This window comes from Sphingomonas sp. AOB5 (assembly GCF_029433115.1).
Taxonomy (GTDB): domain Bacteria; phylum Pseudomonadota; class Alphaproteobacteria; order Sphingomonadales; family Sphingomonadaceae; genus Sphingomonas.
The window spans coordinates 111,520-168,079 of record NZ_JARNTV010000002.1 but is presented as its reverse complement, the minus strand read 5'-3'; the positions used below and the strand labels follow the sequence as shown (position 1 = coordinate 168,079).

55 protein-coding genes and 1 tRNA gene (2 of these 56 running past the window's edge) are annotated in these 56,560 nt (G+C 65.6%); 44 read left to right on the top strand and 12 right to left on the bottom strand.

Annotated elements, in window-relative coordinates; translation table 11 throughout:
* The 3 genes in view from P1X14_RS01920 to P1X14_RS01910 are tightly spaced (at most 51 nt apart) and all read left to right on the top strand, a layout consistent with a single transcriptional unit that may run on beyond the window.
* Positions 1-129 carry the 3' end of a deoxyribodipyrimidine photo-lyase gene (locus P1X14_RS01920; protein WP_277313611.1) on the top strand. It extends 1,227 nt beyond the left edge of the window, so the window shows 129 of its 1,356 coding nt (coding positions 1,228-1,356); its start codon lies beyond the left edge, outside the window; the stop codon is at positions 127-129.
* A gap of 51 nt (positions 130-180) precedes the next feature.
* Positions 181-1,413: a cyclopropane-fatty-acyl-phospholipid synthase family protein gene (locus P1X14_RS01915; protein ID WP_277313610.1), complete on the top strand. Its 1,233-nt coding sequence runs from the start codon at positions 181-183 to the stop codon at positions 1,411-1,413.
* A complete protein-coding gene (locus P1X14_RS01910; protein WP_277313609.1) occupies positions 1,413-2,597 on the top strand; it encodes a serine hydrolase in 1,185 nt (394 codons plus the stop codon). The genes P1X14_RS01915 and P1X14_RS01910 overlap by 1 nt, the downstream gene beginning before the upstream one ends.
* Before the next feature lie 162 nt (positions 2,598-2,759).
* Here P1X14_RS01910 and P1X14_RS01905 read toward each other — a convergent pair whose 3' ends face one another.
* Together P1X14_RS01905 and purF are read right to left on the bottom strand one after the other, a co-directional pair.
* On the bottom strand, positions 2,760-3,467 hold the full coding sequence (locus tag P1X14_RS01905) for an SDR family NAD(P)-dependent oxidoreductase (protein ID WP_277313608.1): 708 nt from the start codon (positions 3,465-3,467) through the stop codon (positions 2,760-2,762).
* Positions 3,468-3,481: 14 nt separating this feature from the next.
* Positions 3,482-4,942: an amidophosphoribosyltransferase gene (purF, locus tag P1X14_RS01900; RefSeq protein WP_277313607.1), complete on the bottom strand. Its 1,461-nt coding sequence runs from the start codon at positions 4,940-4,942 to the stop codon at positions 3,482-3,484.
* Between the two features lie 118 nt (positions 4,943-5,060).
* On the opposite strand from purF, the gene hisI reads away from it, so the two are divergent.
* The 4 genes from hisI (at position 5,061) to P1X14_RS01880 (ending at position 8,217) form a co-directional block, all read left to right on the top strand.
* Positions 5,061-5,414, top strand: a complete 354-nt coding sequence (gene hisI, locus P1X14_RS01895) for a phosphoribosyl-AMP cyclohydrolase (protein WP_277313606.1) — start codon at positions 5,061-5,063, stop codon at positions 5,412-5,414.
* The gene (locus P1X14_RS01890) at positions 5,411-5,908 is read left to right on the top strand and encodes a hypothetical protein (protein WP_277313605.1); all 498 of its coding nucleotides are present in this window, start codon (positions 5,411-5,413) and stop codon (positions 5,906-5,908) included. The genes hisI and P1X14_RS01890 overlap by 4 nt, the downstream gene beginning before the upstream one ends.
* A 70-nt stretch (positions 5,909-5,978) precedes the next feature.
* A complete protein-coding gene (locus P1X14_RS01885; protein ID WP_277313604.1) occupies positions 5,979-6,395 on the top strand; it encodes a MerR family DNA-binding transcriptional regulator in 417 nt (138 codons plus the stop codon).
* A 19-nt stretch (positions 6,396-6,414) separates the two neighbouring features.
* On the top strand, positions 6,415-8,217 hold the full coding sequence (locus P1X14_RS01880) for an acyl-CoA dehydrogenase C-terminal domain-containing protein (RefSeq protein WP_277313603.1): 1,803 nt from the start codon (positions 6,415-6,417) through the stop codon (positions 8,215-8,217).
* Between the two features lie 43 nt (positions 8,218-8,260).
* On the opposite strand, the gene P1X14_RS01875 is transcribed toward P1X14_RS01880, so the two are convergent.
* The gene (locus P1X14_RS01875; RefSeq protein WP_277313602.1) at positions 8,261-8,818 is read right to left on the bottom strand and encodes a hypothetical protein; all 558 of its coding nucleotides are present in this window, start codon (positions 8,816-8,818) and stop codon (positions 8,261-8,263) included.
* A 289-nt stretch (positions 8,819-9,107) separates the two neighbouring features.
* Between P1X14_RS01875 and P1X14_RS01870 the strand changes: the two genes are divergently transcribed.
* From P1X14_RS01870 to P1X14_RS01860, 3 genes are read left to right on the top strand one after another with little or no spacing between them, the layout of a single operon-like run.
* Entirely contained in the window at positions 9,108-10,913 is a 1,806-nt protein-coding gene (locus P1X14_RS01870; protein WP_277313601.1) for an alpha/beta hydrolase, read from the top strand.
* Positions 10,914-10,920: 7 nt separating this feature from the next.
* Entirely contained in the window at positions 10,921-11,412 is a 492-nt protein-coding gene (locus tag P1X14_RS01865) for a PH domain-containing protein (RefSeq protein WP_277313600.1), read from the top strand.
* Entirely contained in the window at positions 11,409-12,863 is a 1,455-nt protein-coding gene (locus P1X14_RS01860) for a PH domain-containing protein (RefSeq protein ID WP_277313599.1), read from the top strand. The genes P1X14_RS01865 and P1X14_RS01860 overlap by 4 nt, the downstream gene beginning before the upstream one ends.
* An 85-nt stretch (positions 12,864-12,948) precedes the next feature.
* Here P1X14_RS01860 and P1X14_RS01855 read toward each other — a convergent pair whose 3' ends face one another.
* Together P1X14_RS01855 and aac(6') are read right to left on the bottom strand one after the other, a co-directional pair.
* Entirely contained in the window at positions 12,949-14,169 is a 1,221-nt protein-coding gene (locus tag P1X14_RS01855) for an NADP-dependent isocitrate dehydrogenase (protein WP_277313598.1), read from the bottom strand.
* A 242-nt stretch (positions 14,170-14,411) separates the two neighbouring features.
* The gene (gene aac(6') / locus P1X14_RS01850; RefSeq protein WP_277313597.1) at positions 14,412-14,843 is read right to left on the bottom strand and encodes an aminoglycoside 6'-N-acetyltransferase; all 432 of its coding nucleotides are present in this window, start codon (positions 14,841-14,843) and stop codon (positions 14,412-14,414) included.
* Positions 14,844-14,889: 46 nt separating this feature from the next.
* On the opposite strand from aac(6'), the gene P1X14_RS01845 reads away from it, so the two are divergent.
* Both P1X14_RS01845 and P1X14_RS01840 read left to right on the top strand, forming a co-directional pair.
* Positions 14,890-15,624 (top strand): phosphatidylserine decarboxylase, encoded by a 735-nt coding sequence (locus P1X14_RS01845; RefSeq protein ID WP_277313596.1) that lies wholly within the window; start codon positions 14,890-14,892, stop codon positions 15,622-15,624.
* The gene (locus P1X14_RS01840) at positions 15,624-16,445 is read left to right on the top strand and encodes a phosphatidylcholine/phosphatidylserine synthase (RefSeq protein WP_277313595.1); all 822 of its coding nucleotides are present in this window, start codon (positions 15,624-15,626) and stop codon (positions 16,443-16,445) included. The genes P1X14_RS01845 and P1X14_RS01840 overlap by 1 nt, the downstream gene beginning before the upstream one ends.
* Here P1X14_RS01840 and P1X14_RS01835 read toward each other — a convergent pair.
* On the bottom strand, positions 16,378-16,602 hold the full coding sequence (locus P1X14_RS01835; RefSeq protein ID WP_277313594.1) for a hypothetical protein: 225 nt from the start codon (positions 16,600-16,602) through the stop codon (positions 16,378-16,380). The two genes, P1X14_RS01840 and P1X14_RS01835, sit on opposite strands and share 68 nt — an antisense overlap.
* A gap of 325 nt (positions 16,603-16,927) precedes the next feature.
* Between P1X14_RS01835 and rpsB the strand changes: the two genes are divergently transcribed.
* Entirely contained in the window at positions 16,928-17,803 is an 876-nt protein-coding gene (rpsB, locus tag P1X14_RS01830) for a 30S ribosomal protein S2 (protein WP_277313593.1), read from the top strand.
* A gap of 165 nt (positions 17,804-17,968) precedes the next feature.
* Entirely contained in the window at positions 17,969-18,898 is a 930-nt protein-coding gene (gene tsf, locus P1X14_RS01825) for a translation elongation factor Ts (protein WP_277313592.1), read from the top strand.
* A gap of 77 nt (positions 18,899-18,975) precedes the next feature.
* Here the strand turns inward: tsf and P1X14_RS01820 are convergent, their stop codons facing one another.
* The gene (locus P1X14_RS01820; RefSeq protein ID WP_277313591.1) at positions 18,976-21,042 is read right to left on the bottom strand and encodes a DUF3857 domain-containing transglutaminase family protein; all 2,067 of its coding nucleotides are present in this window, start codon (positions 21,040-21,042) and stop codon (positions 18,976-18,978) included.
* 96 nt (positions 21,043-21,138) lie between these two features.
* On the opposite strand from P1X14_RS01820, the gene P1X14_RS01815 reads away from it, so the two are divergent.
* From P1X14_RS01815 to P1X14_RS01705, 23 genes are all read left to right on the top strand, one after another.
* Entirely contained in the window at positions 21,139-21,732 is a 594-nt protein-coding gene (locus P1X14_RS01815; protein ID WP_277313590.1) for a hypothetical protein, read from the top strand.
* Positions 21,733-21,742: 10 nt separating this feature from the next.
* Positions 21,743-21,937, top strand: coding sequence for a hypothetical protein (locus P1X14_RS01810; protein WP_277313589.1), 195 nt, complete (start codon positions 21,743-21,745; stop codon positions 21,935-21,937).
* A gap of 92 nt (positions 21,938-22,029) precedes the next feature.
* On the top strand, positions 22,030-22,764 hold the full coding sequence (gene pyrH, locus P1X14_RS01805; RefSeq protein WP_277313588.1) for a UMP kinase: 735 nt from the start codon (positions 22,030-22,032) through the stop codon (positions 22,762-22,764).
* Positions 22,765-22,809: 45 nt separating this feature from the next.
* Positions 22,810-23,367: a ribosome recycling factor gene (gene frr, locus P1X14_RS01800; protein ID WP_277313587.1), complete on the top strand. Its 558-nt coding sequence runs from the start codon at positions 22,810-22,812 to the stop codon at positions 23,365-23,367.
* A gap of 42 nt (positions 23,368-23,409) precedes the next feature.
* Positions 23,410-24,135 carry an isoprenyl transferase gene (locus P1X14_RS01795; protein WP_277313586.1) on the top strand — a complete coding sequence of 242 codons (726 nt, stop codon included), beginning with the start codon at positions 23,410-23,412 and terminating at the stop codon, positions 24,133-24,135.
* Entirely contained in the window at positions 24,132-24,899 is a 768-nt protein-coding gene (locus P1X14_RS01790; RefSeq protein WP_277313585.1) for a phosphatidate cytidylyltransferase, read from the top strand. Before P1X14_RS01795 ends, P1X14_RS01790 begins: the two co-directional genes overlap by 4 nt.
* Positions 24,896-26,053 carry a 1-deoxy-D-xylulose-5-phosphate reductoisomerase gene (locus P1X14_RS01785; RefSeq protein ID WP_277313584.1) on the top strand — a complete coding sequence of 386 codons (1,158 nt, stop codon included), beginning with the start codon at positions 24,896-24,898 and terminating at the stop codon, positions 26,051-26,053. Before P1X14_RS01790 ends, P1X14_RS01785 begins: the two co-directional genes overlap by 4 nt.
* Entirely contained in the window at positions 26,050-27,183 is a 1,134-nt protein-coding gene (locus P1X14_RS01780; RefSeq protein ID WP_277313583.1) for a M50 family metallopeptidase, read from the top strand. Before P1X14_RS01785 ends, P1X14_RS01780 begins: the two co-directional genes overlap by 4 nt.
* A gap of 65 nt (positions 27,184-27,248) precedes the next feature.
* Positions 27,249-30,038 (top strand): outer membrane protein assembly factor BamA, encoded by a 2,790-nt coding sequence (bamA, locus tag P1X14_RS01775; RefSeq protein WP_277313582.1) that lies wholly within the window; start codon positions 27,249-27,251, stop codon positions 30,036-30,038.
* The gene (locus P1X14_RS01770) at positions 30,038-30,793 is read left to right on the top strand and encodes an OmpH family outer membrane protein (RefSeq protein ID WP_277313581.1); all 756 of its coding nucleotides are present in this window, start codon (positions 30,038-30,040) and stop codon (positions 30,791-30,793) included. The genes bamA and P1X14_RS01770 overlap by 1 nt, the downstream gene beginning before the upstream one ends.
* An 11-nt stretch (positions 30,794-30,804) precedes the next feature.
* Positions 30,805-31,284, top strand: coding sequence for a 3-hydroxyacyl-ACP dehydratase FabZ (gene fabZ / locus P1X14_RS01765; protein ID WP_277313580.1), 480 nt, complete (start codon positions 30,805-30,807; stop codon positions 31,282-31,284).
* A gap of 131 nt (positions 31,285-31,415) precedes the next feature.
* On the top strand, positions 31,416-31,646 hold the full coding sequence (gene rpmE / locus P1X14_RS01760) for a 50S ribosomal protein L31 (protein WP_277313579.1): 231 nt from the start codon (positions 31,416-31,418) through the stop codon (positions 31,644-31,646).
* Between the two features lie 139 nt (positions 31,647-31,785).
* Positions 31,786-32,043 (top strand): PilZ domain-containing protein, encoded by a 258-nt coding sequence (locus P1X14_RS01755; protein WP_277313578.1) that lies wholly within the window; start codon positions 31,786-31,788, stop codon positions 32,041-32,043.
* A gap of 137 nt (positions 32,044-32,180) precedes the next feature.
* Positions 32,181-32,693, top strand: a complete 513-nt coding sequence (locus P1X14_RS01750) for a hypothetical protein (protein ID WP_277313577.1) — start codon at positions 32,181-32,183, stop codon at positions 32,691-32,693.
* 36 nt (positions 32,694-32,729) lie between these two features.
* The gene (locus tag P1X14_RS01745) at positions 32,730-33,614 is read left to right on the top strand and encodes a LysR family transcriptional regulator (RefSeq protein ID WP_277313576.1); all 885 of its coding nucleotides are present in this window, start codon (positions 32,730-32,732) and stop codon (positions 33,612-33,614) included.
* A 70-nt stretch (positions 33,615-33,684) separates the two neighbouring features.
* Positions 33,685-34,719, top strand: a complete 1,035-nt coding sequence (dgcN, locus tag P1X14_RS01740; RefSeq protein ID WP_277313575.1) for an N-acetyltransferase DgcN — start codon at positions 33,685-33,687, stop codon at positions 34,717-34,719.
* Entirely contained in the window at positions 34,677-35,666 is a 990-nt protein-coding gene (dgcA, locus tag P1X14_RS01735) for an N-acetyl-D-Glu racemase DgcA (RefSeq protein WP_277313574.1), read from the top strand. The genes dgcN and dgcA overlap by 43 nt, the downstream gene beginning before the upstream one ends.
* Positions 35,663-37,228, top strand: coding sequence for an amidohydrolase family protein (locus P1X14_RS01730; protein WP_277313573.1), 1,566 nt, complete (start codon positions 35,663-35,665; stop codon positions 37,226-37,228). Before dgcA ends, P1X14_RS01730 begins: the two co-directional genes overlap by 4 nt.
* Positions 37,225-38,466 carry a dicarboxylate/amino acid:cation symporter gene (locus tag P1X14_RS01725; RefSeq protein ID WP_277313572.1) on the top strand — a complete coding sequence of 414 codons (1,242 nt, stop codon included), beginning with the start codon at positions 37,225-37,227 and terminating at the stop codon, positions 38,464-38,466. Before P1X14_RS01730 ends, P1X14_RS01725 begins: the two co-directional genes overlap by 4 nt.
* Before the next feature lie 40 nt (positions 38,467-38,506).
* Positions 38,507-39,343 (top strand): TIGR02587 family membrane protein, encoded by an 837-nt coding sequence (locus tag P1X14_RS01720; protein WP_277313571.1) that lies wholly within the window; start codon positions 38,507-38,509, stop codon positions 39,341-39,343.
* A complete protein-coding gene (locus P1X14_RS01715; protein WP_277313570.1) occupies positions 39,343-39,726 on the top strand; it encodes a hypothetical protein in 384 nt (127 codons plus the stop codon). Before P1X14_RS01720 ends, P1X14_RS01715 begins: the two co-directional genes overlap by 1 nt.
* Before the next feature lie 75 nt (positions 39,727-39,801).
* Complete coding sequence (gene dacB, locus P1X14_RS01710) at positions 39,802-41,235, top strand: D-alanyl-D-alanine carboxypeptidase/D-alanyl-D-alanine-endopeptidase (protein ID WP_277313569.1); 1,434 nt, start codon at positions 39,802-39,804, stop codon at positions 41,233-41,235.
* A 38-nt stretch (positions 41,236-41,273) separates the two neighbouring features.
* On the top strand, positions 41,274-41,714 hold the full coding sequence (locus tag P1X14_RS01705; RefSeq protein WP_277313568.1) for a hypothetical protein: 441 nt from the start codon (positions 41,274-41,276) through the stop codon (positions 41,712-41,714).
* Here P1X14_RS01705 and P1X14_RS01700 read toward each other — a convergent pair.
* Complete coding sequence (locus P1X14_RS01700) at positions 41,711-42,712, bottom strand: serine hydrolase (protein WP_277313567.1); 1,002 nt, start codon at positions 42,710-42,712, stop codon at positions 41,711-41,713. The two genes, P1X14_RS01705 and P1X14_RS01700, sit on opposite strands and share 4 nt — an antisense overlap.
* Entirely contained in the window at positions 42,709-44,304 is a 1,596-nt protein-coding gene (locus tag P1X14_RS01695) for a permease (RefSeq protein WP_277313566.1), read from the bottom strand. Before P1X14_RS01695 ends, P1X14_RS01700 begins: the two co-directional genes overlap by 4 nt.
* Positions 44,305-44,594: 290 nt before the next feature.
* Between P1X14_RS01695 and P1X14_RS01690 the strand changes: the two genes are divergently transcribed.
* Together P1X14_RS01690 and P1X14_RS01685 are read left to right on the top strand one after the other, a co-directional pair.
* Entirely contained in the window at positions 44,595-47,573 is a 2,979-nt protein-coding gene (locus P1X14_RS01690; RefSeq protein WP_277313565.1) for a TonB-dependent receptor, read from the top strand.
* Between the two features lie 97 nt (positions 47,574-47,670).
* Positions 47,671-48,858: a serine hydrolase domain-containing protein gene (locus P1X14_RS01685; RefSeq protein ID WP_277313564.1), complete on the top strand. Its 1,188-nt coding sequence runs from the start codon at positions 47,671-47,673 to the stop codon at positions 48,856-48,858.
* On the opposite strand, the gene P1X14_RS01680 is transcribed toward P1X14_RS01685, so the two are convergent.
* Both P1X14_RS01680 and P1X14_RS01675 read right to left on the bottom strand, forming a co-directional pair.
* A complete protein-coding gene (locus P1X14_RS01680; RefSeq protein WP_277313563.1) occupies positions 48,821-50,308 on the bottom strand; it encodes a lipopolysaccharide biosynthesis protein in 1,488 nt (495 codons plus the stop codon). The genes P1X14_RS01685 and P1X14_RS01680 overlap by 38 nt on opposite strands.
* Complete coding sequence (locus tag P1X14_RS01675) at positions 50,308-51,459, bottom strand: GNAT family N-acetyltransferase (protein ID WP_277313562.1); 1,152 nt, start codon at positions 51,457-51,459, stop codon at positions 50,308-50,310. Before P1X14_RS01675 ends, P1X14_RS01680 begins: the two co-directional genes overlap by 1 nt.
* A gap of 297 nt (positions 51,460-51,756) precedes the next feature.
* Here P1X14_RS01675 and P1X14_RS01670 point away from each other — a divergent pair, with 297 nt between their 5' ends.
* Entirely contained in the window at positions 51,757-52,197 is a 441-nt protein-coding gene (locus P1X14_RS01670) for a DUF1772 domain-containing protein (RefSeq protein WP_277313561.1), read from the top strand.
* An 81-nt stretch (positions 52,198-52,278) separates the two neighbouring features.
* On the opposite strand, the gene P1X14_RS01665 is transcribed toward P1X14_RS01670, so the two are convergent.
* Positions 52,279-52,368 (bottom strand) — tRNA-Ser (locus P1X14_RS01665).
* A gap of 167 nt (positions 52,369-52,535) precedes the next feature.
* Here P1X14_RS01665 and P1X14_RS01660 point away from each other — a divergent pair.
* The 4 genes in view from P1X14_RS01660 to P1X14_RS01645 are tightly spaced (at most 50 nt apart) and all read left to right on the top strand, a layout consistent with a single transcriptional unit that may run on beyond the window.
* On the top strand, positions 52,536-53,543 hold the full coding sequence (locus P1X14_RS01660; protein WP_277313618.1) for a lytic murein transglycosylase: 1,008 nt from the start codon (positions 52,536-52,538) through the stop codon (positions 53,541-53,543).
* Positions 53,527-54,603: an SPOR domain-containing protein gene (locus P1X14_RS01655; protein WP_277313560.1), complete on the top strand. Its 1,077-nt coding sequence runs from the start codon at positions 53,527-53,529 to the stop codon at positions 54,601-54,603. Before P1X14_RS01660 ends, P1X14_RS01655 begins: the two co-directional genes overlap by 17 nt.
* Before the next feature lie 50 nt (positions 54,604-54,653).
* On the top strand, positions 54,654-55,823 hold the full coding sequence (locus P1X14_RS01650) for a D-alanyl-D-alanine carboxypeptidase family protein (protein ID WP_277313559.1): 1,170 nt from the start codon (positions 54,654-54,656) through the stop codon (positions 55,821-55,823).
* Positions 55,824-55,830: 7 nt separating this feature from the next.
* On the top strand, positions 55,831-56,560 hold the 5' portion of the coding sequence (locus P1X14_RS01645; RefSeq protein ID WP_277313558.1) for an AAA family ATPase. 254 nt of this gene lie beyond the right edge of the window; 730 of the gene's 984 nt are visible here — the first part of the coding sequence; the start codon lies at positions 55,831-55,833; its stop codon lies beyond the right edge, outside the window.

Below are 56,560 nucleotides of genomic sequence, written 5' to 3'. Positions count from 1 at the left end.
GATGTTCCCGACGCCGCGATCCACGATCCCGAAGCCGCCGGAATGCGCCCGCAAAGCTATCCGGCGAAGATCATCGGCCATCGCGAAGCGCGCGAGCGGGCGCTGGCCGCGGGCGCCGCGATCCGCTGACCCCCATATGGGGCTTGCTACCCGCGCCGAAGGGTGCATGAAGGGCACACCATGAACGCGCCGATGGGGAAAAGGGGCAGCGCCGCTCGGGGGAGGAGCGTGCTGGACTGGTTCGCTCCGGTCTTTCGCCGCATGCTCGACAGAATGGACCGCGGGATTGCCTTTGGCAGCCTGCAGGCGACCCTTCCCGATGGGCAGTTGCGGGTGTTCGGCGGTCATGAAGAGGGTCCGCTGGCGATCGTCGAGCTGCGGAGCTGGCGCGCGCTGCTGCGGCTGGCGAGCGGCGGATCGAGCGGGTGGTACGAGGCATGGGTCCATGGCGAATGGACCAGCCCCGACCCGGTTCAGGTTTTCGCGATCTTCAGCCGCAACCGCGCGGAGCTTTCCGGTCCGGCGCGGGCGTCGGGCCTGTCGCTGCTGATCAAGCGGTTGCGCCACCGGCTGCATCGCAACGACCGCAGCGGATCGAAGCGTAACATCCATTTCCACTATGATCTGGGCAACGACTTCTACCGCGAATGGCTCGATCCGGGGATGACCTATTCGAGCGCGATCTTCCGTGGCGCCGAGAGCCTTGAGGATGCGCAGACGGTCAAGCTGGATGCGATCCTCGAGCGGACCGGCACCAAGCCGGGCGAGACGATTCTCGAGATCGGCTGTGGCTGGGGGTCGTTTGCCGAAGCTGCCGGGCGGAGCGGGCGCAGGCTGCATGGCCTCACACTTTCGATCGAGCAGAAGGCCTGGGCCGAAGCGCGGATCGCGAATGCAGGGCTGGACGGCGTGGACTTCGCGCTGACGGATTATCGCGACGTTACCGGCACCTATGATGCGGTGGCGAGCATCGAGATGGTCGAGGCGGTGGGCCGCGAATATTGGCCGGACTATCTTGCCACCATCGCGCGGGTGCTGAAGCACGGCGGCCGCGCGGCGATCCAGTATATCACCTTCGACGATGCGCTGTTCGAAGCCTATGCGGCCAATGTCGATTTCATCCAGACCTATATCTTCCCCGGCGGCATGCTGATCCGCGAGAGCGAGTTCCGCGCCATTGCCGAGCGGAACGGGCTGTCGTGGCACGACCGGCATTGCTTCGGGATCGATTATGCCGAGACGCTGAAGCAGTGGCGCGAGAATTTCGATGCGGCGGCGGCGACGGGTCGCTTGCCTGCGCAGTTCGACCAGAAGTTCATCGACTTGTGGCGCTATTATCTGATGTATTGCGAAGGCGGGTTCCGCGGCGGCGGGATCGATGTGGCGCAGGTGACGCTGATAAAGGAGAGGTGATGCGCAAGGCATGGTTGCTGGCGGGCGCACTTGCGCTTGCCGGGTGCGCGGACAAGGCGGCGGAGATGGCCGCGGTTCCCTCGACCCAGGTTTCGCTCAAGGCCGACGACACGGCCGGGCTGCGCAAGGTGGGTGCGGAGATCCTGTTCTGGACCCAGGCGCAGCGCGACGCGAACTTCCCGCATATGGAGCGGCTGTTCCCCGGCAATGTCGTGAAGCGGGGATCGCGGGTCCGCGCGCTTCCGGCGGGCAAGCCGCTGCCGATCGATGCGGCCGCAGTCGATGCCTTTGTCGCCGGCCAGAATGTCGGCGGGCTGATCGTGCTTCAGGACGGCAAGGTTCGGCTGGAGCGTTACGCCCGCGGCTATGGACCGGAGGGGCGCTGGACCAGCTTCTCGGTCGCCAAATCGTTCACTTCGGCGCTGGTCGGGGCGGCGATCAAGGACGGCTATATCAAGTCGGTCGACGAGCCGGTGACCAAGTATATCCCGGAGCTGGCGGGCAGCGGCTATGACGGGGTGACCATCGCGCAGCTGCTCACGATGACATCGGGCGTGAAGTGGAACGAGGATTATACCGATCCGAATTCCGACGTGGCGCGGATGTTCCTCCAGCCGGTGCCGGCGGGGCAGGACCCGACCGTGTTCTTCATGAAGACCCTGCCGCGCGAATCCGCGCCGGGCACGAAATGGGTCTACAAGACCGGCGAGACCAATTTGATCGGCGTGCTGGTGATGCGCGCGACGAAGGTGCCGCTGGCGACCTATCTGAGCGAGAAGGTGTGGAAGCCATACGGCATGGAGCAGGATGCCTTCTGGATGGTCGATCCGTCGGGGCATGAAGTCAGCGGCTGTTGCCTGTCGGTGAGCCTGCGCGATTATGCGCGGATGGGGCAGTTCGCGCTGGAGGGCGGGAAGGGCATTCTGCCCGCCAACTGGATCGCCGACTCCACGCGTGCGCATGCCGAAATCGGCGTGCCCGGTTACGGCTATGGCTATCAGTGGTGGACCTATCCGCAGGGCCGCTATGGCGCGCAGGGGATCTTCGGCCAGACGATCCGGGTGGATCCGAAGACGCGGACGGTGATCGTTGTGTCGGCGGCGGCGCCCAAGGCGACCGATCAGGCCTATGGCCGCGCGCGGACCGAGTTTCTCAACATGTTGTTCGACGCGGCGGCGAAGTAGGCCGCCCGGGGCAAATCGACATCTACAATCCTCCCCCGGAGGGGGAGGGGGACCGCGAAGCGGTGGAGGGGTAGTCTCAACGGGCGATATCGCTCGCGGATAATACCCCTCCGTCAGCCTTCGGCTGCCACCTCCCCCTCCGGGGGAGGATTTTTCACGACCTTAGTCTACCCGCTCGAAATGGCCCGCCTCGAAGCCCGAGGCGGCGAGGGCGGCGATGCGCTCGGCCACCACTTCGGGTGCCTTGACCGTCGCCGGGTCCTCGCCCGGGAAGGCGCGCGCGCGCATTACCGTGCGGGTGGCGCCGGGATCGAGGATCGCGACGCGCAATGCGCTCAGGTTGCGAAGCTCTTCGCCATAGGTGAGCAGCAAATTCTCGAACGCGGCCTTAGACGCGCCGTACATGCCCCAATAGGCACGCGGGTTGCGGCCGACGCTGGAAGTCACGCCGATCACCTTCGCGGCCTTTGCCTGACGCAGCATCGGATCGAAGGCGGCGAGCAGGGCGGCCTGTGCGCTGACGTTGAGCGTCAGCAGCTTGGCGAAATCCTTGCCGTCGATCGCTGGAACTGCACTGAGCGTGCCGAGCATCGCGGCGTTGAGCACCATGATGTCGAGATTGGGCCAGCGGCCGCCGATCGCGCTGGCCAGGCGCGCGATGCTGTCATTCTCGGTCAGGTCGAGCGGGGCGATGGTGGCCGAGCCGCCTGCGGCATGGATCGCTTCCTCGACTTCCTCGAGACCGCCGGCGGTGCGCGCAGTGAGGATGACGTGCGCGCCCGCGGCGGCGAGCGCCTTGGCGGTGGCGGCGCCGATGCCGCGGCTTGCGCCGGTGACGAGCGCGATCTGATCGGAAAGTGGCTTGGTCATGGGATTCCGGAAATCTAGGAGACGCGCTCTTCGAGCAGCGCGAACTGGTCGAGCGGCGGGGCCAGCTCGTCCTGATCGGTCAGCGGCGTGGGATACTGGCCGGTGAAACAGGCATCGCAATAGCCGGGATTGGCATCGGCACGACCGGCTTCGCCCAGCGCCTTGTACAGGCCGTCGATCGAGATGAAGGCGAGGCTGTCGGCATGGATATGGCCGGTCATGCCGACCAGATCCATCTTGGCAGCGAGCAGCTTTTCGCGCTCGGGCGTATCGACGCCGTAGAAGCAGCTGTGGCGGGTCGGCGGCGAAGCGATGCGCATATGCACCTCCTTGGCGCCGGCATCGCGCATCATCTGCACGATCTTCAGGCTGGTGGTGCCGCGCACGATCGAATCGTCGATCAGCACGATGCGCTTGCCCGCGATCAGTTCCTTGTTCGCGTTATGCTTCAGCTTCACGCCCAGGTGGCGGACTTCGGCGCTTGGCTGAATGAAGGTGCGGCCGACATAGTGCGAGCGAATGATGCCCAGCTCGAACGGAATGCCCGATTGCTGGGCATAGCCGATCGCGGCGGGGACGCCCGAATCGGGGACCGGGACGACCAGGTCGGCCTCGACCGGCGTCTCGATCGCGAGCTGCGCGCCGATCGCCTTGCGGACCGAATAGACCGAGCTGCCCGCCGAGATCGAATCCGGGCGCGAGAAATAGACATATTCGAAGATGCAGGGGCGCGCGGCCTGCGGAGTGAAGGGGCTGTGCGACTGGATGTCCTTGCCCTTAACGATCACCAGCTCGCCCGGATTGACGTCGCGGACATATTCCGCGCCGACCACGTCGAGCGCGACGGTTTCCGACGCGAAGATGATCGAATCGCCCAGCTTGCCCATCACCAGCGGACGGATTCCCAGCGGGTCGCGGCAGGCGATCATGCCTTCCGGCGTCATCACGATCAGCGAATAGGCGCCCTCGACCTGCTTCAGCGCATCGATGAACCGGTCGATCAGCGTGCGATATTGCGAGGTGGCGACGAGGTGGATGATCACCTCGGTATCCGAGGTCGACTGGAAGATCGAACCGCTGCGCACCAGATCGCGGCGGACCCGGGCGGCGTTCGAGATATTGCCGTTATGCGCGATGGCGAAGCCGCCCGTCGCCAGCTCTGCATAGAGCGGCTGGACGTTGCGCAGCGATGTCTCGCCTGTGGTCGAATAGCGGACATGGCCGCAGGCGACGGTGCCCTGAAGCGGGCGCATCACATCGTCGCGGTCGAAATTGCCGGCGACATGGCCCATCGCGCGATGGGTGTGGAAATGGCGGCCATCGAAGCTGGTGATGCCGGCGGCTTCCTGCCCGCGGTGCTGCAGCGCGTGGAGGCCCAGTGCCACGAGCGCAGCTGCGCCCTCCGCACCGGATACGCCGAAGATACCGCACTCCTCGCGGAGCTTGTCGTCATCGTACGGGTTTGTGGTAAGCATCGTACCCTGTGGGTTCGGTTACAGTTGCCGCCCTATATAGGCTGGGTTCGGATTTGTCGCCCGTCTGTCACAAAAACTTTATTCGCGTGGCGGACCGCGCCCCGCTAGGAGGGAAAGCGTGACAGATGAACGCGAAACCGGGCTGGTGCTCGATCCGAAATATGATGCCAACGGGCTGGTGACCGCAGTCGCCACGCATGGCGATTCGGTGCTGATGGTCGCGCATATGAATGCCGATGCGCTGGCCGCGACGCTGGAGAGCGGGGAGGCGACCTTCTGGTCGCGCAGCCGTGGGCGGTTGTGGAAGAAGGGCGAGACTTCGGGCCACATCCTGAAGGTTCGCGATGTGCGGGTGGATTGCGATCAGGACGCGATCTGGCTGATCGTCGATCCGCAGGGGCCGGCATGCCATACCGGCGCGCCGAGCTGCTTTTACCGCGCGGTCGAGGGCGGGAAGCTGGTCCGGATATGAGGGCGGCCTTCGCGCTTCTTCTGTTGCTGGCGGGATGCACTGGCGAGCCGGTGGTGCAGAATGCCGCGCAGCCGCAGGATCTTGAGACCGCGGCGATCGAGCGCGGGCTGGTGCGCGATCCCAAGGATACCGAGATTGCCGGGCTGTACGCCCGCGATACCGACCGGATCTGCATCGTGCCCAACGGTAACGGATACCGGATCGGCGCGTTCGTCGATTATGGCGACAGGATCACCTGTTCGGGATCGGGAACGGTCAGCCGCGTCGGCGAAGTGCTTCGCGTCGAGATGGGTGAAGGCGAGGAGAAGTGCGGCTTCGACGCGCGGTTCGATGGGGACAAGATCGTCTTCCCCGGCAACGTGCCCGATGCCTGCTCAAAGCTTTGCGCCAAGCGTGCTTCCTATGCCGGCCTCGAAGTGACGCGGATCAGCGAGTCGGAGGCCGAAGCGGCGGCGATGCGGGATTCGCGGGGGCGGGCGCTGTGCGGAAAGTGACGAACATTGCCTAGAAGCGGGCCGCACTGCTCGGTTGACGTTCACGTAAAGGGAAAGTAAGAAAGCGGCCATGGGTGCCGCTTTTCCCGTCGAGGCGCTTGCGCCGATTGAGCCGCGGACCGACCGCGACCATTTCTCGATCTCGGACCTTTGCGCCGAGTTCGGGGTCACCGCACGCGCGCTGCGCTTTTACGAGGACGAGGGGCTGATCGGGCCCGAGCGCCGCGGCACCGCACGTATCTATTCCCATCGCGACCGCGCCCGGCTGGCCTGGATCCTGCGCGGCAAGCGCGTCGGCTTCTCGCTGGGAGAAATCCGGGAAATGATCGATCTGTACGATGTCGGCGACGGCCGGCGGGTGCAGCGGCAGGTGACGCTGGAGCGCTGCCTCGACCGGATCAACCTGCTCGAGAACCAGAAGCGCGACATCGACGCGCATATCGAAGAACTCAACCAATTCGTCGACCTGCTCAAAAGCGGCGACTGACCCCAAGAGGAAGCCTGAAATGCCCCAGTACACCCCGCCCGTGCGCGACACGCGCTTCATCCTCGATCGCGTGATCGGGCTGGACCGCTATGCGAGCCTGCCGGGTTTCCAGAACGCCACGCCCGATGTGGTGAGCGCGGTTCTGGAAGAGGGCGGCAAGTTCGTTTCCGAAGTGCTGTTTCCGCTGAACCTGAGCGGCGACCAGGAAGGCTGCACCCGCCACGAGGATGGCAGCGTGACCACGCCCAAAGGCTTCAAGGAAGCGTACAAGGCGTTCACCGAAGCCGGCTGGACCACGCTGGCGATGCCGGAGGAATTTGGCGGACAGGGCCTGCCACATGTGATCGCGACTGCGTTCGAGGAATATCTGATCAGCTCGAACATGGCGTTCGCCATGTATCAGGGGCTGACGCTGGGGGCCGTGTCGTCGCTGCTGGTCAAGGGTTCGCCCGAGCAGCAGGCCAAATATCTGCCCAAGATGATATCGGGCGAGTGGGGCGGCACCATGAACCTGACCGAGCCGCAGTGCGGCACCGATCTGGGCCTGATCCGCACCCGCGCCGAGCCGCAGGCGGACGGCAGCTATGCGATCACCGGCACCAAGATCTTCATCTCGTCGGGCGAGCATGACCTGACCAGCAACATCATCCATCTGGTGCTGGCCAAGACCCCGGGTGCGCCGGAGAGCAGCAAGGGCATCAGTCTGTTCGTGGTGCCCAAGTTCATCGTGAATGAGGACGGTTCGCCGGGTGAGCGCAACGCGGTGACCTGCGGATCGATCGAGCACAAGATGGGCATCCACGCCAATTCGACCTGCGTCATGAACTATGACGGGGCGACCGGCTGGCTGGTCGGCGAGGAGATGAAGGGCCTGGCCGCGATGTTCATCATGATGAACGCGGCGCGGCTGGGCGTCGGCCTGCAGGGCGTCGCCGTGGGCGAGACCGCTTACCAGAACGCCGTGCAATATGCTGAGGACCGCCGTCAGGGCCGCGCGCTGACCGGTGCGGCCGAGCCGAACGAGAAGGCCGACACGCTGTTCGTCCATCCCGACGTGCGCCGCATGCTGATGGAGGCCAAGGCGCAGGTGGAAGGCATGCGCGCGCTGTGCCTGTGGAGCGCGCTGCAGGTCGATCTGGAACACGCCGCCGAGACCGAGGAAGAGCGCCAGCTGGCCGCCGATCTGGTCGGGCTGCTGACCCCGGTGATCAAGGGCGTGGGCACCGATATCGGCTACAAGGTCGCGACCGACGCGCAGCAGGTCTATGGCGGCCATGGCTACATCGCCGAATGGGGCATGGAGCAATATGTGCGCGATGCCCGCATCTCGATGATCTACGAAGGCACCAACGGCGTGCAGGCGATGGATCTGGTCGGCCGCAAGCTGGCGATGAACGGCGGCCGCGCGGTGCAGACCCTGTTCAAGGTGGTGACCGAGGAAGTGGCCGCGGCGAAGACCGACGCGAAGCTGAAGGATTTCGCCGAGGCGCTGGAAAAGGCGCTGGGCCAGATGCAGGCCGCGACGATGTGGATCGCCACCAACGGCTTCAAGAATCCCAACGACGCGGGTGCGGCAGCCTATCCGTACATGCAGCTGACCGGCATCGTTGCGCTGGGCCTGATGTGGCTGCGCATGGCGAAGGCCGCGGTGGATGCGCTGGCCGAGGGCGCCGAGGACGCGAAGTTCTACGAGGCCAAGCTGGTGACGGCACGCTTCTATGCCGAGCGGATCATGCCCGACGCGGGCGCGCTGCGCCGGAAGATCGAGGCTGGCTCGGACTCGCTGATGGCGCTGGACCCGGAGATGTTCCGGGCGGCGTAATATCGGGATCGACCGATGCCTTCCCGGTGCGAGCCGGGAAGGTTCAGCCCGTCAGCTTGTCGAGCCGATGGACTAATGCCTCCAGCCGCTTCATCACCTGAACGAGTTCGTCCGCGGACAGGCAGGTCGGGCGAGGATAAGGCGGATTGCGCACCGGTTTCCCGGCGACGCCAAGCGCGCTGTGGCAGAGCAAGGCGAAGGTGCCCCGTTCCTCCGCTCCCGCGAAAGTCACGCTGAAGTCGGTCTCGACAGATCCATGGCTCTGAACGATGACGTTCAGGCCCGTCTCTGGCGGCATCGAGGAGAGGCGAAAGACCGTTCCCGGGCCGCTCAGCTTTTCGAGAGGAAGCGATTCCGCCCCGGCGGCCTCGAGCACGGCCTTCTTGGCCAGCGAGGCTTTCGGGGTATCCAAACGCGACGGATAATCGTCGCAAAGGGCGTAATAGGTTTCGCAGATATCCGAAGCTGCGACAGCTGTGATAAATTCCCTGCTGAAGAACATCCGCGAGCAATCGCTCCGATCGAGCGCGAAATCAATATTGCGGGCTGCCCGGCTGCCATAACGAAAATGGCCTTCGGCGCGCATGGTGCCGAAGGCCATCTCCGGCCGCCCCCGTCTGGCGACCTTTAATCCGGTGATGAAGCTCCCCCGAGCGTCACCGGACTAGCGGCGTGTCTCTCTCGTTGTTCCCGACGGCCTGACCCAGACAGGGTTAACCGGACGCTAAGGCTGCATGGATTTGCAGCAATATTTCCCCAAAATGAGTAGCAAAGTCGCGTTTGGGCGGCGAAAAGGCCCTCTCCGGCAGCGGAGTTGACGGTTTGGGCGCCTTGCTATGTGCTGGTGGCGGGCTCGTGATGGAGGGGCGGATGCGGTGGTTGCGCGGATCGTGAGCGGGGCGATGTCCCTCTCGACCGTGCCGACGGCTGCCGATGCCGGATTGCCCGGCGATCTTGTCGAGACGGTGGGTATGGCGGTCCATGCCTCGGGCGACGGGACCGCATTTCTCAACGCCGCCGGGTTCGCGTCGGCGCTGTGCGATGCCGATGGCGTCATTCGCCTTGCCGACGAACGCTTCACGCAATGGGCGATGGCCGGGGAGGGCGCGCAACTCGACCGCCTGCCGCCGATGCGGGGCGGACGCGTGTCGCTGCTTTGCGCGCCGGATGGGCGGACCGTTGCCGCGGCGGTCGCTTCGCCGGCGAGCGCAGGGGCGTGGCCGCTGGCAGAAGCGCTGAAGCTGCGGACTGGCCCGGGACTGTATCCGGTGATCATCTGTACGCCGCTGGCCGCGATCGATCCGGCGCGTAGTGCGTTTGCGCAGGCGCTGGGGCTCACCGGGCTGGAGGCTCGGATCGTGGGCGGGCTGATGCGGTCCGGCGATTTGCGTGTTGCCGCGAAGCAGGGCGGCGTGACGTATGAAACAGCGCGGGCCGCGACCAAGGCGGCGATGCGCAAGGCCGGCGTGCATCGGCAGGGTGCACTGATCGGCCTGTGCGTGACCCTGCAATCGGGCGAACCGGCAGAGCGCGAGGCGCTGTTGCCGGTGCTGGGCGAATTGTTCGGGATCAGTGCGCGGCAGGCGGAAATTGCGCTGCTCGTCGCGCAGGGCAGCAGCCGGGACGAAGCGGCCGAAGCGATCGGAGCTTCCGAGCATGTGATCAAGGCCGAACTGAAATCGGTGTTCACTGCGATGCAGGTGGCGACGGTGGCCGCGCTGGCAATCCGGATCAGCGAGGTCAGCATCCTGAGCCGGATGGTGAGCGCGACCAGCATGGAGACCGTGCCCGCGGGGGCCGTGGAGCCGCTGCGGCTGATCCCGCGGATCGGCCGGGCGGGCCGGATCGCGGTGGTCGACCATGGCCCGCGCGATGCGATGCCGGTGCTGATCCTGCACACCGCGACGACCAGCCGGCACAATCCGGCTTCGTTCATTCGCACGCTGCAGGCGGGCGGACTGCGGCCGATTGCGTTGGACCGGCCGGGCTTTGGCCTGTCGGGGATGGTGAGCGGCGACTATCTGGCGGAATCGGCGCAGGATCTGGCGGATATCCTCGATACGCTGGGGCTGGAGCGGGCGTGTATCCTTGCCCGGGGCGGAACGATGGTGCTGGCGCGGTTCGCCGAGCGATGGAGCGAGCGGATCGAGCGTGCGGTGGTGGTCAATCCCGAGCCGCCGCCGGATGCGGACCGCAAGCGCGGTGGGCTGCTCGGTGCGATCAAGGGGCTGGTCTATGGCCAGCCCTGGCTGACCGGGCGGCTGGCGAGTTATCTGAGCCGCAATGCTTCGGCTGCGATCGTCGAGCGGCTGGTGACGCGATCGCTGGAAGCGAGTGAAGCCGATCTGGCGGTGCTGCGCGATCCCGAGATATGCGCGGCCTATGTCCGGGCGAGCCAGCATAGCGCGTTGCAGGGCGGTGCGGGGTTCCGGGCAGTGGCGACGACCGAGCCGTTCGCTTCGGTTCCGGCAATCGGCGATGGGCGGATGATCACCATCGTGTGCGGTGCGCAGGACCCGCTGTACAGCGCGGCGGATTCGCTGCCGCGGCTGCAGGCGGCGTGGCCGGGATGTTCGGTGGTGATCGTGCCGGACGGCGGGCGGCTGGTGCATTTCCAGAAGCCCGAGCTGATCGCGCGGCTGCTTGGCGACGGCGATGCGCAGTTTCGCTTGAGAAACGGTTGCGGCGCGGCATAGTCGGGCCATGCCGCTTCCCGTCATCCCCCTCGAACCGCTCGAACGCGGACAACTCCATGTGATGCGCCTGCGGGTGCTGATCTTCACCGCGATCCTGATGGTGCCTGCGGCGGTCGTGCCGTTCATCGCCTTTCCGCGCGAACTGGAGGCGCTTGGCGTGCCGCTGTGGGCGCCGGGGGCGGTGGTGGCCGCGATCGGGCTGTACCTGCTGCTGAGCGCCGGGCGGCGCTGGCGGCGCTGGGGCTATGCCTTTACCGGGCGCGAGCTGCACGTCTCGCATGGCTGGCTGGTGCATTATCATACCATCGTGCCGGTCGGGCGCGTGCAGCATATCGATGTGAGCCAGGGACTGTTCGAGCGGATGTTCGGCGTGGCGACGCTGGGACTTCACACGGCGGGGACGGAGAACAGCGTGGTCAGCCTGCCCGGCGTGACACGCGAGACCGCGGAGGAGATCCGCGACGCGATCCGCGGCCAGATCGGTGGCGTCGAGGCGTGAGCGACGGGCTCGACTATCTGGACGAACCGCGGCGCCTGCATCCCGCGTCGCTGTTCATCGGCTGGATCAAGGGGCTGCCGCAGTTCGCGGGCGGCATCGTCGCGATCGGCGTGGCACTGCGCGAGTCGCCGTGGCTGGTGGTTGCGGCCGGCGGCATATTGGCGATCTCGGGTCTGATCGCGCTGCTCAAGTGGCGCAACTTCACCTATCGGATCGACGGCGACGCGCTGGTGATCGAGCAGGGCCTGCTGAGCCGCAGCCGTCGCGCGATCCCGCTGGAGCGGATCCAGGACGTTTCGATCGAACAGGGATTGCTCGCCCGGCTGCTGGGACTGGTGATCGTCAAGATCGAGACCGGTGGCGGCGTGGCCGACGAAGGATCGCTGAACGGCGTCGGGCTGGCCGAAGCGAAGCGGCTGCGCGAGACGCTGCGTAGCGGGACGCGGATCGCGACGGGCAGCGTCGCCGAGGTTGCGGAAGCGACGCCCGAGACTGCGCTGTTCGCGATGTCGTTCGGGCGTATCCTGCTGTTCGGCGCGTTCAACTTCTCGCTGCTGTGGATGGCGGCACTGTTCGGCGCGTTCCAGTTCTTCGACGATTTCCTGCCGTTCGACCGCGACCAGCTGTTCGAATGGCTCGACGTTGCGGGGCATGAGGCGAGCGCGCGGTTCGGCATTGCGCTGGTGCTCGGTATCATCGGGCTGTTGCTGGTGCTGGGCTTTGTCAGCGGACTGTTGGGCACGGTGCTGCGCGAGTTCGGGTTCCGGCTGACGCAAGGCGAGGGGCGGTTCCGGCGGGTGCGCGGGTTGCTGACGCGCAGCGAGGTGGCGATTGCGATCCGGCGCATCCAGCTGGCGCTGATCGAGCGGCGGCCGATCACCAATGCACTGGGCTATGCCTCGCTGCAGTTCCAGTCGCTGGGCGGCAGCAACGATGCGGGCGGGCGGCAGGAAATGGCGCCGTTCGCCAGGGCGGAGGAGATCGAGGCGATCGTGGCGGCCGCGGGCATGCCGCGGTTCGAGCGGCCGGGCATGAAGCCGGTCGCAGCCGGCCATGTCGCCCGCTCGTTCGTCGAGAAGGCTTTGCCGTTCATCGTCGCGGTGATCGTGGCCGGGGCGTTCTTCACGCGATGGGCGTGGCTGGGGATGATCCTGGTGCCGTTCATCATCGGCGTGTCGCTGCTGCTGCGGCGCTTCCATCGCTATGCCCTGCGCGGCACGAGCCTGCAGGTGATGCGCGGCGTGCTGCGGCGGCGCGAATGGGTGGTGCCCTATGACAGCGTACAGGTGGTGACGATCCGGCAGGGGATCGTGCAGCGGATGCTGGGAATCGCTTCGGTGGAAGTCGATACGGCGGGCGCCAAGGGACGTGCGCGGCCGGATGTCGAGGATGTGCTGGCCGCGGATGCGATCGAGCTGGCGCGGGATCTGGGGACGCGGGCGGCGGGGTAACTCACCCGCACCGAGGGAAAAGAAAACGCCGCGGTGGCCTGTTGGGCTACCGCGGCGTCTTCGTTTCAGGATCGTCGGATCAAGATCAGGCCCACTTGGCCATTTCGGCTTCGAGGTTGACGCGGATCTGTTCGAAGAACTGCTCGGTGGTCATCCACGCCTGATCCGGGCCGATCAGCAGCGCCAGATCCTTGGTCATGTGGCCAGCCTCGACGGTCTCGATGCAGACGCGCTCGAGCGTTTCGGCGAACTTGGTGACGTCCGGCGTGTTGTCGAACTTGCCGCGGAACGACAGGCCCTGGGTCCAGGCGAAGATCGACGCAATCGGATTGGTCGAGGTCGACTTGCCCTGCTGGTGCTGGCGATAGTGGCGGGTGACGGTGCCGTGCGCCGCTTCCGCTTCGATCGTCTTGCCGTCCGGCGACATGAGGACCGAGGTCATCAGGCCGAGCGAGCCGAAGCCCTGTGCGACGGTGTCCGACTGGACGTCGCCGTCATAGTTCTTGCAGGCCCAGACGAACTTGCCGCTCCACTTGAGCGCCGATGCGACCATGTCGTCGATCAGGCGGTGTTCGTAGACGATGCCGGCTTCCTTGAACTTGACGGCGAACTCGGCGTCGAAAATCTCCTGGAACAGGTCCTTGAAGCGGCCGTCATAGGCCTTGAGGATGGTGTTCTTGGTCGAGAGATACAGCGGCCACTTGCGGTCGAGCGCATAGTTCATGCTGGCGCGGGCGAAATCGCGGATCGACTGATCCAGATTGTACATGCCCATGGCGACGCCGGCGGCCGGGAAGTCGAACACTTCCTTCTCGATCTTCTCGCCATTCTCGCCGTCCCACACCATGCGGAGCTTGCCGGGGCCGGGGACGAGGAAATCGGTGGCGCGATACTGGTCGCCGAAGGCGTGACGGCCGACGACGATCGGATCGGTCCAGCCCGGAACCAGGCGAGGCACGTTCTTGATCACGATCGGTTCGCGGAACACGACGCCGCCCAGGATGTTGCGGATCGTGCCGTTGGGCGACTTCCACATCTGCTTGAGGCTGAATTCCTCGACGCGCTGCTCGTCCGGGGTGATCGTGGCACACTTCACGCCGACGCCGTACTGCTGGATCGCCTTGGCCGAATCGATCGTGATCTGATCGTTGGTCTCGTCGCGCTTCTCGACCGAGAGATCGTAATATTTCAGGTCGATATCGAGATAGGGGAGGATCAGACGCTCACGGATCCACTGCCAGATGATCCGCGTCATTTCGTCGCCGTCGATCTCCACGACCGGCGTCACCACCTTGATCTTCGCCATATGCTCGCTTTCCTGATTGGGAGGTTTGGCGGTGTCCCTAGGAGCAAGGGGGAAGGGGATCAAGCGTCCGGTGCACGGGTTTTGCTCATGCGGGGGATTGGCGGGCCCCTGATCCTCCCCCGCTAGGGGGAGGTGTCAGGCTCAGCCTGACGGAGGGGGAGGATTCCAGAACGGCGGTTTGGGAGTCCTCCCCCTCCGTCGCCTTCGGCGCCACCTCCCCCTGGCGGGGGAGGATTGAGCGGCTATAGCACCCGCCTGAAGTAGATCACACGCTCGGTTTCCTCGAAGCCGATGGCGGTGTGGAAGACGTGGCTTTCGTGGTTGTCGGCGAGGATGTCCGACGCGAATTCGGTGCAGCCTTTTGCGCGGCCCCATTCGGCCGCGGCATTGGCCAGCGCCTGTGCCACGCCGGAGCGGCGATGTTCCGGTTCCACATAGATGCCCTCGAGGAACGCGACCGGCGAGGTGTCGCAGCCATTGACGTAGTCGCGGCGCAGCGCGGCTTCGGCGAAGGCAACGGGTTTGCCGTCCGCATGGACGATCAGCGCGAGCATGTCGGGATTGGCCAGCATTGCCTCGGCGCCCCCGCGCAAGCCATCCTCGTCGGGCCACAGGGCTTCGCGCATTGCGGTCCAGTGATCGAGGTCGGCAGGGGTCGCAGGAAGGATATCCATCGGCCAAGTCTAGGAAAGCGCGGGCGGGCGGGCTAGAGGGCTGGGGATGGCAGCATCGATCCCACCGAAACAGTCGCCCGAAACGCCCAGCGTCAAATGGCGTTTCCCCACAGTGCATCCCGAGGGGCGCAAGTTCGTCGCGATTGCGCTCGTCTTCGCTGCGAGCAGCCTGTGGTGGTTCGATTTCATCACATGGCCGCTGCTGGGTCTGGCGCTGTTCGTCGCCGCCTTCTTCCGTGATCCGGTGCGCGTCACGCCGCAGGGGGAGGGGTTGATCGTCTCGCCTGCCGACGGGCTGATCACGATGATCGAGCGGGTTAATCTGCCGCGCGAGCTGGCCGGGCCGAACGCGCTGGGCGACAAGCCGATGGTGCGCGTGTCGGTGTTCATGTCGGTGTTCGACGTGCACATCAACCGCACCCCGATCACCGGCACGGTGCGCCATGTCATCTATGTCTCCGGCAAGTTCCTCAACGCCGACCTCGACAAGGCGAGCGAAGAGAATGAGCGGCAATATTTCGTGGTGGAGGACAAGAACGGCGTGCGCGTCGGCTTCACCCAGATTGCGGGCCTGATCGCGCGGCGCATCATGGCCTTTACCAAGTCGGGCGACATGGTGGTGGCCGGGCAGCGGATCGGCCTGATCCGCTTCGGCAGCCGCGTCGATGTGTTCGTGCCCGAAGGCTATGCGGTGAACGTCGCGCTGGGCCAGCGCGCGGTGGCGGGCGAAACGGTGCTGGCTCGCAAGGGCGGGCAGGACGTCACCGGCGTCAGCCAGTAATGCGCCCGCCGCGCCTTCGCGTGCCGCGTGGCCCCCGGGTACAGCGGGGCATCCCGCTGCGTACCATCCTGCCCAACGCCGTCACCGCGCTTGCGCTCTGCTCGGGCCTGAGCGGCATCCGTTTCGCGATGGACGGGAAGTGGGAAATCGCGGTCCTGATGGTGTTGATCGCGGGCATACTCGACGGCATCGACGGGCGCATCGCGCGGCTGGTGCATGGCGAGAGCCGGTTCGGCGCCGAGTTGGACAGCCTGTCCGACGCGATCTCGTTCGGGGTGGCGCCGGCGCTGATCCTGTTCATGTGGTCGCTGCACGACGTCTCGCGCGTCGGCTGGCTGATCGCCCTGGTCTATGCGCTGTTTTGCGCGCTGCGGCTGGCGCGGTTCAATGCGCAGATCGACCAGACGGTGCAGCCGCATAAATCCGCGGGCTTTCTCACCGGCGTTCCGGCGCCGGCAGGCGCGGTGATCGCGATGGTGCCGCTCTATCTGTGGCTGTCGACCGGACTGGAGGAATTCCGCTCGCCCTGGCTGGTCGGGCCATGGACCGCATTTTCGGCGATCCTGATGATTTCCAGCGTCGCCACCTGGTCGGGCGCATCGCTCAAGCTGCGCCAGCGCATCCGGTTCGAAGCGATCGCGGTGCTGGTGGTGCTGGTCGCGGCGATCGTCTCCGCGCCCTGGCAGTCGCTGACCGGGATCGCCTTGCTCTATCTGGCGACGATCCCCTTCAGTATCCGGGCCTATCGCCGGGTCAGGCGGCTGCGCGAAGCCGGGCGGGGACCTGCATCCGCAGCGGAACGTTCCGCCCGCGAACCGTGACCCGCGGATTGACCGGCGGAAGCGGGGTGCCGATCACCGGGCCGTACTGAAGCAGGAAAACGATGCGCCCCATGCGCGGGCGGACGGTTTCGACGATCGACCAGATCGCGATGCCCAGCACCGCGGTGAAGAAGAGCGTTCCCAGAATTGCGACCATGTTCTCATCTCCGTCCCGGAGCCGAACGTTCCCGCGTCCGCCTCTTGAACTCTTTATGTTCCATTAATGTTCAACGCGTCAAGCGATTGATCGTGGTTTGTTCCACTTTTCCGCTAAGCCATTGAAGCAAGGCAGGAACGGATCGCGACTCATGGGGTTCCCTGCGCGGCCTTGAAGAAGCGCCGGACTCGTACCAACTGACTTGCATTCGGGAGCGCTTGCCTGTAACGGCGCGCCCTCAACCCCACATGGGAAGCATCATAACCCGGTGCCTGACACGTCAGGTGCACGCTTCCCAGAGGAACAACCGGAAGGAGTTATCCCTATGGCGGCACCTGTCGTCTCCATGCAGCAGCTGCTCGAGTCGGGCGCGCACTTCGGTCACCAGACCCACCGCTGGAACCCGAAGATGAAGCCGTATATTTTCGGCGACCGCAACGGCGTCCACATCATCGACCTGTCGCAGACCGTTCCGCTCTTCGCGCGCGCTCTGGAATTCGTGAACTCGACCGTCGCCGCCGGCGGCAAGGTCCTGTTCGTCGGCACCAAGCGCCAGGCGCAGGAGCCGATCGCCGAAGCAGCCCGCCGTTCGGGCCAGCACTTCGTCAACCATCGCTGGCTGGGCGGCATGCTCACCAACTGGAAGACCATCTCGGGTTCGATCAAGCGTCTCAAGACCCTTGAAGAGCAGCTTTCGGGCGACACGCATGGCCTGACCAAGAAGGAAGTGCTGAACCTGACCCGCGAGAAGGACAAGCTGGAGCTTTCGCTCGGCGGCATCCGCGACATGGGCGGCGTTCCCGACATCATGTTCGTGATCGACGCGAACAAGGAAGAGCTGGCGATCAAGGAAGCCAACACGCTGGGCATCCCCGTCGTCGCGATCCTCGATTCGAACGTCTCGCCGGACGGCATCGCGTTCCCGGTTCCGGCGAATGACGACGCATCGCGCGCCATCCGCCTGTACTGCGAAGCCATCGCGATCGCCGCGACCCGCGGCGGTCACGAGCAGCAGGCTCGCCGTGGCGCCGATATCGGTGCGATGGACGCCCCGCCGGTCGAGGAAGCACTGAGCGCCCCGGTCGATGCCGGTGCTGCCGAAGCCCCTGCGGCCGACGCTCCCGTCGTGACCGCCGAGGAATTCGAAGCGCCTGTGGTTGCCGAAGCGGTGGCCGAGGAAGTCCGCCAGGCCGACGCGTAAGCCTAGGCTTCGACAAGCCTTTTCACCGTTCGTGCTGAGCTTGTCGAAGCACCGTCTTTCTCTCGTAACAAAGAGAGAAGAACGGCCCTTCGACAGGCTCAGGGCGAACGGAATTCTTTTTGAGCGTCGCGACAGAGCCGCGACCCAACTGATGAGGAAATAAACATGGCTGAGATCACTGCATCCGCCGTCAAGGAACTGCGCGAGCGCTCGGGCGCCGGCATGATGGACTGCAAGAAGGCGCTGACCGAAACCAATGGCGACCTCGAAGCCGCCAGCGATTGGCTGCGTTCGAAGGGCCTTGCTGCCGCCGCCAAGAAGTCGAGCCGCACTGCGGCCGAAGGTCTGGTCGGCGTTGCCGTTGCCGGCACCAAGGGCGTGGCCATCGAAGTCAACTCGCAGACCGACTTCGTCGCGAAGAACGAGATCTTCCAGAACTTCGTCCGCGAAGTGACCGGTATCGCGCTCGAAAAGGGTGACGATATGGATGCGCTGAAGGCTTCGCCGATGGCGCAGGGCGGCACCGTCGAGGAAGTCCTGACCGCGAACATCGCCACCATCGGCGAGAACCAGGTGCTCCGCCGCGCCAAGGCCGTTTCGGTCGCGAACGGCGCGGTGATCCCGTACGTCCACAACGCCGCGGCCCCGGGCCTGGGCAAGATCGGCGTGCTGGTCGCGCTGGAATCGGACGCAGGCGTCGATGTGCTCGAGCCGCTGGGCAAGCAGATCGCGATGCACATCGCCGCTGCCTTCCCGCTGGCGCTGGACGAGAGCGGCCTGGATCAGGAAACGCTGGAGCGCGAGCGCGCCATCGCGACCGAAAAGGCTGCCGAGAGCGGCAAGCCGGCCGACATCATCGCCAAGATGGTGGAAGGCGCGGTGAAGAAGTTCGCCAAGGAGAACTCGCTGCTGAACCAGCTGTTCGTGATGGACGGCAAGACCCCGATCGCCGACGTGATCGCGAAGGCGGGCAAGGACGCCGGCGCGACCATCGTGCTGAAGGACTATGTCCGCTTCCAGCTCGGCGAAGGCATCGAGAAGGAAGAGAGCGACTTCGCTGCGGAAGTGGCGGCTACGGCCGGCCTGACCAAGTAAGCGAAACGCTTCGATCGACAAGCGGGCGCGGTCACGATGGTGACCGCGCCCGTTTTCGTTTCGGGTTGAGAGCGCGCTTATTTGATCGAGGTTGCCGCAAGCGATGCGGTGCACGGCGCCGGATTGTTCAGCCAGTCGTGATCGTCCGCGAAGGGCAGGTTGCTGGTCGTGACCGTGCGGCGCGAGGCCTGACTGCCGTCCTCTTCGTACACGCTGGACATGTTGTTGTTGAAACCGGGGATCTCGCGATTGAGCAGTTCGGCGTCGGCTGCGCTGATCTCGGGCAGATAAGTCCGGCGGCTCATCACCGTGCGCATGACATTCTGGCGCAGGCCGGATGCGCGCCAATATTCTATGCCGCCCAGCTGACGGTTCATCGGATCCGCATGATAGGTCCAGCGGCGGCGCACGCCGGCCGCGGGCAGGCGGATGGTGGTCGCCCAGCAGCGATAGCGCGGAAAGTCGGTCGCCCATGGCACCGTCTGCTCCTGATCCTCGGGGCGCTTCAGCTCGCTGGGCGGCACGAATCCGGCGCCGGGAATGGTCAGGCGGCGGCCTTCTTTCTCGTCGCCATCCCAGTCGGGCTTGCTGTCGCCGGTGGCGGTGAGGATCAACGCCGCGCGGGCCTCGTCATAGCGCCAGCTCACCTTGTCCAGCGTGACCCATTCCATCTGCTGCCGCCAATATGTCCTCACCGCGCGGTCCGCGTCGCTCGCGGGCATCGCCCCAAGCTGCGTGCGGATCTGATAGGCATCGTCGTCGCGAATGATGTGCTGGACGTTGTACTTCGCCGGTTTATCGAAGCCTGCAGTCGCATCGACATCCACTACCCCGATGAGCATCGGAACGTTCCACGGGCGCGCCGGAACCGATTCGAGCTCCGATCCCGATGCGTTGAGCGGCAGGACCCAGCGATAGAGCGGCGGCTGGAGTGCCGCCAGCGTCCGGTCGGCCGGGCGGGTGCCGTCGAGCCAATAGCTCCGCTCACCGATCCGGGCACGCACCAGCACATGATCGAAATAGCTTGGCTGGGGCAGGCGCTCGTTCAGCCCGTCGCTGCCGGTTGTGTTCACCAGCACCGGCTCGGCCGATATGCCCATCAGGCGGAGCAGCGCGAGCAGCACCACCGTCTTGCCCTTGCAGTCGCCAAAGCGGCGGCGCCACGTTTCCTCGGCCGAGGCCGGGATATAATTGCCGCCATCCAGCCCGATATAGACGTAGCGGATATTGTCCTGGACCAGCCTGAGCGCAGCCTGTGCGCGTTCGGCGGGATTTTCGGTGCTGGCCATGATCTTCGCGGCTTCGGCGCGGAGCGGCGAATTGGCAGGCAGCGTCGCCGCCTTGTCGAACAACGGCCATGCGCGCCGCGAGACATCGGCCCATGCCGCGAAATCGGAAAATTCGATGAGGCGGCGGACGTTGAACCGGGCCGGCGCTTCTTCGCTCAGCACGATGCTGGCGGGATCGCGCAGCTCATAGACGAGCTGTTTCTCGCCGCGGGCGATGCCGGGCGTGACCTTGGGCAGATCCGCGGTCGCGCGCCAGTGCATCGGTGAGTTTTCGGGCCAGAGCAGGCGGAAGCGATACGCGCCGGGGATGCCCTGCATCGGCAACTGCGCAGCGCCGAAGGCGGGAACGCCGAACGCGGTATCGCGCCGCTGGATCGTTGCGGCGAACTCGATCTCGTCGCCGACCTGAAGGCCCGGCGCCTGCAGCGTCGCGGTCAGCAGGCCGCTGAGCATCGACTGTTCGAGCGCCTCTTCACGCTGAAGAACGCGGAAGCGCGTCTGTTTCAGCACGTCGATGACGCGCCCGTCGCGGATGATTCGCAGATAATGGACCGTGGCGTCGCCGCCATCGGGATTCCACACCACCTTGATATTGCCCGCAGGCAACGCCTCGGGCCTGAGCAGCTTCAGCCGGTATCCGGTGAACCACTCCATGCCCGCACGCCCGGCCCGGACCTGGGTGTCGGTATAGATGACGCGGAGCGGCGCTTCATCCGCTGCCGGCCCGGTGGTCGGGGAGGGCGGCGGCAAGACCCATGCTGGCGCAGCGGCGTAACGGACATCGCGGCTGGCCGAATGCGCAGCCGGGGCCGCCATCAGCGCCACCGGCAGCGCCAGTGCTGGAATAAGTCTCAATTGCCCCTCGCTCGATTGCCCCCGCAAATCTGTCGCCGTGCGCCGAGTTAGGCAAGGGCGCTTGGCCTCGCGCCTGTCCGGCCCTAATCGTTGTGCATGGTTTTCGCGCTCCTCCTTGCGGCATTCGCCGCAGTTGCTTCGCCCAGCGATCCCGCGACCCACGCCGCGGATCGTGACCGGACCTGCACGGCTGATCTGTTCGATATCCTTCCGACGGCGGGCGGCGGGCGGAAGTATCGCGAGAAGCGCAGCGGCTTCACCGCGCCCTCATCGGTCGGCAAGGCGATGCTGGCCGGTTGTGCGGTCGCGCCCAACGGCGTGGAATTCTATTATGAGATGGATCCGGGCGGCCCGTTGCACGACCGTTGCCTGCAGGTGTTCCAGATTCGCTATTTTCCGGGCCTTGGCCCGCAGGCGAAGGAAGCTGTGGAGGCGCTGGCAGGGCAGTGGGGGCCGGAAGCCCGTCCGGCCTTCGGCACGCGGCGGATCGGTACGCCGGACCATCTGATCGAAGTCTATCACGCAGGCGGGTCGGTCAACGGCCCGCGCGGCCGCTATCGCCGGACCCAGTTCGGCTATGCCAAGGGCAATGATCTGGTGCTGGGCGGCGAGGATCTGATGGAGGACCCGTTCTGCACCCAGGCATCGCAGAACAGCCAGACCTTCCTGCGCGAATTTGCCTGGCCCTAAGGAGGGCGAGATGGCGACTTATGCAGAACTCGGCGCGAAGCTGCTGCGCGATGCGGCGACCTTCTTCCGCAATGTCGGCGGGCAGAACCCGGCGCTGGAGGAGCAGATGATGGAGAATGCCGCCGTCTATGAGCAGGTGGCGGACCTGCTGGCCGCCAATCCGTTGGGCACGCTCGACATTGGCGAGGGCGGGTCGGACGACTGAAATTCCACGTCATCTGCACGGCTTCTCCGCTTGGCTTCCGGTGCAGCCGCATCTAAGGTCCGCGCCGCCTCCCCACAGCAATATCGGAACCCATGACGCCTCCCCGCTTCAAACGCATCCTGCTCAAGCTCTCGGGAGAGGTCCTGATGGGGCAGGGGCAGTTCGGGATCGATCCCGCCACCTGCGAGCGCGTGGCGCTGGAAGTGAAGGCCGCGCGGGAAGCGGGACATGAACTGTGCCTGGTGGTCGGCGGCGGCAACATCTTCCGCGGCGTCGCAGGCGCGGCGCAGGGAATCGAGCGCACCACCGGCGATTATATGGGCATGCTCGCCACGGTGATGAACGCGCTGGCGATGCAGAGCACGCTGGAGAAGCTGGGTGTCCACACCCGCGTCCAGTCTGCCGTGCAGATGGACAAGATCTGCGAACCCTTCATCCAGCGCCGGGCCGAGCGCCACCTGGAAAAGGGCCGCGTAGTGATCTTCGCGGCCGGCGTCGGCAGCCCGTTCTTCACCACCGACAGCGGCGCCGCGCTGCGTGCCGCCGAAATGAAGTGCGACGCGCTGTTCAAGGGCACTTCGGTTGACGGGGTCTATGACGCCGATCCCAAGAAGGTGGCCGGCGCGACGCGTTACGAAACGCTGACTTACAACCGCGTCCTCGCAGATAATCTGAAGGTGATGGACGCTGCTGCCGTCGCGCTGTGCCGCGATTCCGATATCCCGATCGTGGTGTTCAACATCCGCGAGGAAGGCAATCTCGCCGCCGTGCTGAACGGCGAGGGGACCTCCACGATCGTCCGCAACGAACAAGAAGCATACGCATAAGGCGCGGTGCCTTTTATCACCCGCCTTTAATAAGGAGAGCCTGAAATGGCCGCTTACGATAAAGCCGATCTCGAACGCCGCATGCAGGGCGCCGTCGAAGCGCTGAAGCACGATCTGGTGGGTCTGCGCACCGGCCGCGCCTCGGTCACCCTGCTCGATCCGGTGAATGTTGAGGTGTACGGCGCGCATATGCCGATCAACCAGGTGGCGACGGTGTCGGCGCCCGAGCCGCGCATGCTGTCGGTTCAGGTGTGGGACAAGAGCAATGTCGGCCCGGTCGAGAAGGCGATCCGTTCGGCGGGTCTGGGCCTGAACCCGATCACCGACGGCCAGACGCTGCGCCTGCCGATCCCGGATCTGACCGAGGAGCGTCGCAAGGAGCTGGCCAAGCTGGCCGGCAAATATGCCGAGAATGCGCGCATCGCGGTGCGCAACGTCCGCCGCGACGGCAACGACAATCTGAAGACCGACGAGAAGAAGGGCGTGTTCAGCGAGGACGAGCGCAAGCGCCACGAGACCGAGGTCCAGAAGCTGACCGACGCGACGATCGCCGACATCGATGCCGCGACCGCCGCGAAGGAAAAGGAAATCCTGGGCAAGTGACGGGCAGCGTCCGCCCTTTCCCTTCCTCCGTCATTCCCGGTTATGGCCGCTAAACCCGCACCATCTCCCGAAACGCCCCCGCGCCATGTCGCCATTATCATGGACGGCAACGGGCGCTGGGCGAAGAAGCGGCTGTTGCCGCGGATCGCCGGGCACAAGCAGGGCGTGGAGGCGGTGCGCCGCGTCAGCCGGGCTGCGCGTCAGCTCGGGATCGAGGTGCTGACGCTCTACGCCTTTTCGTCCGAGAATTGGCGACGGCCGGAGGAGGAAGTGCGCGACCTGATGGGGTTGCTGCGTCATTTCCTCGCCAGCGAGCTCGAGGAGCTGATCTCCGAGGGCGTGAAGCTGAAGGTGATCGGCGATTACAAGCGGCTCGCGCCCGATCTGGTGACGATGATCGATCAGGCGATGGCGCGCACCGTGGACAATCCGGGTGCGACGTTGGTGATCGCGCTCAATTACGGCGCGCAGGCCGAGATCGCCGCCGCGGCGCGCAAGCTGGCGGGGGAGGTTGCTGCGGGTCGCATGTCCGCAGACGCAATCAACGAAGCTGCGCTCGAGAATGCGCTGGAAACACACGATCTGCCGCCGCTCGACCTGCTGATCCGCACTTCCGGCGAGCAGCGTCTGTCGAACTTCCTGCTGTGGCAGGCGGCCTATGCCGAATTGCTGTTCGTCGACACGCTATGGCCCGATTTCGATGCCGATACGCTGGCCGAGGCGATCGGCCAGTTCGGGCGCCGCCAGCGACGCTTCGGGGGCCTGTGAGCAAGAACGCCGACCTTCCCAAGCGGCTCGCGGTCGCATTTCTGCTGATCGGCGTCGCCTTTGCCGCGCTGTATGCGGGCGGCTTCGTCTTCTGGTTGCTGGTGGCGGTGGGATCGCTGCTGATGCTGGCCGAATGGGCCAATCTGGTCGGCGCGACGCAGCGGCAGCGGCTGATTTCCCAATATGCGCTGACGGTCCCGTTGGCGATCCTGTCGCCGCTGGCGGCGGGGCCGGGGTTTCTGGCGCTGGGGCTGATCGGCGGGGCGATCTTCTTCACCGGCGCAACCAGTTTCAAGCCGCGGCTGGCCTGGGGCGTGGCCTATGTCGGGCTGCCCGCGCTGGCGCTGATCGTGCTGCGTGCGGAGCCGAATGGCTTCCTGCTGACCTTCTGGGCGATGGCTTTGGTCTGGGCATGCGACAGCGGCGCCTATTTCGCGGGCCGCGCTATTGGCGGGCCGAAGCTGGCGCCCGGCATCAGCCCGAACAAGACCTGGGCCGGCTTTATCGGCGGCGTGGCGGCGGCCGGTGTCTTCGCCATCGTGCTGGTGCTGCTGTTCGACCTGCCGGTTGCGCTGGCGATCGCGACGCCGTTGCTGGCGATGCTGGCGCAGGTTGGCGATCTGTATGAGAGCCACCTGAAGCGCGTCGCCGGGGTGAAGGATTCGGGTAATCTGCTGCCCGGCCATGGTGGGCTGCTCGACCGGCTGGACGGGCTGGTTGCGGTCGCGCCTGTCGCGGCTTTGCTGGTACTGCTCGTCCAGTGAAGCGCATCACGATTCTTGGCGCCACCGGATCGGTGGGCAGTTCGACGCTCGACCTGATCGAGCGCGAGCCCGAGCGGTTCGAAGTCGTTGCGCTGACTGCCAATGGCGATGCCGCCAAGCTCGCAGCAGCAGCGATCCGCACCAATGCGAAGCGCGCGGTGGTTGCCGACGCGGCGCGGCTGCCCGAATTGCAGGAGCGGCTGGCCGGAACGGGCATCGAGGCGAGAGGCGGGGCCGACGCGGTGTGCGACGCGGTCCGCATGGGCGCCGACTGGACCATGGCCGCGATCGTCGGCACCGCGGGCCTCAAGCCGGTGATGGCCGCGCTCGAAGCAGGCGGCACAGTGGCGCTGGCCAACAAGGAATCGCTGGTTTCGGCGGGCGACGTCATGACGGCGGCGGCGCGCGCGCATGGCACCACGCTGTTGCCGGTCGATTCCGAGCATAATGCGGTGTTCCAGTGCCTCGACCGCACTGCGCCCGAGCGCGTGCGCCGGATCATCCTGACCGCCAGCGGCGGGCCGTTCCGCACCCGCAGCCTCGACGAGATGCGCGCGATCACGCCCGCACAGGCGGTGGCGCATCCCAACTGGTCGATGGGCGCCAAGATTTCGGTCGATTCGGCGACGCTGATGAACAAGGGGCTGGAACTGATCGAGGCGTTCCACCTGTTCCCGGTGGCCGCCGATCAGCTCGACGTGATCGTCCATGCCCAGTCGGTGATCCACTCGATGGTGGAATATGTCGACGGTTCGGTGCTGGCCCAATTGGGCTCGCCCGACATGCGAATCCCCATCGCCTATGCGCTTGCCTGGCCCGACCGGATGGAAACTCCGTGCGAGCGCCTCGATTTGGCCCGGATTGCCCGGCTCGATTTCGAGGAACCGGACTATCAGCGCTTCCCCTGCCTGGCGCTTGCCCAAGAGGCGTTGAAGGCCGGTGGCGCGCGTCCGGCGATCCTCAACGCCGCCAACGAGGTGGCTGTCGCAAGCTTCCTTTCCGGCGCCGTCAACTTTCTTGAAATTGCCGCAATCGTTGCCGATACGCTGAGCCGCTATGACCCGCCTGCTCCGGACACGCTCGACGCCGTACTGGCCATCGATGCAGAGGCCCGGCGCCACGCGGTCGAGCGTGTGAAGGACTGCGTCGTTTGATCGAAAATCCCGGCATCTTGCTGACGGTCCTGGCGTTCGTGCTGGTGCTTGGTCCGCTCGTGTTCCTGCATGAGCTTGGCCATTATCTCGCTGGCCGCTGGTTCGGCGTGAAGGCGGATGAGTTCTCGATCGGTTTCGGCCGCGAAGTCGCCGGTTTCACCGACAAGCGCGGGACCCGCTGGAAGTTCGGATGGCTGCCGCTGGGCGGCTATGTCCGCTTCGCGGGCGACATGAACCCGGCGAGTCAGCCCGATCCGGCCTGGCTCGAACTGCCGGCCGCCGAACGGGCGAAGACCTTCCAGTCCAAGAAATTGTGGCAGCGCGCGATCATCGTCGCAGCCGGGCCGATCATGAATTTCCTGATCGCCATCGTCATTCTCGGCACTTTTGCAGGTCTTTACGGCAGTGCGGTCGTCCCGACCGTGGTCGGCACCGTGACGCCGCAGAGCGCGGCCGAGGCGGCCGGCCTGAAGCCGGGTGACCGGATCACTTCGATCGGCGGGCGTTCGGTCGAGGATTTCAGCGATCTCGCCTCATTCACCGCGCTTCGTGCAGGCATGCCGGTCCGGATCGAATATGTGCGCGACGGCGCTCCGGCCAGCGGCGATGCCGTTATCGGCACCCGCGTCGACAGGGACCGCTTCGGCAACGAGACCCGCCGTGGCATCCTGGGCGTCGGTCCGGCCGAGGCGGTGTATCATCCGGTGCCGTTCTGGCAGGCGCCGATCGTCGGCGTGCAGCGCACCTACGACATGGTCGGCATGATGGTGGATGGCCTCGGCCAACTGATCGCCGGACGCGTGCCGGTGAGCGAGCTGGGCGGGCCGCTGCGCATCGCAAAGATCTCGGGCGAGCGTCTCTGGATGGGACCGAGCGAGTTCGTGTTCCTGATCGCGCTCATTTCGATTAATCTGGGATTCATTAACCTCTTGCCAGTCCCGGTTCTGGATGGCGGCCACTTGCTGCTGTACGGAATCGAGGCAATCAGGCGGCGGCCGGTCGAGCCGCAGGTAGTGGAATGGGCGTTTCGGGGTGGAATGGTCGCAATTCTTGCGCTCATGCTGCTGGTTACGTTCAACGATCTGGGCGCGTTCGGCGTGTGGAAAAACTTGGCCGGGTTGATCGGCTGACGCGCTTGGGGCAGGGCAGGTAGCTGCCGTGCCGACCGGCATATATTGATTCCGACTGGGGTGGGATGGTGACCGTTATTAAGGCGAAACATATGGGCGTGAACGCCACCAAGACGCTCCTGGCGGGCACGATCCTTTCGGCTGGCTTTGCGGCGGTGCCCGTTGCCGCGCAGGTCGCGACCCCGCCGGCTGCGGCTGCGCCCGAAGCGATGACGGTCGCTCCCCCGACGCAGCGCGTGATCCGCTCGCTGCGGGTCGAGGGTGCGCAGCGCCTCGAGCCCGACACGATCCTGTCCTACACCCAGCTTCGCGTCGGTGCGTCCTACACCAACGAGACGGTCGACCAGGCGATCAAGGACCTGATCGCATCGGACCTGCTGGCCGATGTCGAGATTGCAGGCGTCGAGACCGGCGATATCGTGATCCGCGTCCGCGAGAACCCGATCATCAACCGCGTCATCTTCGAGGGCAACAAGCGCCTGAAGGACGACAAGATCACCAAGGAAGTGAAGCTGGCGCCGCGCCAGATCTTCACTCGCACTGCGGTCCGCGCCGACGTGGCGCGCATCATCGAACTGTATCGCCGTCAGGGCCGCTTCGCCGCGAATGTCGAGCCGAAGATGGTCATGCTCGACCAGAACCGCGTCGACGTGATCTTCGAAATCCGCGAAGGGCCGAAGTCCAAGGTCCGCCAGATCAACATCATCGGCAACGAAGTCTTCTCCGACGGGAAGCTGCGCGGCGAGATGGCGACGAAGCAGGCGCGCATCACCTCGATGTTGAGCTCGAACACGTCGTACGACCAGGATCGCCTGGCCTATGACCAGCAGAAGCTGCGCCAGTTCTACCTGACCGAAGGCTATGCCGATTTCCGCGTGATCTCGGCCATCGCCGAGCTGACCCCGGACAAGAAGGACTTCATCATCACCTACGTGGTGGAAGAAGGCCCGCGCTACAAATTCGGTCCGGTTACCGTCGACAGCGCGATCCGCGACTTCGACGACAAGAAGATGGCGGAAAGCCTGCCGATCCGCGAAGGCCAGTTCTACAACGCCAAGGCAGTGGAAGACTCGGTCGAAGCGCTGAGCGAGACGGCCGGCCTGTTCGGCTATGCGTTCGCCGACGTGCGTCCGGAGTTCCAGCGCGATCGTGAAAACCTCACGATGACGATCAACTTCCACATCGCCGAGACGAACCGTACGTACATCGAGCGGATCGACATCACCGGCAACACCCAGACGGTCGACAAGGTCATCCGTCGCGAAATGCGCGTGGCCGAAGGCGATGCGTTCAACACCTTCCTGGTCAAGCGTTCGCAGGACCGCATCAACTCGCTCGGCTATTTCCAGGACAAGTTCGAGATCGAGCGCAAGGAAGGTTCGGCGCCGGATCGCATCATCCTGTCCGCCAATGTCGAGGAAAAGGCGACCGGCGAACTGACGCTGTCGGCCGGTTTCTCGAGCCTTGAGCGCTTCATCCTCCAGGCCTCGATCCGCCAGCGCAATTTCCGCGGCAAGGGCCAGACGCTGTCGGCCTCGGTCGATTATTCGAGCTATTCGAAGTCGGTCGAACTGGGCTTCACCGAGCCCTATCTGTTCGATCGCAACATCGCGCTGGGCGCCACGGTCTTCCGCCGCGACTATAACTCGTTCAACTATATCGGCACCGATCGCAACACGACCTACAGCCAGGTCTCGACCGGTATCCAGCTCGTCACCGGCGTGCCGCTGACCGAATACTGGACCCTGTCGGCACGCTACACGCTGATGCAGGACGAAGTGACGCTCGACAAGGCGAGCTTCTATTCGGATCTGAACAGCGATGGCGTGATCAGCGACAGTGAGTGCGATCCGCTGAAGGCCGGCCGCTATTATTGCGACGCGATCGGCACGCGCATCACTTCGCTGGTCGGCGTCTCGCTGATCTATGACAGCCTCAACAGCCGCCTGCGTCCGACCCGCGGCCAGCGGCTGGTGTTCGGCGCCGACTTTGCAGGCCTGGGTGGCGACGTTCGCTATGCCCGCGCCCGTATCGACGCCAAGAAGTTCTGGCATGTCGGCAGCGGCTTCATCGCCTCGCTCTCGGCCGAAGGCGGTTACATCCATTCGTTCGAGAAGAGCTCGGGCGGCGGGCTCGATCCGGTCCGCATCACCGATCGCTTCTATCTGGGCGAACCGCAGTTCCGCGGCTTCGACATTCGCGGCGTCGGTCCGCGCGTGCAGCGCATCGGCTTCACCGGCGATGCGGTGACCGGGAACCAGCTGCTGGTCACCGATCGCGACCAGATCGTCGACGACGCACTGGGCGGCCGCGGCTATTATCTCGCCAAGGCCGAGCTGGAAATTCCGCTGGGTGCCGGCGCGGCCGAAATGGGCCTGCGTCCGTCGATCTTCGTCCAGGCAGGCGCGCTATTCGGCATCCGCCGCCCGGACAAGACGATCGATTTCGTCCAGCGCACCGATGGCAGTGGCAACCTGTTGTTCAACGCCGATGGTTCGCCCTCGCTGCTGCCGAAGGACAATTTCATCAAGGATGCCAGCGGCAACCAGCTGTTCATCGTCAGCGCGTCCGACGCGGTGAACAGCGGTCAGCTGACCACCTGCCAGGTCGGCTATACCGCGACCTCGGGCGGCGCCTGTTCGGGTACGTCGGTCAACGCGATCTACAACATTCCGACCCAGCCGTTCCTGGAGCGTTTCGTGGGCGATTCGGCTCGCCCGCGTCTCGCGATCGGTGTCGGCGTGAACTGGAACTCGCCGTTCGGGCCGCTGCGTATCGACGTTTCCAAGGCCCTGCTGACCCAGCCGGGCGACGACCCCAAGCTCTTCACTTTCAACGTAGGGACTCAGTTCTGATGATCACCAAGAAGCTCCTCATTGCGAGCCTGCTCGCCGCACCCGCGGCGCTGCTGACGGCCGCACCTGCCGCAGCGCAGGTCCAGGGCATCGCCTCCGCCAATCCGATCATTGCGATCGCCAATTCGAAGGCGTTCGGCACTGCCAGCCAGCAGATCGCCACGCAGCACAAGGCCGCGATCGATCAGATCAACGCCCGCCGCGACGCGCTCGATAAGGAGCTGGAACCGCTCTACACGCTGATCGACACCAACAAGGACAAGGAGATTTCCGAGGCCGAGGTGAACGCTGCGCAGGCTGCCCGCAATCCGGCACTCGCCAGCATCAAGACCGCGCAGGACAAGGCACAGGCCGATATCCTCCGCCTGAGCACCCCGGTGATCCGCGCGCAGCTCTATGCGCTCGAGAAGATCCTCGAGAATTACGGCACCGCGCAGACCAACGTGATCAACGCGCGCAAGATCACCGTGATCCTGCAGCCGTCGGCGTTCCTCTATGCGCCTGAATCGGCCAGTGTGACCGGTGCGATCACCGCCGAGCTGGACAAGGTCATTCCGAGCGTGCCGATCCAGCCGCCCGCGAACTGGAACCCGTCGCAGACCACGGTCAACATGCTCGAGCAGATCAGCGAGCTGGAAAGCCGCCGCGCCGCGTCGCAGCAGCAGCAGGCTCCGCGTCCGGCAGGCGCCGCACCGGCACCCGCCGCTGGCCAGCCCGCTCGCCCGGCAACGCAGACCCCGCCCCCGGGCCGGTGAGCGACGAAACCATGACGGCAGGGACTGACTCTTCGGGTTCGGAGAGGGGCCCGCTGGATATCCAGCGGGTCATGGCGGCCCTGCCGCATCGTTATCCGCTGTTGCTGGTCGACCGGGTCGAATCGCTGATCGTCGATCAGCGGATCGTGGCGATCAAGGCGGTGACGATGAACGAGCAGTTCTTCCAGGGGCATTTCCCCGGGCGTCCGATCATGCCCGGCGTGCTTCAGGTCGAAGCGCTGGCCCAAGCCGCGGGCGTGCTCGCGGTCGAGAGCCTGGGCCTCGCCGGTTCGGGCAAGCTCGTCTATTTCATGAGCATCGACGGGGTGAAGTTCCGCAAGCCGGTCGAACCCGGCTGCCTGCTCCGCCTCGAGGTCGAGTTCGTCCAGAAGCGTTCGCGCGTCTGCAAGTTCGCCGGCAAGGCCTATCTGGGCGATGACGTGGCGACCGAATGCGAGTTCACCGCGATGATCGCGGATCCGCCGAAGTAAGCTCTACCTCCCGTTCGCTCTCAGGGCGAACGGGTGAGGTGGCATTCCCATAACTTGCACCCCGCGCCGCCCTCTGCTAGGCGCGCGCCTCCGCTGCTGGTCGGAACCAGTGGCACTTCAAGGAATTCGACGTGAAGAAAGATACCCATCCCGATTATCACACCATCACGGTGCAGATGACCGACGGCTCGTCCTACCAGACCCGTTCGACCTGGGGTAAGGAAGGCGACACGATGCAGCTCGAGATCGATCCGCTCGCGCATCCGGCATGGACCGGCGGCCGCGGCCAGCTTCTCGACGCGGGTGGCCAGGTTGCGCGCTTCAACAAGCGCTTCGGCGGCCTCAGCCTCGGCAAGAAGTAATCGGAAAAGGGTGTGGCGGACGCGCGTCGTTAACGCGCCGTTAGCCACACCCTCGTACGTTTCCCTGATGGTTCAGGGAAAGCCCATTGCATTCGCAGCAGAAATCGAACCCGCGGCTGCGCTTGGCCGGCGGCGTTCGATGCGTGCGCCCGTTTCGCTTGATGCGAAGATCGGCAGGGGCGGACTCGATCGGGCCCTGTGCAAGGTGACCGACCTGTCGCAGCACGGCGCCAAGCTGCAGACCTATTCCGAGCTTCGCGCGGGATCGATGCTGTGGCTGACCCTTCCCAAAGTGGGACATTGGGGTGCGCGCGTCGTATGGGCGCGCGACTTCGAAGCAGGTCTGGAATTCCAGAATCCCCTCAGTGAAGACGACTTCGAGGCGATCACCGCGTAACAATCGCGCGGCTTCCTCCGTATAAATCTCAATATTGCGTTAACCAAGAACGTTAGTCATGTTCCTCGCTTCACAGAGGGGGACTGTGAGTGCTGGGGCGTTCGCTTGTCTGCGCCATTGCGAGCTTTTTGATCGTCATGCCGGCTGCGGCAGGCGACCGCCCCGGCTTTACCCCCCGACCCGATGCGCTGAGCCTGTTGATGCAGGATGACGGCGTCACCCATGGCGGACGTATCACCACAATCAGGCTGCCGACCCCGACCGATTTCGGGCTGGGCGTGCGTCTAGCGCCCGTGACGATCCAGTCCGACGATCTCGTCACCTTCGAGGCGCTGGATCTGACCCCGATGGGCTATCTGCCGGTCACCAATGGCTGGGAGGGGCGTCTCGCCAGCCGTTTCCTGTTCGATGGCACACGCACGGCGGGGGAGGGGTGGCAATTGCCGGCACCCCAGACGCGCGGGGAAGCCCGGCTCGATCCGCGCAATGCTTTGAACGAAGGCCGGGCCAGCCTGCCGCGCGGCGGACGGCGCCGGACGCCGCTGAGTGCCAGCCTGGAGTTTCGCCTCGACGGGCGGCCGGACAGCCCTGCGTTCAGCCTGGGCGGCGGTGCGGCAACCGTGCTTAACGTCGTGAGGCCGCAGCGTTAGGCTTGCCCTGTGGGCAGGGCGCACTAGGCTGGCCCCATGAACCTGCGCCATATCGAGATATTCCACGCAGTTTACGTCAACGGATCGGTCAGCGCCGCGGCGCGCGCGCTGAACGTGTCGCAGCCATCCGTCTCGAAGATGCTGCGCCATGCGGAGTCGCTGCTCGGTTTCCAGCTGTTCCAGCGCACCAATGGCCGTCTGGTCGCGACCGAGGATGCGCATACGTTGTTCGCCGAGGTGAGCGAGATCCAGGAGCGCGTCTATGCGCTGCGGGAGGCGGGGCGGAACCTGCGTCGCGGATCGGGCGGGACGCTGCGGATTTCGGCGCTGCCTTCGCTGGCGTTGGCGGCGCTGCCGACCGCAGTCTCGCAATTCCTGCGAACGCATCAGGACGTGAAATTCGACCTCCAGACCGTCCATCACGACGATCTGCTGCGCAAACTCTATGAGCGCGAGACCGATGTCGCGATCGCTTATGAGGTGCCGCCTGCAACGCCGCTGGGCAATCGCTGGCTGGGGGAGGGCGAGCTGGTTGTTCTCTATCGCGAGGAGGACATGCCCGACGCGCCGCCGCGGCTGGAACTGGAGGCATTGCGCGGGCGCAAATTCATCAGCGTGGTCGGCAGCGGGCCGATCGGGCAGATCTTCAGCCAGGAACTGGCGCGGCTCGATCTGGATCTCGACGAGATTGTGTCGGCGCGGACCTTCTACATCGCCACGGCTTTGGTGCGGCAGGGCGTGGGAATGACGGTGGTCGACAGCTTTACCGCGCAGGCTTCGCTGACACCCGGCCTGTCGATCCGCCCGCTCAAGCCGCAGATCACGTTCGACGTCCACGCAATGTTTCTGCTCAATCGCCCGCCGACGGCGTTGGCCACCGATTTCCTCAAGACCCTCGGCCAGGTGATCAACGTGCCATAACGTAAGGGCATGTTCGGCCTAGCAGAGACTATGAGTCTGTTTCCAAAGGCCAAGTTACGGTCGGTGCCCTATGATCCCGGCACCGTATCTTCTCTATCTCGGTCACAGCACCGATTTCGTTGGCATCAAGACCTCGCGCGGTCTCGCGACTTTCCGTCCGGAAGATTGCGTCGGCGAGTTCCGTCATGACGATTGCCCGCTAACCTTGGACCTGCCCCGGCTGACCATTGCGGAGGGTGCCGAACGCGGCGCGAAGACGCTGGTATTGGGCATCGCCAATTCGGGCGGCGTGATGAGCGGCGATCTGGTGAACGATGCCGCGGCCGCGCTGGAAGCCGGAATGAACGTTGCCGCGGGCCTGCACCAGCGGCTGCGCGACGTGCCGCGCCTCGCCGATCTGGCGAAGGAACGGGGCCTTCAGCTGTTCGACGTTCGCGATCCCCCCGCAGACCTGGTGGTCGGCAACGGTTACCGCCGTGCCGGCCACCGTCTTCTGACGGTCGGCACCGATTGCTCGGTCGGCAAGATGTACGCGACGCTGGCGCTGACCACCGCGCTGCGGGCGCGTGGCGTCAAGGCGGATTTCCGCGCGACCGGCCAGACCGGCATCCTGATCGCCGGTGGTGGCATTCCCATCGACGCGGTGGTGGCGGACTTCATTTCCGGCGGGATCGAGATGCTCGCCCCGGCGCGCGACGACGATGGCTGGGACCTGATCGAGGGCCAGGGTTCGCTATTCCATCCGAGCTTTGCCGGCGTTTCGACCGGGCTGCTGCACGGTGCCCAGGCCGAGGCGATCGTGATGTGCCACGATCCGCTGCGCGAGAGCATGCGCGGGTTGAAGAACCGCAAGCTGCCGGGGCTTCGGGAGTGCCTCGACGCCAACCTGCAGGTTGCGCGGCTGACCAGCCCGGACGTGCGTGCGGTGGGCGTCTGCCTCAACACCTCGGCCATGGACCGCAACGAAGCGCTGGCGCTGTGCCGCCGGACCGAGGATCAACTGGGCCTGCCCACCACCGATCCGATCGCCTTTGGCGCCGAAGCCATCATCGACGAGCTGCTATGCCTCGCACCCTCCGCGCGCAGCACGATCGCTTCGCACTGAGCCGCCCGTTCCGCATTTCGCGCGGGGTGAAGACCGCGGCGGATGTGGTGACGGTGACGCTCGAGCAGGATGGCATGCGCGGGCTGGGGGAGGGCGTGCCCTATCCCCGCTACGGCGAAAGCATCGACAGCGCGATGGCGGAGATCGATGCTGTGCGCGATGCGATGGAAGCGGGTGCGAGCCGCGAGGAACTCCAGTCGCTGATGGAGCCGGGGGCGGCCCGCAATGCGGTCGATTGCGCGATGTGGGATCTGGAAGCGCGGCTTTCGGGCAGGAGCGTCGCCGAACTGATCGGCAATCCCGAGCCGCAGCGTCTCGCCAGCGCGCTGACCGTAGTCATCGACAGTCCGGCGGCGATGGGTGCCGCCGCGCGTGCCATTGCCGATGCGCCGCTGATCAAGGTGAAGGTCGACACCAATTCGCCTGACGAACAGATCGGTGCCGTTCGCGCCGCGGCGCCCAATGCGCGGCTGATCGTCGATCCCAACGAGAGCTGGGACGAGGGGCTGGTGCGTGCGCTGCAGCCCCTGCTGGTGGCGCTGCGGGTCGATCTGCTCGAACAGCCGGTCCCGTCCGAGAAGGACGAATGGCTTGAGGGCTTCACCCCGGACGTGCCGATCTGTGCCGACGAATCCGCTCATGTCGCGGGCGATATCGACCAGCTTGCGCGCCGCTATCAGGTGGTGAACGTCAAGCTGGACAAGACGGGCGGCCTGACCGCTGCCCTGTCGCTGGCCCAGGCCGCACGCTCCTGCGGCCTGGGCCTGATGACCGGATGCATGGTCAGCTCGTCGCTGTCGATCGCGCCGGCATTGCACATTGCGCGTATGTCGGACTTTGTGGACCTTGACGGGCCGGTCTGGCTCCGGGAGGATCGGCCGGACGGGGTTCGTGACGAGGGGGGCTATATGCTCCCGCCCGTGCAAGGTTTCTGGGGAACGCTATGATTTCGCGCCGCATCTCACTCCTGGTCGGGATCGCGGCGCTGTCGCTCGGTGCCGCGCCGAAGCCGCACCAGATCTATGACATCGTGATCCTTGGCGGGACGGTCTATACCGGCGACAAGGCGCCGTTCGTCGGCAATGTCGGCATCGTCGGCGACAAGGTCCATTATGTCGGGCCCGGCGACGACCTGATCGCCAAGCGGATCATCGATGCCAAGGGCATGATCGTCGCGCCCGGCTTCATCGATCCGCACACCCATATGGGCGACGATCTCGCTTCCAAGGATCCGAAGCGGCGGCTGATCCCGGCTTTCCTGATGCAGGGTGTGACCACTGCGTTCATCGGCAATGACGGCGGCGGATCGCCCGAGGTCGGCAAGGTGCTGGGCAGCGCGAAGGCAAAGCCGGTCGGCATCAACTATGCCGCCTATGTCGGTTTCGGCGCGATCCGTGGACGCGTGATGGGCGCGGGCGACCGCGCGCCGACACCGGTCGAACTGGACAAGATGAAGGGGCTGGTCGGCACGGCGATGTGCCAGGGATCGCTCGGGCTTTCGACCGGGCTGTTCTATGCGCCGCAGAGCTTTTCGAAAACCGGCGAAGTGGTCGAACTGGCCAAGGTCGCGGCGGCGCATGGCGGCATCTATGACAGCCATATCCGCGACGAATCGAGCTACACGATCGGGCTTGCCGGCGCGATCGAGGAAGTGCTGACCATCGCGCGCGAAGCGCAGATTCCGGTGCATATCGCGCATATCAAGGCGCTGGGCGTCGATGTGCAGGGTCAGGCGCCGAAGATCATCGCGATGATCGAGGCAGGACAGGCCGCGGGCCTGAAGATCACCGCGGATCAATATCCTTGGTCGGCCAGCGGCACGAGCCTGGTCGCGTCGCTGATGCCGCTCTGGGCGCAGGATGGCGGGCGCGCTGCGCTGCTCAAGCGCTTCGACGATGCCAGCCAGCGCGAGAAGCTCCGCGACGGCATCACCGAAAATCTGCGCAAGCGCGGCGGGGCGGAGAAGCTGCTGATCGTCGAGGGCAAATATCTCAACCGCACCCTTGCCGATGTGGCGAAGGAGCGGAACGAGGATCCGGTGACCGCTGCGATCTCGGTGATCCGCATCGCCGATCCGGGCGTCGTCTCGTTCAACCAGAGCGAAGACGATATCGCCGCCTTCATGAAGATGCCCTGGGTGATGACCGGATCGGACGCTTCGGGCGGTCATCCGCGCGTTTTCGGCAGCTTTGCGCGGAAATACGCCAAATATGTCGTGGCCGAGAATGTCATCAGCCTGCAGGATTTCATCTATCGCAGCTCGACGCTGACCGCGGACACGTTCGGCCTGACCAAGCGCGGACGCATCCGCGAGGGCAATTTCGCCGATATCGTGGTGTTCGATCCCAAGACCTATGCCTCGCAGGCGACCTATGAGCAGCCGCGGCTGCTGGCGTCGGGCGTGCGCACCGTTGTGGTGAACGGCATGCTGGCGGTCGATAATGGCGCGATGACCGGCAAGGCGGCAGGCCGCGCGCTGCCGCACAAATCGACGGGCACCTGCAAATGAGCTGGTGGTTCGGCATTCCGCTGTGGAAGCGCGTGCTCGGCGCGCTGGTGCTCGGCCTGGTCTTCGCCTTCGCATGGCCGGCGGGCACGCCCTATGTCGCGTTCATGGGCGAGCTGTTCGTCCGTGCGATCCGCATGCTGGTCGCGCCGATCGTGCTGGTCACGATCGCGGCGGGCATCACGACGCTGGCGGATCCCAAGCGGCTCGGCAGCCTTGGCGGGCGGACTATCGGGCTGTTCGCTTTCACCACCTTCGTGGCAGTCTCGGTCGGTATCCTCGTTGCGACGCTGATCCAGCCCGGCGTCGGCGCGCCGCTCGGCACCGCAGTCGCGCATGAGCTGGGCCAGAAGGTCACGCCCTATCAGCAGCTGATCGGCATCATCCCGCTCAACATCTTCGAAGCGCTGGTGAAGGGCGACATGCTCGCGCTGATCTTCGTCGCGATCCTGGTCGGGTGCGGCACGGTGGTCGCGGGGGAGGCGGGCAAGCCGTTCGCGAACCTGCTCCAGTCGCTGTCGGCGGTGCTGCTGAAGGTCGTCGGCATCGTGATGGAGGCGACTCCGTTCGGCGTCTTCGCACTGGTGGCCAATGCGGTTGCGGCGAACGGCGTGGGGGTGTTCGTCAATATCGGCTGGCTGGCGCTCGCGGTGGTGCTCGGTTCGCTGATCCAGATGGTGGTGGTGCACAGCCTGATCCTGAAGCTGGTCGCGCGGCTGCCGCTGATCCCATTCTTCCGCGGCATCGTCGATGCGCTGGCGGTGGCCTTCTCCACTGCGTCGAGCGGCGCGACGCTGCCGGTGGCGATGCGGGTGGCGGAGCAGAATCTGGGCATCGGCCGTTCGGTCTTCTCCACCGTTCTCCCGCTCGGCGCCAGCATCGGCAAGGACGGGACGGCGATGTATGTCGGCCTGCTGAGCATGTTCGCGCTGCAGGCGTTCGGCGTGCCGATGACGCCCACCGTCTATGCGCTGGTGCTGCTGACGGGTGCCATTGCCGCCTTCGGCACGGCACCGGTGCCGTCGGCTTCGCTGTTCATGCTGGCTTCGGTGCTGTCTACCGTCGGCGTGACAGACCCGCAGATCGCGCTGATCGTCGGCTTCGTCCTGCCGTTCGACCGGCTGCTCGACATGACCCGCACCGTGCCCAGCGCCAGCGCGAACCTGACCGTGGCGACCACCGTCGCGCGCTGGGAAGGCGATCTGGACGAGGAAGTCTACCGGTCGAAGGTCGATACCTGACCGCGGAACCGCCCGCCCTGCGGGCAGTTTCACTCGCGCAATGACCAGCGCGGCCGGCACTACCAACACCGATTATGCCCGCGGGCTGGCGCGCGCGTTCGGCGGCGCGATCCTGTTCGGGCTGCCGCTGCTGATGACGATGGAGATGTGGTCGCTCGGCCTCTATGCCCATCCGGCTCGGCTGTTGCTGTTCCTGTCGCTGAACTTCGTCATGCTGGTGTTCCTGTCGCGCTTCGGCGGGTTCGAGCATACCCTCACGCTGACCGAGGATATTCTGGACGCGCTGGCGGCATATGGTGTTGGCATCATCGCTTCGGCTGCGGTGCTCGCGCTGTTCGGGCTGCTGACGTCCGCCATTCCCGTCGGTGAAACTATCGGCATGGTCGCGGTGCAAGCCGTTCCAGCCAGCTTCGGCGCGATGATCGCGCGCAAGCAACTGACGGGCGGCGACGTCGAAGAGGATGAGGACCACGCCGCCCGCGCTTCCGGCTATGGCGGCCAGCTGTTCCTGATGATGGGCGGCGCATTGTTCCTCGCCTTCAACGTCGCGCCGACGGAGGAGATCATCCTGATCGGCTTCAAGATGACGCCATGGCACAGTGTGGCGATGGTGCTGGCATCGCTGTTCCTGCTCCATGTCCTCGTCTTCGCGGTGGGTTTTGCCGGGCAGGAGGAAGCTCCGGAGGGATATGGCTTTGCCCGCCAGTTCCTGACCTTCACCATTCCCGGCTATGCCATTGCGCTGCTGGTCAGCTTCTACGTGCTGTGGACTTTCGGCCGGGTAGACAGTGCGGAGATCGGTACTGTTGCCGGCACGCTGGTGGTGCTCGGCTTCCCTGCCGCGATGGGCGCGGCCGTTGCGCGGCTGGTGGTCTGATGGCGAAACGACAATCCGTGCCGGCGCCGCTGCTGGAATGGATCGCGGCGGGAATCGGGCTGATCCTGTTGATGATCGTGCTCGGTGCGATTGGCCGGGAAGCGATAACCGGCGCGGCAGACGAGCCGCCCGCAATCACGGTGACGGCGGGGCAGGTGACGCAGGTCTCGTCGGGCTTCGTGGTCGCATTCGAAGCGAGCAATGCGTCTCGTGGTACAGCGGCCGCGGTGGAGATCGAGGGCAAGCTGGCTTCCGGGGAGACGAGCAGCGCGACGCTCGATTATGTGCCCGGGCGTGGTACGACCTCGGGCGGGCTGTTCTTCAAGGCCGATCCGCGTGGTCAGCAGGTCGAGCTTCGCGCACTGGGCTATCAGACGCCTTGACGCCATGCTTGGCGGTTATGCCCCCAAAGCGGCGAAAGAATTGCGCGGGGGCGTTTTCGGTCTAGATTTCGGACCATGAAACGTTCGATGCTCGCGCTCGCCCTTCTCGTCGCCATGCCGGTTTCCGCTCAGGTCGCGCCGCCGCTGCAGCAGCGTGTCGAGACGGTGCTGGCCGAGGCTGGTCCCGGCGTTCGCTATGGCCTGGTCGTTACCGACGAAGCCGGGCGGGAGATCGTTGCGATCAATCCCGATGGGCGTTTCATCCCGGCATCGAACACCAAGATGTTTACGACGGCCGTCGCCTTCCACACCATGACCGGGCTGGACCAGCCTGACGTGACGGGCGGAACGGTGGTCCGGCTCGACGGCAAGGACGTGATCCTCGAGGGTGCGGGCGATGCGCGGCTGTCCAGCGCGGCGGATTGCAAGGTGGATTGCCTGGCGGTGCTGGCCGATGCGGTGGCGGCGCGGACGAAGCGGATCCGCGACGTGATCGGCGACGATACGCTGTTTCCCGACCAGCGCTGGAGCCAGGGGATGAGCTGGAACAACATCCCGTCGCGTTCCGGCACCGGCATTTCCGCGCTGACGCTGGACGATAACGAGCTGGCGCTGACGATCACGCCGGGCGCGGACGGTGCCGAGCCGAAGGTGGAGGGTTATCCCTATTTCACCATCGACAACCGGATCATGACGGTCACCGAGGGTAAGACCGATATCGGGTACGACCGCGATCCCAACGGCATGACCTTGCGTCTGACCGGCACGATCAAAGCCGGGGCTGCGCCCGAGGTGGTTCGTGTCGGCATCGACGATCCGGCGCATTATGCCGCGTGGCGTTTCCGGACACTGCTCGAGGCGCGGGGCGTGCGGGTAAAGGGCAAGGTGACCGTTCGCCGCCGTGCCACAGCGCCGGCCGACGATCCCGCCAATCGCGGCAATCCGCCTGTCCGCGCGCAGCGTGTGACCGGGTTGGCGCAACTCACCCCGCCGCCGCTGGGCGAGGACCTGACCCATATCAACAAGGTCAGCCAGAATTTGCATGCCGAGCTGCTGCTGCGCCGTGTCGGGCTGGTCCGCGGGACCGGATCGACGCAGGACGGGCTGGCGGCGGTGCGCGCGATGCTGACGCTCGCGGGTGTGCCGCGCACCGCATACGACTTTTCCGACGGTTCGGGCATGTCGACCTATAACCGGGTGGCACCGCGCGGGATGACGACTTTCCTGCGCTGGATTGCGGCCCAACCCTGGGGCGAGGCCTATCGCGCCACGTTGCCGATCGGCGGCGTGGACGGGACGCTGAACCGCCGCTTCCGCGGCACCGTTCTGGAAGGGCGCATCTTCGCCAAGACCGGCACGCTGAATGCAACCAATGGCCTGTCGGGCTATATGACGGCGAAGAGCGGCAAGCGGCTGATCTTCTCGGCCTATGCCAATGACGTGCCCGAAGGCGTGAGCGCGACGAAGTGGATGGACGCGGTGCTGGTGCTGATCGCCGAGGCGAATTGAGGCTGGTGCCTGCGCAGCCGCTTGGATAGCTTCAGTGCATGAGCATCATCCGCGCAATGCTATCGCTTCTTGCCCTGACCTCATTGGGCGCCGCGCCATTGCCGGCCATGCAGGATGGATCATCTCGCCAGAAGCCTCCCGGTGAGGGGGTGCTATGCCTCTGGGCCATATCGACGGCGATGGAGGAAGTAGGAAGGCGTTGCACAGCCGGACAGGATAAGGAGTTCCAGCTGGCCTTGAGCGAAGGCAACGTGAAGTTGCGGAGCTTTGTGCTGGCGAACTCGGACATGACCGTTGAGGGCGCGACTGCATTCCAGAAGCAGATGGCGCACAAGGATATGCCGACCGCGGAAATGTGTCAGGGCGACACGCTGTCGCTCTACGAGCTTATGCGCAAAAATGGCGCAGCAAAGCACAGGAGCAGCGTCGACGAGCATGTCGCAAAGCCTGGAACACCGAGCTGGGGCGCTTGCCTCTAACCAAACGCCCTAACCACCGCATCGCCCGTCTCGGGCCGCAGCACGAAGATCCCGCTGTCGAAATGCCGCGTCGGGTGCACCCGGTTGGTCAGCAGCGTCCAGGCGAGGCCGCGCTCGAAATCCACCCACAGGCCGGTGCCGGTGAAGCCGGTATGCCCGATGGTTTCGCCCGAACAGGCCTGACCGCCCGACCAACCCTCGAACTTGCGCTCCCAGCCGCAGGTGCGGTGTTCGTAGTAAGGCGTGCGCATCGCTTCGAGCATCGCCGGGGACGCGCCGGTGCCGTCGAGCAGGCCCTGCGCAAAATCGAGCACGCCATCGACGGTGCCGAACAGACCTGCATGACCGGTCTGTCCGCCCATCGCCGAGCAATTCTCGTCATGCACCTCGCCCTTCAACACGCGACCGCGCCAATGGCAGAATTCGGTCGCGACGGCGGGGCCGGGTGGCGGGCCGAAGGTCAGGCCGGGGTTCAACCCCCAGTCGCCCAGCGGTGCGCCGGTGATCCGCTCGATGGCGATGCCCAGCAGAATGAAGTTGATGTCCGAATAGACCGGCTCGGCCACATGCCGCCACTCGCGCTGGAGCACGAAGGCGCGCAGACGGGCGGGATCGTCGCCATAGGTGTAGATCGGCTCGACCGCGGGGAAGAAGCTGCGATGCGACAGGCAATCGCGGAAGGTGAGCTTCCGTTCTGCCGCGTTCGCCACGTCATATTGGCGCAGGTCGGGAATGGCGGTGGTGAGCGGTGCGTCGAGGTCCAGCTTTCCCCAATCGGCGAGCTGGAGGATCATCGTGGTGGTCGCGATCACCTTCGACACCGAAGCGAGATCGAACCAGTGAACCGGAGTCAGGATCTCGGGTTCGGGGACCAGCGCGGCCATGCCTTCGGTCTTCGTCCAGCGGCGGCCGTCCGCCGCCACCACGCCGAGCGTCGCGCCGGGAATGCGTTTATCGGCAATGGCTTGCGCGGCGGGTGCAAAGGCGTCGTCGATCATGCCGCAGCCGTCTCATAGGGCCGCGCTTTTGCGCGCGCGATCAGCGGCAGGAACAGCAGGGCCGCGAGGCTGATGACGCCCGAGGCGAAGAAGAAGGCGTCGAAACCGGTGGCGTTCAAACCCTTTAGCCAGGGCGCCTGGTTCAGCCGCTCGACGATCGCGCCGCCTGCACCCGCCAGCAGTCGGGATAGCAGGAAGGCGAAGCCCGACAGGAACGCATATTGCGCGCCCGGATAGCGTGGGCTGCAGAGCATCGACAGGTAGACGACGAACACCGCCCCGGCCATGCCGTTACCGAACTGGTCGAGCGCGGTGGCAATGTAGAGCGTCATCTCGTCGCGGGGCATATGCGCCAGCCAGACGAAGCCGAAATTGCCGATGGCAGCGAAGATCGCGCCGACGGTCAGGGTGAATGCCGAAGGCCAGCGCGTGACCATCCAGCCGCCGAGACCGACGCCGATGATGGACGAGGCCAGTGCGATGATGCCGTCCGCCCGCCCGATCTCGGTCTTGGTATAGCCGAGGCCCAGGATCATCGGCTTGGACAGGTTCAGCGCCAGCACGTCGCCCATGCGATAGATCGACACGAACGCCATCAGCGTGATCGCCAGCGTGCCATATCGCCAGAAGAAATCGACATAGGGGCCGATCGCGGTCGACGTACGGAGCGGCGAATCCGGTCCGGCCTTGCGGATGCGGGGCAGGGCAATGGCCATGGCGATGAAGGGCAGGGCGGAGATGCCGAGCACCCATGGCGTCACATTGGTCTTGGCGTCGATACCGATGCCCGAAGCGGCGCTGAGGATCAGCCAGCCGGCCGCGGCGGTCACCAGCCCGATGGCCAGCAGGATCACGGCGCTCGCTCCCAGTCCGCTCGCCAGCGCGGTCCAGCGCGAGCCGCTGTCGCCGCGCGAGGGCTGGGGCGGGAGGGATGCGAGGATGGGGAGGGGAATTGCCGCGGCAAGCGTGATCAGCAGGTAGGACGAGGTCCAGCTGGGCTCGATGTGGAGGCTGCGCAGGGTACCGGCGAAACTGCCCGATGGATCGGCGAAGATCAGCGCGCCGCTGCCGGCCGCGACCATCGCGGTACGGTAACCCCACAGGTTCGACGCGGCGATCGGTCCCTGTTCCTCCTGCGTCGGTGCCAGTTCGATGCGCCATGCGTCGGCGGCGACTTCCAGCGTGGTCGTCCAGAAGGCGAGCAGCACTGCGAACAGCGCGGTGACCGCCAGATTCGCATCCGACGCAGTCAGCGTCATCGCGGCCATCGAGGTGACGATGCCCAGCTGTGACAGCATGATCCAGCCGCGGCGCTTGCCCCAGAAGCGGGCGAAGCCGGGCACGTCGTACTTCTCCAGCAGCGGCGCCCAGAGGAACTTGAAGGTCGGCAGAAGCTGGACCCAGGCGAAGAAGCCGATGATCGTCAGCGCGACGCCATGCTCGGTCAGCCGCGCCGACAGGATGGTCGAGAACATGTAGAAGGGCAGGCCGGCCGAGAAACCCAGCAGCACGTAGAGTGCCATCCGCCCGATTCCGGGCTTCACCGCGGGCGGCGGCACGTCGGCGGTGGCGGTCACGGGGGCCTCAGCCATGGGCCGAAATCCCCAACGCACAGTGATCGAACGCCATTTTCAGTCCCCCGCCGGATGGATCCCCACGCTCGGCTGGCACGCGCGCGCAGTCAATGGCGGGGAACATGACACCAGTGTTGCAAACGCAACACGCTTTGGAGGGGAAGTGTCACAGAAAATGCCAATTGGTTATGGCCCGGGGAACAGAAACTATGGCGCGCCGCAGCATTCTTGTTACTTAATGCCGAACTACGCATCGGGAAGTGCGAGTTTAAGGGGGTTTAGACATGGTTGGATCAACTTCGTTCAGAATGGCTCTGGCGTCGGGTACTGCGCTGCTCGCGCTGTCCGTCGCGCCTGCGGCCTTCGCGCAGAACGCCACCGCACCGGCAACGCTGCCTGAAACGCAGCAGGCCGAGCCGGAAGCGACGCAGGGCGAGATTCTCGTCACCGGTTCGCGCATCCGCCAGAATCCGAACAACAGCGCGCTGCCGCTGCAGATTATTTCCACCGAGGAAATCCAGCGCAACGGCATCAGCAGCCCCGAGCAGCTGATCATGTACCTGAGCACCAACGGCTCGGGCGCGGACAACCTTGCTTCGAACGCCGATGTCACCACCGGCGCGCAGCGCGGCACCAACGGCCTGTCCGCCGCCAACCTGCGCGGCCAGGGCAGCTCGGCCACGCTGGTCCTTCTCAACGGCCGCCGCGTTGCGGCTCACGGCCTGTCGGGTTCGGCGGTCGACGTGAACCAGATCCCGTTCGCGGCGATCGAGCGTGTCGAAGTGCTGAAGGACGGCGCTTCGGCGATCTACGGCACCGACGCGGTCGGCGGCGTGATCAACTTCATCACCAAGAAGGACTTCCAGGGCTTCACCGCGACCGGCTTCGCCGACGTGACCGAAGCAGGCGGCGGCAACATCTACCGTGTGTCGGGCCTCGCCGGTTACGGCGACATGGACAAGGACGGCTTCAACATCACGTTCGGCGCTTCCTATAGCTGGAACAGGATGCTTCGCGGTTCGGATCGTGACTTCGTGAACGGCAACCAGCCGAACCGCGGCCTTTCGATCGATACCCGCGGTACCCCGATCGCGACCGCGTTCAACATCGGTGCGAACACGCAGCCGGGCAGCATCACCGCTGCCGGTACGCTGCTTTCGGGCCTGACCATCACCGCGAACGGCGCGAACGTGGCAGGCGGCGGCATCAACCCGCTCGACGTTCCGGGCGGCGCGGGCTGCGAGTCCTTCGACGGCGGCATGGCCTATGACCAGGCGCTGTGGAATACGCCGAGCGCATTCTACGCCTGCGCCTGGGATACGGGCCGCGCCGCTGTGATCCAGCAGCCGATCGAGACCCTGACCTATTATGGTCGTGGCGTCTTCGCGCTTGGCGGTGGCCACGAACTGTCGTTCGAAGTGACTGGGTCCGACGCGGATTCGGCCAAGAGCTTCTCGAACGCACAGCTTTCGGCGAACACCACCAACCTGCCGATCGCCTATCCGCGCAATGCGACGACTGCCGCGACCTATGACTCGGTGGTCAACTCGATCCGCAGCATCATCACCAACCCGACCGAGCTTGCGGCATTCAATACTCGCGCAGCGCTGAACCTGCCGATCTCGTATCGCTGGCGTTGCGAGGCCTGCGGCCCGCGCGAATATCGCACCAACACCAAGACCCTGCGCGGCGCTCTGGCTCTCGAAGGCCCGCTGTGGGAGGGCTGGGAGTATCGCACTGGCGCGTCCTACGCGAAGAGCGAGTCCTCGTCGGTTCTCGGCTCGGGCTATTACTATCGCGGTACGCTGGCCAATGGTGCGATCGATCCGAACGCACCGGCAGTCACCGGAACGACCCAGCGCGGTCTCGTCGGCGTGATGAACTCCGGTCTGATCAATCCCTTCAGCCTGACCCAGACTGCAGCCGGCCTTGCCGCGCTTGAGGCGGTCTCGGCCGAGGGTGCTGTGTTGTACGGCGGCCGCTATGAAGTGCGTCAGTTCGACTTCTCGGCTTCGGGTCCGCTGTTCGGCGTCTGGGGCGGCGAGGTTCAGCTCGCGGCCGGCATCGATATCCGCAAGGAAACCTATGAGTTCAACGGTTCGGATGCCGCTGCGGCAACCGCTCCGGTGATCTTCCTGGCGGCGTTCGACAACGTCAACGCGCTGACCCCGAAGAGCCGCACCGTGAAGGCGGCCTATGCCGAATTGCTGGTGCCGCTGTTCCCCGGCTTCGAAGTCACCGGCGCGCTGCGCGTCGATGATTACACGGGCTTCGGCAGCACGGTGAACCCGAAGATCACGGCGAAGTTCCGCCCGATCGATCAGGTCATGTTCCGCGGTTCGTACAACACCGGCTTCCGCGTTCCGTCGTTCAACCAGATCTTCAACGGCATCACCGAATCGCCCTATTCGGGTTCCGATCTGGCCGATCCGGTCCGTTGCCCCGGCGGCGTGCCGACCTCGGCATTCGGCAGCGGCCAGCCGTGCGCGCAGATCCGTCCGAATATCTACACCGGCGGCAATCCGACCATTGGGCCGGAGACTGCGAAGCAGTTCAGCGTCGGTATGGTGGTTCAGCCGGCTACCGGCTTCAGCTTCTCGGTGGACTGGTGGTCGATCGCGGTCGACAACTCGATCCAGCTGCTGACGCTGCGTCAGCTGATCGAGAACGCCGCGCTGTTCCCGGATCGCTTCATCCGCGCACCCGGCACCAACGACGTGGTGGTGATCGACCAGCGCTGGATCAACGCCGGTTCGCGCCGCACCCAGGGCCTCGAATTGTCGGGCCGTGGTGCGATCGACGGTCTGGGCGGCCGCTTCTCGTTCGGTGCGGACGGCACGCTGCTGCTCAAGAAGCGTGAGAAGCTGACCCCGACCTCGGCCTATGGTCCGAGCCTGGTCGGCGTGTTCTCCTTCGCCGGCGATCTCGGTGTGCGCTGGAAGCACAACGCGTTCATCAACTACACCACCGGTTCGCTGAGCGTGAACTTCAGCCAGATCTTCCGTAAGGGTTACAAGAACTTCGCGCTGCCCGGCATCGCGGCTGGCCTGGTGACCCGTCCGGATTACAATCCGATGGTTTCGGATTACGCGATCTACAACGCATCGATCAGCTATAGCGGCTTCAAGCCGTTCAAGGTGACGCTCGGCGTGAAGAACATCTTCGACACCGATCCGCCCTTCGCCATCACCTATGATGGTAACACGGGTGCGGGCAGCAGCTGGGAACCGCGCGTTGCGGATCCTCGCGGCCGTGCGTTCACCTTCGCGCTCGAAGCGAACTTCTAAGACGCCGGGATGCGCCGTCCGATGGCCGGCGCACTCCGCAACATCGAAAGCGGGCGGGTGGTTCTCCACCCGCCCGTTCTCGTTTTGAGGTAAGTCCATGCCGCTGCTGTCCGCCCTGCTGCTCGCTGCCACGCCGCAACCCGCCGCCACGGTCCGCATCACGTTCGACCGATCGGGCGAGACCTCTATCCTGACGCGCGGCATGGCGGACCTGACCACCGGCCGGGCCGTTACCGCCGACGATCCGGTGCGTATCGCGTCGATCTCGAAGCTGGTCGTGGCGATCGCGGTGCTGCGGCTTGTCGAACAGGGCCAGCTCAACCTCGATGCCGATGTGTCGAAGCAGCTCGGATGGCGGCTGCGTAATCCGGCGTTCCCGGACAAGCCGATCACACTGCGGCTGCTGTTGTCGCACCAGTCGAGCCTGACCGACCGGATCGATTACGTCCTGCCGCTCGACGCCGATATGCGCGGGCTGCTTTCCGACCCCAAGGCATGGGACGAGAAGCACGCGCCGGGGACCTTCTTCCGCTACACCAACTTCAATTTCCCGGTCATCGCTGCGGTAATGGAGCGCGCCACCGGCGAGCGTTTCGACCGGCTGATGGACCGGCTGGTGATCCGTCCGCTCAAGCTGAGGGCCTGCTACAATTGGGATGCCTGTACGGCGCCGGTCGCGGCGCGTGCGGTGGTCCAGTATCGCGACGGCAAGCCGACCAAGGACGACAATCAGGGCGTTAAGCCCATTTGCTCGGTGACGCCCGCAAAGGATGGCGGATGCGATCTCTCGGTATGGCGGGCAGGCGCGAACGGCGCGATCTTCTCACCCCAGGGCGGTCTGCGGATCTCGGCGCGCGATCTGGCGCGGGTTGGCCGCTTCCTGCTGAACGGCGGCATGCTGGATGGCGTGCGCTTGCTCGGCCCGCGGAGCATGAAGCTGCTCGAGACGCCTTTATGGACGTATAACGGCGTGGAAGGTGAGGGCGCCAACGGTGAGATCGGCGCCGACTCGTCGGTCGAGGCGCCGACCGGCGGCTTCACCTGCAGCTATGGGCTGGCGGTCCATTTCCTCGCGACGCCGGTGAAAGGCTGCCGCGACGATCCCTTTGGTGATGGCCGTCGCCGCTTCGGCCATTCGGGCGACGCCTATGGCCTGAAATCGGGCCTGTGGATCGATCGCGAGCGCGGTGTGGGCGTGGTGTATTTCGGAACCGATGTGCCGACGAAACTGCCGGGGCGGTCCGCGTTCACACCGACGGAGGAAGCGCTGGCTCGCGGCGGATGAGCATCCAGGCGTCGATCATCACGTCTCGCGCGAAGAGTGCCAGCAGCGCGGCATAGCTCGAAGCACCGACCGCGATCAGGACCAGCAGTCGAGCCGGCGCGCTCATCGGCGGCAGGTTGTTCCCCGCCAGCACCACCAATGCCGCCATGGCCAGCGCAGCAGCGGCGCCCGGCGCTACCGCGGTTGCGACGCTCCGTGCGCTCACCCCGATCGCGGGCAGCGATTGGGAGGCAGTAAACACCAGCACGAGTGCCATGCCGATCAGCCAACCCCAGGCGAGCCCCTCGATTCCCCAGCCGACGCCGGTCAGGAATGCCAGTGGCATCACCAGGCCACCGGCAATCGCCGCGCGCAGCGAGATGCCCGGCTTGCCCAGTGCATTGGTGGCCGGTGCGAACAGGATCTGGAGCGTCAGGAGGGGCATTGCGAGCGCCAGGATCGGCACGATCGCGGCGGTCTCCAGCCACTTCTCACCCAATACGGTCGCGACCAAAGGTTCTGCGGTCGCAGCCAGCCCGAGATAGGCCGGCATTGCCACCAGCATGATCAGCCGCACGGTTTTCAGGAACGCGCCCTGCATCACGTCGCGTTGCCCCTGAATCCGCGAATAGGCGGCGAAGGCGACTTCGTTCAGCGGCGGCACGAACTTGGACGCCAGGATCTGCGTCAGGAACAATGCGGTGGTGTAGATGCCTAACGCATGCGGATCGAGGGAGCGGCCCGCGATCATCACATCGGCCTGGCTCTGCAGGAACCAGAAGAACTGCGCACCGGTCAGCGCCGCGCCATAGCCGAACAGGCTGCCTGAACCGCGGAAGCGGAAGCTGGGCCACATCAGCGATCGCGCGGCCCAGGTCATGCCGATCGCCTCGACATAGAACAGCGCCATGGGTGCCGCGACCAGCGTCCAGACGCCCCATCCGGCCAGCGCGCAGGCCAGAGCCGTGGCGGCGCCCGCCAGCGCTGCTGCCAGCCGGACCTGTGCGGGCCGCTTGAAATCCATCTCACGGCTGAGGATCGCATGGGGCAGGGCCATGAACGGCGTCGCGATGTAGAGCAGAGCCTGTACCCGCAACAGGTCCGTCACGGCCTCCTGCCGGTAATATCCCGCGATTGCCGGTGCCGCGATGAACTGGGCCAGCCCGAGACCGAAGTTCAGCAGCACCAGCATGCCGAACACCTGGCGCAACTCGGTCCGCGATACGCTGTCGGCGCGGATCAGCGCGCTGGCGATGCCATAGCCGTTCATCAGGTTGAGGAACACCAGCACGACCTGGGTCATGGCGAACAGGCCATAATCCGCGGGATCGAGCAGGCGGATCACCATGAAGGTCGATCCCCAGGCGACCGCCTGTGCCACGATCTGGCTGCCGGAACGCCAGATCACCGCCTGCTTCACGCGCCGCAGGAGGTCACCCGGCGCGGCAGCCTCGATCTTCTCGTGCTTCATTATTCGGACAGCGCCAGCACCGCCGCAGCTACGGCTCCTGCCGCCAGCCAGGGTTCGATCCGCGTCAGCAATGCGGCATGGCCGACATCGGCGGCGGGCAGGAATGCGTCGCGCCCGATCGCGGACTCCTCGCCCCATTTCAGCTTCAGTACCTTGGCGGCGGAGCGGCTGCGGACGATCAGCAGGTCGAGTATTTCCGAGCCGGGCAGGGCGCCCATGTCCTGCTTGTAGCCGCTGTCGCCCGCGCCCAGATCGACGCGAGTCACGCCGCGCTCACGGGCCCATTGCAGCTGCCGCCAGGTCACGATCCGCCCCGGGCGTCCGGCGGCGAAGCGCTCGTCATAGCTGCTGGCGATCGCGAACTGGGTCGAGCCCTCCTGCAGGTCGAACGAGAATGCCGCGGGTTGCTCTCCGACGAACATGATCGTCGCCGACAGCGCCTTTGCGAGGTGCGGATCGCACACCATGCGGCGCCAGCGCTCGCGCTGTTCCTCACTCAGGAATTTCGCGCCGCTGCCGTCGGTGGTCTGGCCGACCCAGCTGTTCGCCTCGATCGCCGAAAGGGCAGCGAATGCCGCTTCGTCCCAGTCGCTGCCGGTGACATGGCGATAGGAAACCGCGCCGATCAGCCCCAATTGTCTTTCATAGCCTGCCAGCCGCCGGCGCGTCGATTTGCGCGGCCAACCGCCATCCTCGTTCGCGGCGAGATCGAAGATGAAGGTCTGGCCGACCCTTCGCTTCAACACCGTCCAGCCAGCCCGCGCCGCCGCGCGCTTCAGCATCACGGTCGCGGGATCGTCCTTGTAGACCGGGCCGACCCGCCACATCGGCGTAAGCGTGGCGCGCAGCATCGGGTGCTTGAATGCTTCGGTGAGTTCCGCCTGCGTCGCGCTGCTGTCGATCAGGATCGAGCGGAACGGCCAATAGCTGCCGGGAACCGTCCGCGCGCCCAGCAGGGTGGGGCCGATCGGGACGGTGGGGATGGCAGCGATGACGCTGTCGTCGAGGCGGCGGGCGACGATGGTGGTGCCGTCCTGCGGTCCGCTGTCACCGCGATACCATGCCGCGCGCAGGAAGCCGCGCGCGCCGACGGCACGATCGGCCAGCCGGTCCAGCAGCATCGGAAACCCGCGCCGGACCTCGATCCCCACACAGCTTTCCGCTGCCGGACGAATGGTCTCCCCTTGCATCATCAGCGCCCGCAAGCTCCTCCAGGAGCTGGGGGTTAGCGGCAGAGTCCTACGATAAGGGTAACGCTGTTGCCCTCGCCCTTCTTGATATCCCCCGCGACATGGCGCATTCCGGATATGCCGGAAATAGAGTGGCAGGTTGGTAGTTCCTGCGCCCGATCCATCGGGTTCTTCCCAGCCGCGGCGTCGAACCGAGTCTCTCGGGGCGGCGCCTTTACGTTGGTTGGCGCCGCCCTCGGAGCATACCGAGGACCTGCAATGGCTATTCTTTCGATTGTCGCACTGGTTGCTGCCACGCTGTTCGCGGGCGCGGCCCTGTACATCACCCTTGTCGAGCATCCGGCACGGCTGGTGCTCGATGACGGGTCGCTGCTTGCGCAATGGCAGCCCAGCTACGATCGCGCGCTTCCGATCCAGTCGGGCCTCGCCATCCTGGGCGGGGTTGCCGGGCTGGCGGCATGGTATCTTTCGGGCGACTGGCGGTGGATCGCGGGCAGCGTGGCACTGCTGGCGAACTGGCCATTCACGCTGGTGGTGATCTTTCCGGTGAACAAGCAGCTTCAGGCCACCCGTCCGGAACAGGCGAATGCGGAGAGCCGCCAGTTGCTTGTGCAATGGGGCAGGCTTCATGCTGTCCGGAGCGCCCTCGGCACGCTCTCCGCGATCCTGTTCGCCTGGGCGCTGACATCCGCACTCTAGCGGAAGTAGCGCAACATCGAACCCGCAGGGTTCGCAAGGCCGAACGGCCGCCCGAGCTTGTGCGAGGTCCTGAAACAAAACTGGCGGAGAGAGTGGGATTCGAACCCACGGTGAGCTTGCACCCACGGCGGTTTTCAAGACCGCTGCCTTAAACCACTCGGCCATCTCTCCGCGCTGCGCCGCGCTAGCCCGGCTGCTGGTCTGAGTGCAAGCGGTCAGAATAGTTGGTGAATGGCGCGCGCAGGGGGTTCAACCGCGGGAATCGCTGTGTCATCATGCAGCGATGCGGGCGATGGGTGTTCAAGATGCGTAAGATTGGCGCGATTTTTCTGGCGATGATGGCGGCGGCGCTGGGCGCGGCTTCGGGTCAGGCACAGCAGTCGGCGCCGCTCAGCGAGGCTGGCTTCCAGGCCTATCTGCCGCAGCTTGCCCGTCAGGCGGAGTCAGCGGGGGTTACCCGCCGCACGATCAACCTCGTCATGCCCACGCTGACCTTCAATCCGCGCGTGGTCGAGCTGGACCGGCAGCAGCCCGAGACCCGGCCCAACGCGCCGATCCCCGCGTTCGAGCCCTATCGCCGCACCCATGTCGACGCATCGCGCATCAATCGCGGTCGCGAAGCCTATCAGCGCCAGCGTCCGCGGCTCGAGCTGATCGAGCGTGAGACCGGCGTGCCCGAATCGATCATGGTCGCGATCTGGGGCCATGAGACTAATTACGGGCGGATCATGGGCAATTTCGATCTGCCCCGCGCGCTGGCCAGCCTGGCCTATGAAGGGCGCCGCCGCGATCTGTTCGCCGGCGAGTTCATTGCCACGCTGAAGATGATCGATCGCGGCGTACCGCGCGAGAAGCTGATCGGCAGCTGGGCAGGGGCCTTTGGCGGGCCGCAATTCCTGCCCTCGGTCTATATCCGCCTGGCGCGTGACGGCGATGGCGACGGGCTGGCCGATATCTGGACCAGCGAAGCCGATACGCTGACCTCGATCGCCAATTATTTCGTCGATGCCGGCTGGCGCCCGGGCCAGCCCTGGGGCTTTGCCGTCACCGTGCCGGCGGATCTGAACCGCAATGCGATCAAGGCGCGCACCACGTCGCCGCGTTGCCCGCGCGTGCATGAACGCCACAGCCAGTGGAAGTCGATGGCCGAATGGCGGGCGCTGGGCATCGTGCCGCAGAACCGTGCGTGGCCGAACGAGAAGATGCAGGCGACTTTGCTTGAGCCGGACGGCCCGGGAAAGACCGCCTATCTGCTGACCGGCAATTATCGCGTGATCCTCGATTATAATTGCTCAAATTTTTACGCTTTGTCGGTAGGCCTGCTCGCCGATGAGGTCGAACGCTAGCATCGTTGCTGTTCTTTTCCTGCTCTCCGGCTGTGGGGGCGGGTTTGGCTATGGTCCCGAAACCCTGCCCGCAGCCCAGCCTGCGCCGCAGGGCTATGGCAGTGCCTATCAGGCGCCGCAGGACACGTACCGCGAGCCGGAACCGGCGCCGTCCGATCCCTATTCCGCACAGGCCCAGCAGGGCGGCTATGAACGCCCGGACGCAGGCTATGACACTCCGGGCGCCAGCTATGGCCGCCCCGGTGAGCGCGTCGCCCAGCGTACGCCTGCGCCGCAGCCTACGCGCCGTCCCGTAACCCAGCAGCCGGTTGTCCAGCAGCCTCAGCCGCAGCTCGATGGCTGGCAGGATCCCACCACAGGCGTGACCGACCCGGCCGCATCGTCGACCGGCCGGAACGAAGCCCGCTACGACAAGGTCGGCTATGCCGGTGTCCGCGGTGTGCAGGGTGGTGACACCACCGCCGGTGCCGTCGTGGCGATTAGCCCGACGCTGCCCGCAGGCAGTTTCGTCGAGATCACCTCGCTCGACAGCGGAAAGACCATTCTCGCGCTCGTCACCGGTACGGGCGGCGATGGCGATACGCTGATCGATCTCTCGCCAGCCGCCGCGCGTCAGCTTGGTGCGTCGGGCAATTCGATCCCCGTCCGCGTGCGCAAGTCGACTCCGACCGGCCCGGACCAGAATGCGCTCAACAGCGGTCAGGCCGCCACGCCGCGGCCCGATACGCCGCCGGTGCTGCTCAACGCGCTGCGCAAGCAGCTTCCGGCCTATACGCCCGCTCGCGCGACCGCGCCGGCCCCGGCCTATGGCCGTCCCTCTACGGCGCCGGTTCGTACCGCACCCACCGGACGTGGCCGGTATTTCGTACAGGTGGCGGCGCTCTCCAACGGCGCCAATGCCAACAATCTGGCGCAGAGCCTGGGCGGCTTCGTGAAGCAGGGTGGGGGTCTCTACCGCGTCCAGCTCGGGCCGTTCGCGACGCCTGCAGAGGCCGATCGCGCCCGCGCATCGGCTGCTCAGCGCGGTTTCGGCGACGCACGGGTCTTCACCCAGAACTGAGTAGGGCCTAGGAAGGTCTCGAACATCCGTTTTGCTGGATTCGAGACCCCATGAAGAAGCTTTTCGCCGCCGCCTCGCTCGTCGCCCTTTCGATTGCCGTGCCGCTTCAGGCCGCGGGGCCGGTGTTCGATACGCCCGCGCCGATCGCCTTCATGGTCGATGTCTCGTCGGGCGCCACCCTGTTCGCCAAGGAAGCCGATCGCCGCATCCCGCCGGCTTCGATGGCGAAGATGATGACGGTCTATGTCGCGTTCGACCTGATCAAGCAGGGCAAGCTGAAGCTCGACCAGAAATTCACCGTTGCGCCCGAGACCTGGCGCAAATGGCATGGCCCGCAGGCGGGATCGACCATGTTCCTGGAGACCGGCGAGCAGATCAGCGTGCAGGAGCTGCTGTACGGTATCGTCACGCTTTCGGGGAACGATGCCTGCGTGGTGCTGGCCGAGGGTATTTCGGGTACCGAGGAAGCCTTCACCACGCTGATGAACCAGCAGGCGAAGAAGCTGGGCCTCGCCAACAGCAATTTCGGCACCTCGAACGGCTGGCCCGACGAAGGCCGTACCTTCGTGACCGCGCGCGATCTGGCCAAGCTGGCGCAGGCGACGATCGAGCAGCATCCGGCGCTCTACAAGCAGTTCTACAGCCAGCATAACTACATCCGCACGCTGAGCGACGGAAAGGTGATCAAGCAGGACAATCGCGATCCGCTGCTCGGCCGTGTCGCCGGTGCCGATGGCCTCAAGACCGGTCACACCGACGAGGCTGGCTATGGCTTCACCGGTTCGGCCGAGCAGAACGGCCGCCGCATCGTGATGGTGGTGGCGGGCCTCGATTCCTATGGCGGTCGCGCCGAGGAGTCGGTCAAGTTCATGAACTGGGGCTTCCGCGCCTGGACCCCGCACAAGGTGGTGTCGAAGGGCAAGCATGTCGGCGAGGCCGATGTGCAGGGCGGCGGTTCGGGCAGCGTCGGGCTGGTCGCCCCGCGCGATCTCGCCATCGCCATTCCCGCCGGCACGACGCCGACGATGCAGGGCAAGATCGTCTATACCGGCCCGGTCAAGGCGCCGATCAAGGCGGGCGATCATATCGCCGACCTCGTCATCACCACCCCTGACGGCAATGGCGCGCAGACCCTGCCGCTGGTGGCCGAAGCGGACGTGGGCGAAGCGGGCTTCTTCCGCCGCGCATGGCTTGGCCTGTGGGGCCTGTTCGGCCTCTGATGGGGGCATGACCGACCTGATCGGCAACGAAACGGCACAATCGCAGCTCGCCGCCGCCATGGCGTCGGGCACGCTGCATCATGCGTGGTTGCTGGCCGGGCCGGAGGGCGTGGGCAAGGCCAGTTTCGCGCGCAAGGCGGCGCTGCGCATGCTGGCCGAAGCGGCGGAACCCGATCGGTTGCAGCCCGGCTGGGCTGTGCCGCTGACCAGCCAGACCTCGCATCTGTTCGAAGCGCATTCGCATCCCGATTATCGCGAGCTGGTGCGCCTGCCCAAGGATGCCGACAAGCCGGAGGCGGGTCTCGCCCGCTCGATCCCGATCGCGCAGATCCGCAGCCTGATCGCCAGTTTCGCGACCAAGCCTTCGCTGTCGCAGCGCCGCGTCGTTTTGATCGACTCGATCGACGAGGTGGAGCGCCCCGGTGCCGCGAACGCGCTGCTCAAGGTGCTGGAGGAGCCGCCACAGGGCACGATCTTCCTGCTGGTCAGCCACGCGCCGGGCCGGCTGTTGCCTACGATCCGCTCGCGCTGCCGCTTGCTACGGTTCGAGCCGCTGGCGTCGAGCGACGTCGCCTCCGTCCTCCGCAACCAGTTGCCCGATGCGACCGCGAGCGAGATCGAAGCTCTGGTGCGGGCAGGGGAGGGTTCCCCCGGCCGCGCGCTGGGCTTTGCCGGGCTCGATCTGGCCGCGATCGAGGCCGATATGCTCAGCATCGCGCAGACCGGCGATCCTTCGA

Bases quoted from the DNA above. Each gene is read 5' to 3' on its own strand.
- purF (WP_277313607.1), bottom strand. From the start codon at position 4,942: ATGCTTACCACAAACCCGTACGATGACGACAAGCTCCGCGAGGAGTGC.
- P1X14_RS01810 (WP_277313589.1), top strand. From the start codon at position 21,743: ATGGCGACTTATGCAGAACTCGGCGCGAAGCTGCTGCGCGATGCGGCG.
- P1X14_RS01910 (WP_277313609.1), top strand. From the start codon at position 1,413: ATGCGCAAGGCATGGTTGCTGGCGGGCGCACTTGCGCTTGCCGGGTGC.
- P1X14_RS01845 (WP_277313596.1), top strand. From the start codon at position 14,890: ATGGCAGCATCGATCCCACCGAAACAGTCGCCCGAAACGCCCAGCGTC.
- tsf (WP_277313592.1), top strand. From the start codon at position 17,969: ATGGCTGAGATCACTGCATCCGCCGTCAAGGAACTGCGCGAGCGCTCG.
- P1X14_RS01685 (WP_277313564.1), top strand. From the start codon at position 47,671: ATGCCGCTGCTGTCCGCCCTGCTGCTCGCTGCCACGCCGCAACCCGCC.
- pyrH (WP_277313588.1), top strand. From the start codon at position 22,030: ATGACGCCTCCCCGCTTCAAACGCATCCTGCTCAAGCTCTCGGGAGAG.
- P1X14_RS01680 (WP_277313563.1), bottom strand. From the start codon at position 50,308: ATGAAGCACGAGAAGATCGAGGCTGCCGCGCCGGGTGACCTCCTGCGG.
- dacB (WP_277313569.1), top strand. From the start codon at position 39,802: ATGAAACGTTCGATGCTCGCGCTCGCCCTTCTCGTCGCCATGCCGGTT.
- rpsB (WP_277313593.1), top strand. From the start codon at position 16,928: ATGGCGGCACCTGTCGTCTCCATGCAGCAGCTGCTCGAGTCGGGCGCG.
- P1X14_RS01815 (WP_277313590.1), top strand. From the start codon at position 21,139: ATGGTTTTCGCGCTCCTCCTTGCGGCATTCGCCGCAGTTGCTTCGCCC.
- P1X14_RS01875 (WP_277313602.1), bottom strand. From the start codon at position 8,818: ATGGCCTTCGGCACCATGCGCGCCGAAGGCCATTTTCGTTATGGCAGC.
- P1X14_RS01720 (WP_277313571.1), top strand. From the start codon at position 38,507: ATGACCAGCGCGGCCGGCACTACCAACACCGATTATGCCCGCGGGCTG.
- P1X14_RS01660 (WP_277313618.1), top strand. From the start codon at position 52,536: ATGGCGGCGGCGCTGGGCGCGGCTTCGGGTCAGGCACAGCAGTCGGCG.
- P1X14_RS01750 (WP_277313577.1), top strand. From the start codon at position 32,181: ATGCCGGCTGCGGCAGGCGACCGCCCCGGCTTTACCCCCCGACCCGAT.
- P1X14_RS01725 (WP_277313572.1), top strand. From the start codon at position 37,225: ATGAGCTGGTGGTTCGGCATTCCGCTGTGGAAGCGCGTGCTCGGCGCG.
- P1X14_RS01730 (WP_277313573.1), top strand. From the start codon at position 35,663: ATGATTTCGCGCCGCATCTCACTCCTGGTCGGGATCGCGGCGCTGTCG.
- P1X14_RS01905 (WP_277313608.1), bottom strand. From the start codon at position 3,467: ATGACCAAGCCACTTTCCGATCAGATCGCGCTCGTCACCGGCGCAAGC.
- dgcA (WP_277313574.1), top strand. From the start codon at position 34,677: ATGCCTCGCACCCTCCGCGCGCAGCACGATCGCTTCGCACTGAGCCGC.
- P1X14_RS01835 (WP_277313594.1), bottom strand. From the start codon at position 16,602: ATGGTCGCAATTCTGGGAACGCTCTTCTTCACCGCGGTGCTGGGCATC.
- P1X14_RS01670 (WP_277313561.1), top strand. From the start codon at position 51,757: ATGGCTATTCTTTCGATTGTCGCACTGGTTGCTGCCACGCTGTTCGCG.
- P1X14_RS01745 (WP_277313576.1), top strand. From the start codon at position 32,730: ATGAACCTGCGCCATATCGAGATATTCCACGCAGTTTACGTCAACGGA.
- P1X14_RS01655 (WP_277313560.1), top strand. From the start codon at position 53,527: ATGAGGTCGAACGCTAGCATCGTTGCTGTTCTTTTCCTGCTCTCCGGC.
- P1X14_RS01865 (WP_277313600.1), top strand. From the start codon at position 10,921: ATGCCGCTTCCCGTCATCCCCCTCGAACCGCTCGAACGCGGACAACTC.
- P1X14_RS01855 (WP_277313598.1), bottom strand. From the start codon at position 14,169: ATGGCGAAGATCAAGGTGGTGACGCCGGTCGTGGAGATCGACGGCGAC.
- P1X14_RS01915 (WP_277313610.1), top strand. From the start codon at position 181: ATGAACGCGCCGATGGGGAAAAGGGGCAGCGCCGCTCGGGGGAGGAGC.
- P1X14_RS01890 (WP_277313605.1), top strand. From the start codon at position 5,411: ATGAGGGCGGCCTTCGCGCTTCTTCTGTTGCTGGCGGGATGCACTGGC.
- P1X14_RS01795 (WP_277313586.1), top strand. From the start codon at position 23,410: ATGGCCGCTAAACCCGCACCATCTCCCGAAACGCCCCCGCGCCATGTC.
- P1X14_RS01695 (WP_277313566.1), bottom strand. From the start codon at position 44,304: ATGGCTGAGGCCCCCGTGACCGCCACCGCCGACGTGCCGCCGCCCGCG.
- P1X14_RS01715 (WP_277313570.1), top strand. From the start codon at position 39,343: ATGGCGAAACGACAATCCGTGCCGGCGCCGCTGCTGGAATGGATCGCG.
- P1X14_RS01650 (WP_277313559.1), top strand. From the start codon at position 54,654: ATGAAGAAGCTTTTCGCCGCCGCCTCGCTCGTCGCCCTTTCGATTGCC.
- P1X14_RS01770 (WP_277313581.1), top strand. From the start codon at position 30,038: ATGATCACCAAGAAGCTCCTCATTGCGAGCCTGCTCGCCGCACCCGCG.
- P1X14_RS01880 (WP_277313603.1), top strand. From the start codon at position 6,415: ATGCCCCAGTACACCCCGCCCGTGCGCGACACGCGCTTCATCCTCGAT.
- P1X14_RS01690 (WP_277313565.1), top strand. From the start codon at position 44,595: ATGGCTCTGGCGTCGGGTACTGCGCTGCTCGCGCTGTCCGTCGCGCCT.
- dgcN (WP_277313575.1), top strand. From the start codon at position 33,685: ATGATCCCGGCACCGTATCTTCTCTATCTCGGTCACAGCACCGATTTC.
- P1X14_RS01755 (WP_277313578.1), top strand. From the start codon at position 31,786: ATGCGTGCGCCCGTTTCGCTTGATGCGAAGATCGGCAGGGGCGGACTC.
- bamA (WP_277313582.1), top strand. From the start codon at position 27,249: ATGGTGACCGTTATTAAGGCGAAACATATGGGCGTGAACGCCACCAAG.
- frr (WP_277313587.1), top strand. From the start codon at position 22,810: ATGGCCGCTTACGATAAAGCCGATCTCGAACGCCGCATGCAGGGCGCC.
- P1X14_RS01705 (WP_277313568.1), top strand. From the start codon at position 41,274: ATGAGCATCATCCGCGCAATGCTATCGCTTCTTGCCCTGACCTCATTG.
- P1X14_RS01700 (WP_277313567.1), bottom strand. From the start codon at position 42,712: ATGATCGACGACGCCTTTGCACCCGCCGCGCAAGCCATTGCCGATAAA.
- fabZ (WP_277313580.1), top strand. From the start codon at position 30,805: ATGACGGCAGGGACTGACTCTTCGGGTTCGGAGAGGGGCCCGCTGGAT.
- P1X14_RS01840 (WP_277313595.1), top strand. From the start codon at position 15,624: ATGCGCCCGCCGCGCCTTCGCGTGCCGCGTGGCCCCCGGGTACAGCGG.
- P1X14_RS01885 (WP_277313604.1), top strand. From the start codon at position 5,979: ATGGGTGCCGCTTTTCCCGTCGAGGCGCTTGCGCCGATTGAGCCGCGG.